The following is a 55,134-nucleotide window of genomic DNA, read 5'->3' as shown; positions in this document are numbered from 1 at the left end:
ATGCAGTGCGTCTTGTTGACCTCCTGAACGATCTGGATGTGGTGCGGTGGTTAACTGTGGTGCCATATCCCTACGATACCGACCATGCCATGGATTTCATTGACAACATGGCCGGTCCTTCGGACGCCTTTGCTATCACGCGGGAAGGCGCCCTGATCGGCTGTATCTCCCTTGGCAATCAATTGGGGTACTGGATCGAAAAAGGGTCCTGGGGTCAGGGCTATGTCACCGAAGCGGCGCGAGCGATGACCGAAAGGCATTTCCGCACGCATGACGCGGATGTTGCCTCGGGGTATCACCTTGGAAACGAACGCTCAGAGGCCGTCTTGTCGAAAATCGGTTTCCGACCGACCGGTCAGCGCCAGGCAAAGGTCGCCGCGACTGACGAAGACGTGATCATTCAGGAAATGACACTATCGCGCGCGGATTGGGAGGGTGCACAATGACTGTCGCAACCACCAGTTTCCTGATCTTCGCGGCCTCTCAGGTCGGCACGCCAGGCCCGGCCAACATGGTCTTGCTGGGGACAGGCGCGCGCTATGGTTTCAAGGCGGCGCTGCCCTTTGTGGGCGGCGTCATCCTGGGCAAGCAGCTGATCATCTGGCCGGTCGGGTTCGGCTTGCTGCAATTGGCCGAACAGGCACCGTTGGTGTTTTCGGCGCTCAAATACGCGTCGGCGGCTTACATTTGCTGGCTGGCGTGGAAGATTGCCAATACGCGGCTGGCGCGCGGTACCGCAGAGGGACAGGCCCCCGGGTTTTGGGCCGGTCTGATCGTCCACCCGCTGAACCCCAAGGCTTGGGCCATGATCATTGCTGGCTTCACCGGCTTTGTCGCCACAGGAACGCCCAGTTTTGAGGCTACGGTCACGATCGCGCTTTGTTTGTTGATTTGTCAGGTGGTTCTTCACCCGATCTGGACTTTTGCGGGCGATAGAATTGCCCATGCGGTTGAAGGACGGCCTGCGGAAAAATATCTGATGTGGACGTTAGCGAGTCTCACTGTTGCGTCCGTACTTTTTGTGTTGTTCGGAGGAGGAACGCACTCATGAAACTTGAGACAATAATAAACCAGCCGGTCATCGAAACCGAGCGGTTCGATCTGCGCCCGTTGCGCCGGTCGGATATGGGGTTGATCGAACATTATGCCGGCGATGAGCGCGTGGCGCGCATGACCACCTCGATCCCGCATCCTTTGCCGCCCGGGTCGGTCGAGGCGTTTGTGACGCGCTCGATGTCTGATGAGCGCTCAGAGGACGTCTGGGCGCTGGATGCGACCAAGGATGGCGGGCCGGAACTGATCGGCCTGATCTCGCTGGAATGCCTGGATCGCAATCAATCCGAGGTGGGCTATTGGGTGGCTCCGATCTACTGGAACACCGGTGTTGCGTCGCTGGCGGTCGAAGCTTTGGTTCTGGCCAATCCGCTGAACAATGCAAACATGTTCGCCAGCGTTTTTCAGGACAATCCGGCCTCGGCCCGGGTCCTGACGCATTGCGGCTTTGAATATCTGGGTGACGCCGAAAGCTATTCGGTGGCGCGGGATGCAAACGTGCCCACCTGGACATACAGCAAGAAACTCTGACTTGTGGCCGGTGGGGCCTTTGCAGTAGGGGACACACATGAAATTTCTCGATCTCGCAAAGGTCTACATCCGGTCCGGTGCCGGGGGTAATGGCTGCGTCAGCTTTCGGCGCGAAAAATACATCGAATATGGCGGCCCCGATGGTGGCGACGGCGGCAAGGGCGGATCCGTCTGGGCCGAAGTTGTGGATGGGCTGAACACCCTGATCGACTTTCGGTATCAGCAGCACTTCTTTGCCAAGAACGGTCAGCCCGGGCGCGGTCAGCAACGTACCGGCAAGGATGGCGACGACATCATCCTGCGCGTGCCAGTCGGGACCGAAATTCTGGATGAAGACGAAGAAACCGTGATCTGCGATCTGACCGAGGTCGGGCAGAGGTTCCTGCTGGCCAAGGGTGGCAACGGCGGTTTCGGCAACCTGCATTTCAAATCGGCCACCAACCAGGCCCCACGTCGCGCCAATCCGGGGCAGGCGGGGATTGATCGCACCATCTGGCTGCGGCTCAAACTGATTGCCGATGTTGGCCTGTTGGGCCTGCCCAATGCGGGAAAGTCGACCTTTCTGGCCGCGACCTCAAACGCGCGCCCCAAGATTGCCGATTATCCGTTTACAACGCTGCACCCCAATCTGGGCGTTGTCGGCGTCGATAACGTGGAATTTGTCGTGGCCGACATCCCCGGTCTGATCGAGGGCGCCCATGAAGGGCGCGGGATCGGTGACCGATTTCTGGGCCATGTGGAGCGCTGCGCGGTGCTGCTGCACCTTGTCGACGGCGCCTCGGAAACCGTCGCCGAAGACTACCAGACAATTATTACCGAGCTTGAGGCTTATGGCGGTGAACTGGCAGACAAGCCGCGCATTACCGTTCTGAACAAAGTCGATGCCCTGGACGATGAAGAATGCGCGCTGGCAAAGACCGCTTTGGAAGAGGCTGTCGGCGGCCCGGTCATGACCATGTCCGGCGTGGCGCATCTGGGCGTGACCGAGGTTTTGCGCGCCCTACGTGCGCAAATCGACGAAGGCCGCCTGCGTGAAAAACCCGTTGAGGAGGCACAGCCTTGGCAACCCTGACCGATGCCCGCCGATTGGTGGTCAAAATCGGCTCGGCGCTGCTGGTGGACCGGGAAACCGGCCTGTTGCGCGCGGATTGGTTGCGGTCTCTGGCGCAGGATGTTGCATGGCTGAAAGGGCAGGGAACAGATGTCATTCTGGTGTCGTCAGGCTCAATCGCGTTGGGGCGCGAAGTTCTGAGCCTGCCGATGACCACGCTGCCTCTGGAGCAATCTCAGGCTGCCGCCGCCGTTGGCCAGATCCGCTTGGCGCGCGCCTATGAAGAGGCACTGACACCGCACCAGATCACCACAGCTCAGGTTTTGGTCACGCTGGAAGACAGCGAAGATCGCCGCCGATATCTGAATTCACGCGCGACACTTGAGACGTTGCTGGGGCTGGGCGTCGTACCTATTGTCAACGAAAACGATACAGTCGCCACCGATGAGATCCGATATGGAGACAATGATCGTCTCGCGGCCCAGATCGCGGTAACCGTCGGCGCCGATCAGCTGGTGTTGTTGTCCGATGTGGATGGCTTTTACACCGGCAATCCGGTCGAAGATGCCTCGGCCTCGCGTTATGACGTAATCGAACGTATCACGCCCGAAATCGAAGCAATGGCCGGGGATGCCGGCTCGGGCCTGTCCAAAGGCGGCATGAAGACAAAACTCATGGCGGCCAAAATGGCAACCGCTGCGGGTTGCGACATGGTGATCACCGAAGGATCAACGATCAACCCACTGAAATCGCTTGTAAACGGTGCCAATTGCACCTGGTTTACAGCAACGTTGGACCCTCACGCCGCACGCAAGCGTTGGATTTCGGCCATGAAACCACGCGGAGAGATCGTTGTGGACAATGGTGCCGCAGATGCGTTGGCCAATGGCAAAAGCCTGTTGCCCGCTGGCATTGTCGAGGTCACCGGCGATTTCGGGCGGGGCGACCCGGTGGCCGTGCTAGACCCCAAAGCCCGGCGCCTGGCGCAAGGGCTAAGCCGCTATACCGCGCAAGAAGCGGATGCCATCAAGGGGCGCAAATCCTCCGAGATCGAGGCAACGCTGGGATATCCGGGCCGCGCGGTCCTGATACACCGAGATGATCTGGCGCTGTAAGACTGATAGTATGACACCTGTGAGGCTGATGAGATGAAGGATTTTGATACCATTCCCGCACTGATGGCCGATCTTGGGAAGCGCGCCAAAGCTGCGTCGCAGGATCTTGCTTATGCCAGTGCCGAGCGTAAACACGCCGCCCTGATTGCGGCGGCTGATGCCGTGTGGGCCAACCGCGCCCAGATCATCGAGGCCAACAGGAAAGACCTGGACTATGGCCGTGAAAAAGGCCTGAGCCCGGCAATGATGGATCGTCTGATGCTGGATGAAGCGCGCGTTCAGGGTATGGTTGACGGTCTGCGCACGGTGGCCGATCAGGCCGATCCCGTGGGCGAAGTTATTGCCGAATGGGACATGCCCACGGGTCTGAACATTCAGCGCGTGCGCACGCCTTTGGGTGTGATCGGAGTGATCTATGAAAGCCGCCCAAATGTAACTGCGGATGCGGGCGCGTTGTGCCTGAAATCCGGCAATGCTGTGATCCTGCGCGGCGGGTCCGAGAGCTTTCATTCCTCGACCGCCATTCACGCCTGTCTTGTCGAAGGGCTGAAGGCCGCCAATCTGCCCGAGGATGCGATACAACTTATCCCGACACGCGATCGCGCCGCGGTTCAGGAACTGCTGACAATGACCGACTATGTTGACGTGATCGTTCCGCGCGGAGGCAAAGGCCTTGTGGGGCTGGTGCAGCGCGAGGCGCGCGTGCCGGTCTTTGCTCATCTCGAAGGCATTGTTCATATCTATATCGACAAGGCCGCGGACCCCCAGAAAACACTGGTTGTTGTGCTGAATGCCAAAACCCGCCGCACCGGGATCTGCGGGGCTGCAGAATGCTTACTGATCCATCAGGATATTGCCGAAACTCTGGGACGTGATGTGATTGCGGCGCTGCTGGCCGCCGGTGTTGAGGTGCACGCCGAAGGGGCGCTCGCCATCGAAGGTACTCAGCCGGCCTCGACTCAGGATTGGGGCAAAGAGTTTCTGGACAGCATCATCGCCGCCAAACCTGTCGCCGATATTGACGGTGCAATTGCGCATATCCGGAAGTATGGCTCGAACCATACCGATTGCATCATGACCGAAGACCCGGCAGCGGCGGAGCGGTTCTTTGAGCGGTTGGACAGCGCCATTTTGATGCACAACGCCTCGACCCAGTTTGCCGATGGCGGCGAGTTTGGCATGGGCGCTGAGATCGGCATTGCCACCGGTAAAATGCACGCGCGCGGCCCGGTGGGGGCCGCTCAGTTGACCAGTTTCAAATACCTGGTGCGCGGCAACGGCACGACGCGAAGCTAAAAGCGGATCACGATGCGGGTGGTTGTGGTTTCCACAGCAATCCGGTGTCCCATGGCTTTGGCCGTTTCGGGCAACAGCGCAAACTGAACTTGGGATGGTTTGACGCTTTCGGCGAATGATCCGCTGGGCAATCCCTGCCACAGGGCCGGATCAACGCTCAGCTTGTCACCCGTGCCGGTTACAGTCCACGCATCGCCTTGGACCCGGATCTCGACCGATCCACCCAAGGGCATTGCGCTTTCACAGCAGAGCAAAGCCAGAAATGCCAGTTTGACCTGGTTGCGGGGAACGGGCTCGGTCACATGCCAATGCACCTTGACGCGGCTGGCACGCTCAATGTCGTCCAGCAGCCCGGTTACCTCTGCCTTACCAAGCGGGTGCGCACTGGCCGCGCCAAAGGCCACGCGGAAGAACCGGATTTTGGCGGCGGCACTGCTGACGCTGCCCGATATCAGCTCCATCTCGGGGCCCTGCATGGACCCGACCATTTCAAGCAGTTCCAACCCGTTGGTGATCGCCCCGACCGGGCTGATCAGATCGTGACAGATCCGAGAGCCGATCAATTCGGCCAGGTTGACGTCTGATGCGCCCATGCGTACCTCCTGTAAGACCTGCCGCTGGACCGGAGCCACCGCATGACAGATCTGAATGCAATTCTTGCACCGGGCATGTATGTCCGCCATCCGGATTTCCCCGATTGGGGTGTCGGACAGGTACAGTCCAACATCGCAGGTAAGATCACCGTTAACTTTCGCGAGCAGGGGAAAGTGGTAATCGACGGGACACGCATAGCCCTGATGCCGGTCTTTGATCCGTGAAACTGGTTTAGGAAAGGTTAACAACTTTGACCAGAGGCGGAGTTATTGCCTTCGCCCAAAGAACTGCGGTATCAGCGCGCAAAAGAAAAGCGGATCAACCAATGCCGGATGCGGGCCCTTCCTTTACAATCAAGCTTGCCGAGACCGAGGCCGAGCTGAAAGCGGCCCAGCGTCTGCGTTATGACGTCTTCGTGGCCGAGCTTGGCGGCGGTGGCGAGATGGTCGATCATGACGCGCGGTTGGAACAGGACCGGTTCGATCCCTATTTCGACCATATGATTCTTTGCGACGATGCCAAAGGCGAAGTTGTGGGCGTTTACAGGCTGTTACCGGGCGAACGTGCAGCAGAATTGGGGCAGTTCTATTCCGAAGATGAATATGACCTGAGTGTCCTGAAACAAAGCGGTCGCAAGCTGTTGGAATTGGGGCGGTCTTGTCTTCATCGTGATTATCGCGGCGGCACCGCCATGTACCACTTGTGGAACGGGCTGGCGCAGTACGTGTCCGAGCGGGGTATCGAAGTGCTATTCGGCGTCGCGAGTTTTCACGGCATTGATGTGCAGGATCTGGCGCAGCCTCTGTCGATGCTGCATCACAACCATCTGGCGCCGCCCGAATTGCGAGTGCGGGCGCAGCCGGATGTGTTTCAATCCATGGATCTTGTTGCGCCAGAAGACCTGGACCGGCGCGCAGCAATGGTACAGGTTCCGTCGCTGATCAAAGCTTACCTGCGTCTGGGCGGGTTTGTGGGCGAGGGGGCTTTTATCGACCACGCCTTTAACACCACAGACGTGTGCCTGATCCTCGATACCGCGCGGATGAACGAAAGGCAGCGCCGCATTTACAGTGGAGCCTGACCCGGTGAGCGATCCTTCCTGGCAAAGCGACGACGCACCGGACCCCGTGGAGCTGGGTATTCTGGGCTGGTGTCTAGTGATCTTGCGCGGCGTGCCGCTGGCCTTGCTTGTATTTGGTGGTTTGCTTGTTCTGCTGGCGGTTCGCCTTGTCGAGCGCCCACTGTGCGGGGTGCGCAGACCCGTCACCCCCTTCATCACGCAATTCGTGTGCCGCAACGCGTTTCGCATTCTGGGCATGGGATTTAGAACCACGGGTGCGTTGATGAAGGAACGTGGTGCGGTTGTCGCCAATCACACCTCATGGCTGGACATTTTCGCGCTGAACGCCCGTAAAAGGGTCTATTTCGTCTCAAAGGCCGAGGTTGCGAAATGGCCCGGAATTGGTTGGTTGGCCCGTGCAACGGGAACCGTATTCATCGAACGCGACCGCAAGAAAGCCCGGGAACAGACGCGGATTTTTGAAGAACGACTTTCGGCAGGGCACAAACTGCTGTTTTTCCCCGAGGGCACCTCGACCGATGGATTGCGGGTTTTGACATTTAAATCAACGCTCTTTGCGGCGTTCTTCGCAGATGAGTTGCGGGATTTCATGTATGTCCAACCCGTAACGGTCGTCTTCCATGCGCCACACGGTCAGCCAGACAGGTTTTATGGCTGGTGGGGAGACATGGATTTTGGACCGCATCTGCTGAAAAGCCTGGGCGCCCGCAGGCAAGGTTCGGTCGAGTTGATCTACCACACTCCGGCGCGGGTCAGCGACTTTGCCGACCGCAAGGCACTGGCGGCCCATTGTGAGGCGGCAGTGCGACACGCACATACGCTGGCGCGGCTTGAAAAATAAGGGCGATTGGCCCTTGCGCTGCCTTCAATCCTGCCGTATACGCGCGCCATTCAAACCCGCAGGCGGGGTTTGGGCCTTGTAGGGGAGACATCCTTATCTGGCCCGCCGGTTGGAGCATCCGCTTCTTTCACCCCCGCCGAGGCGTAAACCGGAAAAGGAAATACAGCATGGCTCTTCCCGAGTTCACCATGCGTCAGCTGCTGGAAGCTGGCGTTCACTTTGGTCACCAGACACAGCGTTGGAACCCCCGCATGGGCCCGTTCATCTACGGCTCGCGCAATGGTATCCACATCATGGACCTGACTCAAACCGTTCCGATGCTGGATCAGGCGCTGCAGGCCGTTCGTGACACCGTTGCAAAAGGTGGCCGCGTTCTGTTCGTTGGCACCAAGCGCCAGGCCGCTGGTCCGATCGCCGAAGCTGCTGAAAAGTCGGCGCAGTACTTCATGAACCACCGCTGGCTGGGCGGCACGCTGACAAACTGGAAAACCGTTTCCCAGTCGATCAACCGCCTGAACCAGATCGACGAAGCCATGGAAACCGGCGCCGAAGGCCTGACCAAGAAAGAGCGTCTCGGCATGGAGCGTGACCAGGCCAAACTGCAAGCGTCGCTGGGCGGTATCCGCGAAATGGGCGGCGTTCCTGATCTGCTGTTCGTCATCGACGTCAAGAAAGAAGCGCTGGCGATTGCCGAAGCCAACAAACTGGGTATTCCGGTTGTGGCCGTGGTTGACACCAACTGCTCGCCCGATGGTGTGGATTACATCATCCCCGGCAACGACGACGCAGCCCGCGCCATCGCTCTGTACTGCGATCTGGCCGCACGTGCCGCGCTGGACGGTATGACCGCTCAGATGGGTGCAGCAGGCGTTGACCTGGGCGCATTCGAAGAAGCACCGGTTGAAGAAGCCGTTGCCGAGGAAGCACCTGCAGAAGCCGAAGCAGAAACACCTGCCGAAGCATAAGCTGCCCGTCACGTAAATGACATATGGGGCAGGGTAGACCTGCCCCAATTCCGTTTGAATTGAGGAGAGCCAAAAGATGGCAATCACAGCAGCAATGGTGAAAGAACTGCGCGACTCGACCGGCGCAGGCATGATGGACGCAAAAAAGGCGCTGACCGAAACTGGCGGCAACATGGACGAAGCCGTGGATTGGCTGCGCACCAAAGGCCTGGCCAAGGCAGCCAAGAAATCGGGCCGTACCGCGGCAGAAGGCCTGGTGGCCGTTCACGTCAAGGGCGGCAGCGGTGTTGCTGTCGAAGTGAACTCGGAAACCGACTTTGTCGCGAAGAACGCCGATTTCCAGGAAATGGTTGGCAAGATCACCTACGCCGCTGAAGGCGTGGACGACCTTGACGCTTTGCTGGCGGCTGATCTGGGCGGTAAATCCGTTGCCGACACCCTGACAGACAAGATCGCCACCATTGGCGAGAACATGTCGGTGCGCCGGATGTCCAAACTGACCGGCGACACTGTTGTGTCTTACGTCCACAATGCCGCGACAGGCGGCATGGGCAAGATCGGCGTTCTGGTTGCTCTGTCGGGTGGCGACGAAGCCATCGGCAAGCAGGTTGCGATGCACATCGCCGCCGTGAACCCGGCGGCCCTGTCCGAGGCGGACATGGATCCGGCGGTTGTCGAGAAAGAAAAGCAGGTTCAGATGGACATCGCCCGCGAATCCGGCAAGCCGGAGCAGGTGATCGAAAAGATGATCGCTGGCCGTATGAAGAAATTCGTCGCCGAATCGACCCTGTTGAACCAGTCCTTCGTTGTGAACCCTGACCTGACCGTGGAAGCAGCCGCCAAAGAGGCCGGCGCAACCATCACCGGTTTCGTTCGTCTGGAAGTTGGCGAAGGCATCGTAGTCGAAAAAGAAGACTTTGCCGCCGAAGTGGCCAAGGCCGCTCAGGGCTAAAATATAGACGCAGCCCCGGATAGGGGTTGCCACAATTTTGAACCCGGCTGCGACCTGCAGTCGGGTTTTTTCATGCGCTCAGGGCGCGTGAGGCCAATTGGATATTGAGGAGGTGGATTGAGGGGTCCCGCATGATGGGGATGGACAGGACCCCTCAAAAATTCCGACCCAGAGACGCGGACAAATAGGCGCCCGAGGTCAGAGTGATCGGAGAGCCCTGATATTGCAAAGATCCGACCGAAACGTTCCCTGGCTAAAGCCACCACTCACGGAACAGTACCAATGTGCAACTTTAACGACAGATTCGGAAAGTCATGATTTCCTTACCTAGGGTAAGCTGACGCATTTTTGCGTCAGTTCAAGCTGTTCAGGCTTCCATGACAAACATCTGGTTCTGCAGGGATGCCTTCAACACCGCCTGCGCGGTTGTCTCAACGCTCAGTGCTTCGCGTGCTAGGCGCAAGTGCTTTTCGACCGTCGCCGCCGTCAGGCCCATGAGCAGGGCAATGTCCTGTGTCGTCTTGCCATCGCCAACCCACTCCAAAGCCTCGCGCTGCCGCTTGGTGAGCGCCCGGTTCGGTGTGGTGTAGGGCAGCGTCAAAATCTTGAGATGCGCCATGTTGTTCATCAGCAGAATTTCGTCGCCGTGTTCGTCCCAGACCGCGTCGATCTCATCTTGTGTTTTGTTCGCGATCGCCGCCATCGAGATCGCACCCTTGGACCGAACCGACACCGAGTTGAAACTGATGGTAAATCCAACCGTGACACCGCGGGATTTGTTGAAGTCATACACCTGCCGTTCTTCATCGGTCATGGTGCCCGATGTCATCAGTTCGTGAATCATCCGCCAGCTTGCCGCACCTTCGTGGTTCAGCGCCCATTTCAACATCGGTGCGTGAAAATACAGGCCCGAATGCACGAAGCCGTCCAGATACTCCTTGCAGTGATTGGTCAGGATGATGAAATCCTCGGGATCGCCCAACGAGGTTTCTGTCCGGTACCGGGTATATCCGTACATCAGTCGGTCAAAACCGTATTGCGCCATCTGGCGGCAATGGGCATCCCACAGCTCTTCCAGCGTCGTGGTATAACTGAGGAAATTGAGATATTCGTTCAGCTTCATGCAGCACCTCCACCCGAAAGGTGCGCGGCCAGCGCATCCAGCGCCATCACATATCCCTGAGCGCCAAAGCCACAGATCTGCCCGATCGCAACATTGGCGATGTAGGATTTGTGCCGAAACGGTTCGCGTGCGTGAATGTTGGACAGGTGAACTTCGACCACCGGGACCTCGGCAGAGGCAATCGCGTCCATCAAGGCAATCGATGTGTGCGTGTAAGCACCGGCGTTCAGAACGATCCCGTCTTGCGTGCCGCGCGCGGCATGAATGGCATCGATCAGGGCGCCTTCGTGATTGGATTGAAGGTGCGAGATTGTTTGACCCAATGTCTGGCCATGCGCCAGGCACAAATCCTCGATCATCTTGAGCGTCGTGCGCCCATAGACGTCGGGCTGTCGCGTGCCCAAAAGGTTTAGGTTCGGGCCGTTAAGAACCAGAATGTTCGTCATTTCTTATCTATCCCCTTAACATTCCTTAAACCCGAAACAATTAAGCGTCCAGACACAGCTCGGCTTTGGCGACGAACGAGAATTGACCAAGTTGCTGTATTGCAAGGGTTGGGTGTTTAACCCCGATCACCGATCAGCAGGTAACACTACAACCTTACCGAGAACACTTCGATTTTCCAACACCTTCAACGCCTCAGTTGCCTGTGCCAACGGAAAGCGGGCCGAGATACGGGGTTTGATTTTTCCCGCCCCATACAGGTCGAACAATGCGCGCATATTTGCCGCATGCGCGTGCGGTTCTTGCAAGACAGAGGCCCCCCAGAAGACACCCACGATCTGACAGCCCTTCAGCAGGGTCAGGTTGAGCGGTATTTTGGGGATACCCGCCGGGAAGCCTACAACCAGAAACCGGCCTTTCCACGACAGGCTTCGCAAGGCGGGTTCAGCATAATCGCCACCCACAGCGTCATAGACCACATCAACCCCGCCGCCCGATAAGGTCTTGATCTGGTTAGACAGGGATTTTTGTGCATCCCGATCCATTTCTCTTGGATATACAATGGTTTCGTCTGCACCCAGATCTCGGCAGAAGGCGGCTTTATCCTCGGACGACACAGCCGCGATCACAGTTGCACCCATCGCTTTGCCCAGCTCAACAGCGGCCGATCCGACCCCTCCGGCGGCCCCTAGAACCAAAAGGGTTTCGCCCGGTTTCAGCTCGGCCCGATCGTGCAGGGCGTGGTACGAGGTTCCGTAGGTGAAAACAAAGCAGGCCGCATCGTCAAACGGCATAACATCCGGGATCTTGACCGCAGCTGCAGCCTTGGTCACGACATGACTGGCAAACCCGCCATAGCCCGTCAGCGCCAGCACGCGGTCACCGGTTTGCTGGGTTTTCACACCATTGCCAACCGACACCACCGTTCCCGCAACCTCTCCGCCCGGTGCAAAGGGGCGGGGTGGTTTCATCTGGTACAAGTCCCGGATCATCAGCGTGTCTGGGAAGTTTACGCCGGCGGCTTCGACCGCGATCACAATTTCGTCATCCCCGGGTACAGGGTCGGGCAGGGTCGTCAGTTCCAGTGTGTCCGGGCCACCCGAAGTGACGCTGAGTAATGCCTGCATGGATTTCTGTTCCCTCTTGCCTCATCATCGGCGAAATCGTTGGATCGTCAGAAAGATCGCCAATCGTTTCGGCCCCCAAGCTATTACAAGGATGCAGCATGACTCCAGAAAGTTTGTTCTCTCTTCCCGGAAAAACGGCACTGGTCACCGGGGGCGCAACCGGGATCGGGCGCATGGCAGCCGAAGCCTTCGTTCGTGCCGGTGCCCATGTTTTGATCGCCTCCCGCAAGGGCGACGCCTGCGAAGCGGTCGCAGCCGAGTTGAACGCATTGGACGCACCCGGATCTGCCGAAGGCTTTGCCGGAGATCTGGGGACCGAAGCCGGTATCGACACACTGGTGAAAGAGGTTAAAAGTCGAACGCAAAAGCTTGATATCTTGATGAATAATGCGGGCATCACGTGGGGCGCGCCGATGGGTCAATTTCCGCATGCGGCCTGGGAAAAGGTCATGAACGTCAATGTCGCAGGTATTTTCGATCTGACACAAAAGCTGCTGCCGCTGCTGATCGCATCCGGTACTGACGACGATCCGGCGCGAGTGGTCAATGTCGGTTCTGTGATGGGCGAAGTGCCGATGGGAGACGGGGCCTATAGCTATTCCGCCTCCAAAGCCGCCGTATTGCACCTGACCAAGATCATGGCCAAGGAGCTTGCACCGCACCGTGTGACCGTCAACGCCCTGGCCCCCGGACCATTCGTATCTCGGATGACTGCCTTTGCCACTGAAGATGCCGAGAAACGCGAACGCGTTGGCCAAGGGGTTCCGCTGGGTCGTGTCGGTCGCGAAGAAGATATCGCTGGTTGTGTCCTGTTCCTGTGTGGACGCGGAGGCAGCTATATCTCGGGTGCGGTTCTGCCTGTCTCCGGCGGCATCAATGTGCAGACAAGTGGCAATATCTTTGCTGATTCAATGTGATGTTGGCTTATGTCAAATACTGAACCTCAATTGGACATCAAAGTTGTAGACAGGTATCTTAAGGATAACCTGAACGGATACGAAGGCCCGTTGGAGGTCGAAAAGTTTGCGATTGGGCAATCCAATCCAACCTTTCTGTTGCGTACCCTAAAGGCCAAATATGTGTTGCGCCGCAAGCCGTTGGGGCAGCTTCTTAAATCCGCCCACGCCGTCGATCGTGAGTTTCGGGTGCAGCAGGCACTAAGAAACAGCCCTGTCCCGGTGCCTCGAATGCTCTTGCTCTGTGAAGACGACGCAGTGATCGGTTCGGCGTTTTATGTGATGGAACATCTGAAAGGGCGGATCTTTCTGGAACCCACGATGGAGGGTGAAAGCAGTGCTGTTCGCACAGGTGTTCTGGATGAAATGAACCGCGTTCTGGCCGAGCTTCATATGGTCGACATCAACGCCGTCGGGCTAAGCGATTTCGGGCCCGAAGGAAACTATTTCGAACGCCAGATCGCGCGTTGGACCAAACAATACCGTGCCTCGGCCACCGACGTCATTCCCCCGATGGACCGTCTGATTTTGGCGTTAGAACAACAGGTTCCGGCGGATGACGGCCAACGCACCTTGGTGCATGGCGACTATCGTATCGACAACCTGATGTTTCAGGCGGACGGCACCGGCTGTATCGGTGTTCTGGATTGGGAGCTGTCGACCATCGGTCATCCATTCGCGGATCTGGCGGCTGTCATCATGCAATGGCAATTGCCGCCCGGGAAAGAGGGGCGAGGCCTTGCCGGTATTGATCGCGCTGCGCTCGGGCTGCCTTCGGATCAGAGCTTTGTGGCCGATTACTGCGCACGGCGAGGGCTGTCCGGCATCGACAATTTCGGCTTTTATCTGGCCTTCAACTTCTTCCGCATGGCCGCCATTTTGCAGGGGGTCTACAAACGCTCGGTCGACGGCAACGCATCAGACCCGGCGCGTGCCAAGGTGTTTGGCGCTTACGTGCCGGTTTTTGCTCAGCACGGGCTTAAGGCTTTGGATCAGACGTAAGGGGGAAAAACGCCAGCCATTTGTCACATTCGACCAATCAGCGCGTTTCCGCCAACGTTTCAAGCTCTAGCTCAACATTGCTCAGGCTGTTTTTCCCAAAGAACATCTCGGTGCCGACAAAGATCGACGGGACCCCAAAGACGCCCCGACGAACTGCAGCTTTCGTCTGATCCTTGAGCCGCTGTTTGATGTCCGGGTCTGTGGCCGCGTCGCGTATCTTTTTCGAAGGCAAGCCAGCCTCCTGCACCACATCGATCAGAACATTCATGTCTTCGATCATTTGACCATGCAACCAAATCGCGTCAAAAACCGCTTCTATATATTTGTACTCCCACGGTTTTCCCATTGCATAGATCGCACCACGCATAGCGAATTTGGTGTTGAGCGGGAAATGTGGGCTCATGTGAAAACTCAACCCACGCCGTCGGGCAAATCGGTGCAGATCATGCGTCAGATAGGCCGATTTCTGGCGGTTTTCGGAAAAGGCCTGAAACGGATTCTGGTTGTTGGTTGCCTTGAACACAAGGCTCAGCAAGACCGGAGAATATGTCACCGAAGCCCCGTGACGTGCAGCGAGGTCGGGTATCAACTTGTGCGCCAGATACGCATTCGGGCTGCAAAAGTCATACATGAGTTCAATCTGCGCCACTGCATCACCCTTTCGAATCAATTCTAACCTATGGTCATCATACAATGTTCTCGACATCTCAACGTCCGCATATCACAGTCGGATAAGCGCGACGAAGGGCACGATTTGTTGCGTCAGAACAAAAAGGTAAATGATGATCCTACACGAGACCGGACAGACGCATATTCGCAACTGGATGCAACGATATGTTGACGACCGGAAATATGCGGGAAGTTCGCTGTTGGTCCTGCATCAGGGGCGTCAGGCGTTCTTTCACGCCTGCGGTCTGCGCGATGTCGAAAGCGCAAAGCCTTATGATCGTGCGACTTTGACGCGCATCTACTCGATGACGAAACCGGTGACCTCCGTGGCGCTGATGATGCTGGTCGAACGTGGTCTGTTTCATCTGGACGCGCCCGTGTCTGATTTTCTGCCCGAATTCCAATCCGTCCAGGTATTGATCCCGGGTGCAACGCGGGTCGATCAGACGGAACCTGCGCCGACACCGACGCTGCATCAGTTGCTGACGCATACCAGCGGTCTGAGCTACCCGTTCAATCCCGGCGTTCTGCCCGAGGCTATGGACGCGGAAAACCTGATCTTTTCTCCCGATCAAGGGCCGTTGGCCGATCGGGTCAAGGCGCTGGCGGAACTGCCCTTGGCCTTTCACCCTGGGACGCGTTGGGAATATTCGGTGGGCATCGATGTGATCGGGCGCGTGATCGAAGTTGTCTCGGGCCAGACGCTGGATCGGTTCTTTGCCGAGCACATCTTTGAACCGCTAGGGATGAAAGATACGGCATTCCGGGTGCCCTCAGACTCTGCGGATCGGTTTGCCTCTCTCTACACGCCTCTGGACGGGGATGGCTTTCATCTGGACAAGGCCAGCCACAGCACAAATACGCTGCGTTTAGCGGATCGGGCAGGGGCGTCTCCTTTTGAACGGACCACCACGTTTTCGGGCGGTGGCGGGTTGGTTTCAACGATTGACGATTACGCCCGTTTCGCGGAAATGCTGCGCAATGGCGGGGCCGGAAACGGTGTGCGGATTCTGGGTCCGAACACAGTAGAATTCATGATGATGAACCACTTACCCGGCGATATTGCATCGATGGGTCCACAAAGCTTTGCCGAGCAACCCATGGAAGGCACTGGTTTTGGCATTGGCGGTGCTATGGTTTTGGATCCGGCGCGACTGCGCGTCCCGGGTTCGGTCGGCGATTTCAGCTGGGGTGGGATCGCTTCGACCTATTTCTGGATCGATCCGGTCAACGACCTGACCGTTGTGTTCTTTACGCAGCTGTCACCGTCCAGTTCATACCCCTCGCGGGCGGAGCTAAAGGCCCTGGTACAAGGCGCATTAAACTGATGACCGAAGCAGAACGCATCCTGTTGGATTTGCTGAATATCGAAGCCCTGGAAGTGGACCTGTTTCGCGGCACCGGGGCAGGCGGGGAAACACCGACCCGCATCTTTGGCGGCCACGTGATCGCTCAGGCCCTGGCCGCAGCCTATCGGACGGTTGACCAACGGTTGTGTCATTCGCTGCACGCCTATTTCATTCGCCCCGGAGATCCATCTATTCCCGTTATCTATCAAGTGGATAGGGCGCGGGATGGAGGTTCGTTCACAACACGCCGCGTGGTCGCAATCCAGCATGGTAAGCAAATCCTGAACCTGTCAGCTTCGTTTCACAAAACAGATACCGGTTGGGACCATCAACATCCTATGCCTGAGGCAACCGGACCCGAAAACCATCCCTCACGCGAAGATCTTCGGCAGCTATATGTGGACCGTGTTCCCGAACACCTGAGGCCTGAATTGCTGCGCGAACGTCCTATCGAAGTGCACGAGATCGAACCTCTGGACCTGTTTAAACCAGCCAAAGCAGATGACCGCCAACAAATCTGGTTCCGCATGACCGGCGCAAAAGACCAAAGCCAGATCGTGCAACATCTACTTTTGGCTTATGCCTCTGATATGAGCCTGCTGACATCCGGGCTTCGGCCGCACGGCCTGAGCTGGTTTTCTGGCGAGGTTGATGGCGCAAGTCTTGACCATGCGCTGTGGTTTCACGGGCCGGTTCAATTCGACAACTGGCATCTGTACACGATGGAATCTCCGTGGGCGGGGCAGGGACGCAGTTTCAACCGCGGCTCAATCTACGCGCAGGACGGAACTCTGGTGGCCTCCGTCACGCAGGAAGGTTTGTTGCGAAAACGGCGGAAATGACTTGCACTTTGCTAGCTAAACTTCTGATTTAATTTCATCATTCCGGCCAACCAACGGTCATAGTCGCTGGCTTTAAGCTGCATGTAGTCCAAGACCTGAGGATGTGGCAAAATCAAAAACTGCTCGGCCTCTATGGCATCAACACAGCACTGCGCCACGATCTCGGGTTCAAGTACTCCGTCTATTGCAGCCACCGAGTTTTCGTGGCCACGGATCATGTCTGAGCGCACAGCTTGCGGGCACAAAACCGACACGCGGATGCCTTGAAAACCATAGGTCAAGGCCAGCCACTCGGCAATACCGAGGGCGGCGTGTTTCGTAACGCCGTAAGGTGCAGCACCGGGTTGATTGAGCAGTCCAGCGGCGGATGCGGTTAACAGAAAGTAGCCGCCACCGCGCGAGACCATCCGAGGCACAAGATGCCGCGCGGCCCAGACATGAGACATCACGTTGATCTTCCAGATCCGGTCCCATTCGGCATCAGGAACGTCCAGGCCACCCAATGTCAGAATTCCGGCATTCGCACAGAACAGATCAATCGGTCCGATCTGCGCCTCGACATGTTCGATCAAGTTTTGCGTGTCTGGCTCGCGCGACACATCACAGCCAAAGGCGTGACCACCGATGTGGGCCGCAACTTTCTGCGCGCCATCCAAGTCGATATCGGCGCAAACAACGATGGCGCCATCTGCGGCAAAGCGTTCGGCCATGGCTTTGCCAATTCCACCGGCGGCACCGGTTACGACAGCTATTTTGCCTTTAAGCTTCATTTGGGCGCATCAATCAAATTACCATAATACCGATTATACGAATAACGGTACACGATCTCGGAACGCCGCATATACTGCTCGCTTGTTCGATTCTTACCGCTGTCGTACATCGACTGAACCCTACGCGTAATCTCATGCGCACGCGAAGCATATTGCGTAACATACCAAACACCAGCGGAAATCAGTGGCAACGTTTGGCAACGCAATCTGATGAGGCACAGTTAATCTTGGTTTTGAAAAACCTCGTTCAGCTCAGGAACGCACGAAATGCTCGGGGCAAGATTATCGCACACCCTGCCCCAAGTGCGTTATCCCAGTGCGTAGCCGGCGCCTCGAACGGTTCTGACCGGATCTGCACCGCCATGTTGCGTCAGCGCTTTGCGCAAACGACCGATGTGAACGTCGACAGTGCGCGTATCTACATAGATGTCACGACCCCATACGCGATCCAACAGTTGCTCGCGGCTCCAGACACGACCCGGTTTTTCCATGAACGTGCTCAGTAAACGAAACTCTGTCGGCCCGAGTTTCAATGGTTTGCTGTCGCGGCTGACCTTGTGGGTCTCGGAATCCAGGATGATATCATCGAACTCAAGCCGCAGGCCAACCGTGGCCGGTCGTACGCGGCGCAGTTGCGTGCGCACCCGCGCCATCAGCTCGACCACCGAATACGGCTTGACCACATAGTCATCCGCACCGGTTTCCAGTCCCCGCACCTTGTCGACCTCTTCCGACCGTGCCGACAGCATGATGATCGGAATGGCGCGTGTGTCCGGGCGCGTTTTCAGTCGACGACAGACCTCAATACCGCTGAGGTTCGGCATCATCCAGTCCAGAACAATGATGTCCGGGCAGTCTTCATCCACAAGCAGCATGGCTTCGTCGCCGCTGGCCGCCTTGGAGACGCGAAACCCTTCCGCTTCGAGGTTATAGGCCAGCACTTCGCGTTGGGCCAACTCGTCCTCAACCACCAGAACAGTCGGTTGATCAGCAGACATGAGTGTTCTCCTACACGGTTTGCGAGGTGACGTCGGCCTTGGGCCGGGCCTCTGCCGGGCGCTCGCCGGTCACCAGATAGACGACCTGCTCGGCAATCGAAGTGACGTGATCGCCCATACGCTCAATATTCTTGGCGATGAAATGCAGGTGCATACACGAGGAAATGTTGCGCGGGTCTTCGGCCATGAAAGTCAGGAATTCACGGAACAGGCCGTTGTACATCTGGTCGACCTCTTCATCGCGGTTGATGACATCGGTGGCCAGTTCGGCATCGCGCTGGATATAAGCGTCCAGGGCGTCACGCAGCATCAGTTCGACCTCGCGCGCCATGCGACGCAAGGCTGCGGCGCTGCCGTTGATCTCGCCCGCGTTGACCAGAACCGTGGTTCGTTTCGCGATGTTCTTGGCGTAATCGCCGATCCGCTCAAGGTTGCCGGACACTTTCAAAACCGACAGAACCAGTCGCAGATCGCTGGCGGTGGGCGCACGCAAAGCGATCAGGCGCGCGGTTTCCTCATCGATCAGGTCTTCGAGCGCGTCGATGGCCTTGTCATTGGCACGCACTTCCTGCGCCAATTCTTCGTCGCGCGTTTCCAGCGACCGTGCGGCGCCCATGATCGCGGCCTCGACCAGACCGCCCATTTTCATGATATGGGCCTGTATCGCCTCAAGGTCACGGTCGAATGCAGATGCAATATGTTGTTCTGACATGTGAAATTACCTGTGCTCAGCCGATACGGCCGGTGATGTAGCTTTCCGTGCGGGGATCTTCGGGGTTGGTGAATATCTGCCCGGTCTCTCCAAACTCGACCAGATTACCCAAGTGGAAGAACGCAGTTTTCTGACTGACGCGTGCGGCCTGCTGCATCGAGTGGGTCACGATCACCACCGAATATTGCGAGCGCAATTCGTCGATCAGCTCTTCGACCTGTGCCGTGGCAATCGGATCCAGGGCCGAGCAGGGTTCGTCCATCAGCAGCACCTCGGGCTCGGTCGCGACGGCGCGCGCGATGCACAGACGCTGTTGCTGGCCGCCAGACAGGCCGGTTCCGGGGGCATCCAGACGATCCTTGACCTCATCCCAGATCGCACCGCGACGCAGAGATTTCTCAACGATTTCATCCAGTTCCGACTTATTCTTGGCAAGGCCGTGAATGCGGGGACCATAGGCCACGTTGTCATAGATCGACTTGGGGAACGGGTTGGGTTTCTGGAACACCATGCCTACCTTGGCGCGCAGCTGTACCGGATCGACCCGCTTGTCATAGATATCTTCGCCGTCCAGCAGGATGTCGCCCTGCACCCGGCAGATATCGATGGTGTCGTTCATCCGGTTCAAGCAACGCAGAAACGTGGACTTACCGCAGCCCGACGGGCCGATGAAAGCAGTGACGGTCTTGTCTTCGATATCGACATTCACGTCTTTGATCGCGTGGGTGTCGCCATAGTAGACCTGAACGTTCTTGGCGTTGATTTTGATGTCTTTGGAGTCCACGGTTCTCTCCACTCGTGTCATGTCATTCATTGTAGCCTCCATTTACCAGCGGCGTTCAAAGCGGCGGCGCAGGATGATTGCGATGATATTCATGGTCAGCAGGAACATCAAAAGGATGATGATGCCGCCCCAGGCTTTCTCATAGAACCCCACATCGGCACGCGCGGCCCAGGTGTAGATCTGCGCTGGCATGGCCGAGTTCGGCTCGGTAAAGCCAGCCAGAAACCCATCGGGATAGCCGCGGGCGACAAAACCCACCATGCCGATCAGCAAAAGCGGCGCGGTTTCCCCCAGTGCTTGGGCCAGACCGATGATCGTGCCCGTCAAGATACCGGGCGCGGCCAGCGGCAGAACGTGGTGAAACACCGCCTGCATTTTCGAGGCCCCTACCCCAAGTGCCGCATCCCGGATCGATGGCGGCACCGCCTTGAGCGAGGCACGGGTCGAGATGATGATCGTCGGCAGCGTCATCAGGGTCAGGACCAGTCCACCCACCAGTGGCGCCGATTGCGGCAGGTGCATGAACTGGATGAACACGGCCAGACCCAGAATACCGAATACGATGGACGGCACAGCGGCGAGGTTCGAGATATTGACCTCAATCAGATCGGTGAACCGGTTTTGCGGCGCGAACTCTTCCAGATAGATCGAGGCCGCAACACCGATCGGCAGCGACAACGCCAGAACCACCAGCATCATGAAGAACGACCCGACGACCGAGGCCCCGATGCCAGCACCGCCGGGGTTGTCCACGCCTGAATCCGCACCGGTGATGAAGGGCCAGTTGAAGGCCTGCTTGATGATGCCAGCTTCTTTCAGCGCATCAACGAGGTCCAGATCGCTCAGTTGCAGGAAACGGCTGTCTTGCAGGGTGTCGCGTGACACGCGGCCCTTGAAATAGCCATCAACCCTGCTGGAAGCCGCCAGATCGAACATCACCGATTCTCCCAGCGTGTCGGGATTGTTCTGATAGAATTCCCGAAGCGTGCCACCGACTTTGCCCAACAGGCGTTCGATTGCATCCGCATCGAAATCGACCTGAATACCGCTTTCGGCCAGCTCATCATTCAGTTGCGCGATGAACAGGTCTGAATAGGCTTTGGTTTTGAACAGTGTCGCTTCTGCTTCATCCCGTTGCGCCGGATCCAGCGTGAATTCAACACTCACCACTGTGCGCTGAAAGGCCGGGATGCCTTGCGACAGGATCGAGGCAAAGAGGACGACCAGAAAGAACAGGCCGGTCGCTATGGCAACGATCCCATAGGCGCGGAACCGTTTTTCGGCATTGGCCCGTTTCTTCGTGCGCGCGTCGGCTGCGGTCAGCGATGTCGTCTTTCGGCCGCTTTCGGGGCTATGCATGCTGGCGTCGGTCATTCGTACTGCTCCCGATATTTGCGCACGATATAAAGGGCGAAGACGTTCAGCCCGAGGGTCAGAACAAAGAGCGTCATGCCAAGGGCGAAGGCCACCAATGCCTCGGGCGAGGCGAAGTCGGCATCCCCGGTCAACTGGCTGACGATCTTGGCAGTCACAGTGGTCATGGCCTCGAATGGGTTCAGGTTCAGCCGGGCCGCGGCCCCTGCCCCAAGCACTACGATCATGGTTTCCCCAATCGCGCGCGAAGCGGCCAGAAGGATGGCACCCACGATGCCCGGCAACGCAGCCGGCAGCACCACTTGGCGGATGGTTTCGGACTGCGTCGCACCCAGCCCGTAGGACCCATCCCGCATCGCCTGCGGCACCGCGTTGATGATGTCGTCGGACAGGGACGAGACAAACGGGATCAGCATGATGCCCATGACCAGTCCAGCGGTCATGACCGCGGTGCCAGCTTTCATCCAACCGAGCCCATTGTCGCCAAAGATATCCAGCAGCAGCGGACCGACGGTCAGCAAGGCAAACAGGCCGTAAACGATGGTCGGGATACCGGCCAGCACCTCAAGCATCGGCTTGGCAACAGCCCGCACCTTGGGTGACGCATATTCGCTGAGATAGATTGCCGCGAACAAGCCGATGGGAACAGCAACCAACAGTGCCACGATCGAGATGTAGAATGTGCCCCACAGAAGCGGGATGATACCCAGTTCCGATGACCCTCCGCGCCCCGAAAAGCTGGGCGACCAGGTCAGGCCGAAAAAGAAGTCCGACGCCGGGTAGAGCTTGAAGAACTCCCACGTGTTGAACACCAGCGACAGCACGATACCCACCGTGGTCAGGATCGCAATCGACGCCGCCGCCAACAACAGGATGCCCACGCCCTGCTCAACCACGTTGCGGGCGCGGTAATCGGCCTTTGTCTGCAGCCAGCCCACCGCGGACCCGATCAACGCGACCAGCAAAACGGCTACGGTCATGATGCCATAGCCGGTGGCGTTCATCATCCGGTAGGTCTGTGCCGCGTTCAGAACCGGTTGTGTGATGTCAGAGGTCACCACCTGCCCTGCATCTTTCAGACGCTGGGTCACATCGGCCAGATCGGTCCGAAAGTTCCTTGCGTCCTCCTCGGTCATGTTGCCAAGGGCGACGGCATTGTCCAAACCGGTCGCCGTGCGGCGCACCTCGGCCATCACAAGGCTTAGCGAGGACCCCTCTTTGATCGCCGTATCCGGGATCATTTCCGAGACCTGAGAATTCACATAAAGCGGCTGCACCAGCAGCCAGACAATCAAGAGGCCAAAGGCCGGGACAACCGTTTTCAGCAGAACGTTGGCACCGTAGTAGACCGGCAGAGAATGCAGCCCCCGGCTGTCGCCGCCCGCGCTTTGCAGTGCGCGTGCCCGTCCCAGGACATAACCGACCGCCGCGATCGCCAACACGATCAGAATGAGCCAAAGTATCGGCATGACGCCCCCGTTGCTCTTGATTGGGTAAAAGTCGCAGAAGGGGACGGCGGTTTTCGCCGTCCCCGATCTTTCAAACCAAAGCCAGGCTTAGCTGCCCGAACCCATGGTCACTTCGTTCGCGATTGCGTCCTGCGTTTTTGACAGCTCAGGATCGGCAACCAGGCCATAGTTGGCCAGCGGGCTGGACGGACCTGCGATTTCGTCAGCTGTAAAGAACTGAGCGTATTCTTTCAGGCCAGGGATCACGCCGATATGCGCTTTCTTGACGTAGAAGAACAGCGGGCGCGACACAGGATATTCACCGGTCGAGATGGTCTCGGTCGACGGTGCGATACCCGACATGGTGGCCACTTTCAGCTTGTCGGTGTTGTTCTCGTAGAACGCCAGACCAAAGACGCCGATACCGTTGGGGTTGGTGTCGATGCGCGCCAGAGTTTCGGTGTAGTCACCGTCGATATCGACCGACTTGCCATCGGTGCGAACAGCCAAGCATGCATCTTCTGCGTCGTCTTCGCTCATGCCGCCATCGATCATGGCCTGCATTGCGCCGGTTTCTTCACAACCGATCAGCAGAACTTTTTCTTCGAAAACTTCACGGGTGCCGTGCTTGGTGCCCGGGATGAAGCCTGCGATTTCAACGTCAGGCAAGTCCGCATTGAACTCGGCCCAGGTGTTGTAGGGGTTATCGACCACAGCACCGTCTTTCAGGACTTTGGCGCCTAGAGCGTTGAAGATGTCCGATGGCTCGAACGCGTTAAAGGCCGGGCCCGACTGCTGGCTTGCGAAAACGATGCCGTCATAGCCGATGCGAACTTCCATGATGTCGGTCACGCCGTTTTCGGCACAGGCCTTGATCTCTTTTTCGCGGATGGCGCGCGATGCGTTTGCAACGTCGATGGTGTTTTCGCCAACACCTTCACAGAAACGCTTCAGGCCTGCCGAAGAACCGCCCGATTCAACAACCGGTGTCGGGAAATCGGTGTTTTCGCCAAACAGCTCGGCAACGATCGACGCATAAGGCAGAACGGTCGACGAACCAGCAATCTGTACGTTGTCACGAGCCGCAGCAGCAGTGGCCGAAACGGCAGCAATCGCCAGCGCAGAAGCCGACAGTTTCACAAAGGACATTTCAGTCTCCTTGGTAAGCATGTGTTTTGATCACCCCCATGATGATCCCGAGCGCAGCACTAGGAGGCTCGCGTAAGGCTTTTGTGACAGGAACGTAACAGTTTCATGACAACACGCGGCTTGGGTGAAGTTTTTTTCACAACCCTTTAGTCTGGTCGCCCGGATCAGGTCAGAACGGCTGGGTTTCAGCGCGGCAATATCACTGTGAACACAGAACCTTTGCCCAGCTCGCTTTCCACGCGCAGCCGTCCGCGATGACGGTTGATGATGTGTTTCACAATTGCAAGCCCCAGACCGGTGCCGCCCAATTGGCGGGATCGGTGACTGTCGGCGCGATAGAATCGCTCGGTCAGGCGCGGCAGGTGTACGGCATCAATGCCCGGCCCCTTGTCGGCAATCTGGACCCGCACCGCCGGCCCCCGCATTGCGGTATCCCGGTCCGAGGTCAAAACGTTGACCTCCACGACACCGCCGCTGCCACCGTATTTGATGCCGTTTTCGATGAGGTTGGTGAAAACCTGTCGCAATTGATCGCTGTCACCCAACAAGGAAACCTCGGCCTCTGGTGCGTTCAGGCTCAGCTTGACCTCTGCGTCTTCGGCCAGGGGTTTCAAGGTGTTGAGGGTCGACTGCAAAAGGCCCGTCAGCTCCACCGGCTCTTTGGGGCGCACACGCTCTTCGCTTTCGACCCGGTTCAGCGACAGCAAATCACCCACCAGCCGATTCATGCGGTTGGCTTCGTCCGCCATGATCTGCAGGAAGCGTTCTCGCGCAGCGGCGTCGTCGCGGGCCGGGCCGCGCAGGGTTTCGATAAAGCCCATCAGCGCCGTCAGCGGTGTGCGCAGCTCGTGACTGACATTAGCGACAAAATCGCGTCGCATATGACTGGCCTGTTCCAGATGCGTCACGTCTTGAAACACCACCAGAACAGCCCCGCCCGACACTGCGCCGACACCTTGCATATAGCGGCACTCGACCTCGAAAGTCGTGTCCTGTGCCCCATCGTTGGACAGGTGGCGTGTCTTGGCTGGCCCCTTGTTTCGCAGGCTGGTCTCAATCGCCTCGATTACCTGCGGCTGGCGCAGGATGGTGGCGAAATGACGGGTCAGAATGCCCTGCCCCAAAAGCGTCCTTGCATCGGTATTGGCTGCTATGATCCGTTCGGTCTGATCCACCATCAGTGCAGGCATCGGGATGGCCGAGACAAACTCTTCAATCAGGTCCTCTGACATCGTGCGAGGCTTTCGCTTTAGTCGCTGACCGAGACTGGTGACAAGCGATCCCGGAACATGCGCATGTTGTCCTGATAGTGCAGCGCGCTGAACGTGATCTTCTGCGCCGCTGCGTCGTCCAGCTGTCGCACGACTTTGCCCGGGGATCCCATGACAAGCGAGTTATCCGGGATCTCCTTTCCTTCGGTGATCAACGCCCCTGCCCCGATCAGGCTGTTGCGGCCGATCCTTGCACCGTTCAGCACAATGGCGCCCATCCCGATCAGGGAATTGTCGCCAATTGTGCAGCCATGCAGCATCACCTTGTGCCCAATGGTGCAGTTTTGACCAATTGTTAGCGGGTAACCGGCATCGATATGCATGACGCAGTTTTCCTGCACATTGCTGCCAGCGCCCACACGGATTTCTTCGTGATCCGCGCGAATGGTGCAGCCGAACCAGACCGACGCGCCCTTTTCCAACACCACCTGCCCGATCAGATTGGCATCGGGCGCAACCCAGGTGTCTTTGTGGATTTGCGGGACGTGGTCGCCAAGCGCGTAGATGGTCATGACAGTTCCTCGAACTCGGTCTGTAGCTTGCGGATGTGGTCTTGCAGGCGCGGTTGCTGAATGCGGCGCATCCGCTCGGCGGCGACGATGGTCTTCAGTTTTTCTTCTGTCTCGTCCAGATCATCATTTATCAACACGTAATCGTAGTAACCCCAATGGCTGATCTCATCCCAGCTTTTGAGCATACGTTTCGCGATCACATCCGCGCTGTCCTGTCCGCGGCCTTCCAACCTGCGGCGCAGCTCTCGGATCGAGGGCGGCAGGATGAAGATCGACAATGCATGCTTACCCAGGTCCGAGTTTCGGATCTGCACCTCGCCCTGCCAATCGACGTCAAACAGAACGTCGCGCCCCTGTTCAATCGATTCGCGCACCGGACCGGCGGGCGATCCGTAGAAATTGCCGAATACATGGGCGTGTTCCAGCATCTGGCCATCGGCGACCTGCTGTTTGAACGCGTCTTCGGTCAGAAAGAAATACTCTCGACCATGTTCCTCGCCCGGGCGCGGTGCGCGGGTGGTGGCCGAGATGGAAAACCGCAAGCCTTCATCCCACCCCATCAAACGTCGGGCCAAGGTGGATTTCCCCGCGCCTGAAGGCGAAGACAAGATGATAAGCAGGCCTCGGCGTTCCGCCATGTTGCGTTCCTATTCCACGTTTTGCACTTGCTCGCGCATTTGATCGATTACAGCTTTCAACTCAAGCCCAAGCGCGGTCAGATCGGCGTTTTGCGACTTCGAGCATAAGGTATTGGCCTCGCGGTTGAACTCCTGCGTCAGAAAATCGAACTTGCGGCCAACCGCGCCGTCTTGCGCCAAAAGCGCTCGCGCGGCGGTGACATGTGCGCCCAGACGATCCAGCTCTTCGGTAATGTCCGCCTTGACCGCGATCAGCGCCAGTTCCTGCGCGACGCGGTCCGGGTCCGCACCTTGAGTGTTCTCAAGCACACGTGCAAGATTGTCTCGAAGCGTTTGCGCCATCTCCTCGCGGCGGCGTTCGGCGATTTCCGTCGCTTGATGTGTCAGTGTTTCAATACTGTTCAATTGCGCATTCAGAATGCCCGATAACGCCTGACCCTCGGATTGTCGCATGGCGATGAAATCTGCCAGCAGCTCACCGAACTCGGCCTTCAACTGCGCCACCAAGGGCGCTGCATCATCCGCCTCGGACCCGGCCTCAAGCATACCCTTAAGCGAAAGCAGATCGCTGGCCTTGGACTCGGCCAGGGGTATCCCGCGTTCCACCGCCAGGGCCTGGGTCTGCACCAGCGCTTCAAGAGCGGACTGCATCGCGGGGATGTTCAGTTTGATGTCCGATGCCGTTTCTTCTCGGCTCAGGCGCAGGGACAGCGTAACATTGCCTCGGCTAAGTGCTTTGGACATGTCGGCGCGCAACGCGGCCTCAAGCCCGGTCAGCCAGTCGGGCACCCGCAGCCGCAGATCCAGGCCTTTGCCATTGACGCTGCGCAGCTCCCAGCTCCAGCTGTGCGGGCCATGCGCCCCTTTCCCCGAAGCGAACCCGGTCATGGACTTGATCATGCTTGCCCTTTCATCACTTGCCCGGCCTTCGCACCTAATGCCATCGGCCTGCCTTGGGCAAGACCCTGCTTAATCTTCAACTCGTCTGCACAAGTTAACCATTCGTTAAAGTTTTCCTCCAAAATTGAATTAACCCGTGTCAATCTTTTGGCTAAACCAACCGGCGTGCCGGTATCCCGCCAATAGCTGGCATTTTATGAAAAATGCGACTGATCGACGTTAGGGTGATGAAATGAAAACCTTTTTTGGAACTGGTTCCAGCCCAAGCATTGGGAAGATTGTCGCAATGGATCGCTTCGACAGTGGGCGCAGCCTGTCCCCCATCCGACAGGCCGAGGCATATTGGACAGCGCTGCTGGATCAAAGTGACATCCCGGCGCGATCCCAGATCGATCCGCGCGGGCTAGAGAATATACTGGAATACACGTTCATCCTGGAACGTATCGCGCCCGGTCTGGCGCGGTTCAGGCTGGCCGGCAGCCACCTGAACAAGATCTTCGGGATGGAGGTGCGGGGCATGCCACTGACCGCGCTTTTTGAACCCAGCGCGCGCAGTCGGGTCACCGGTCATCTGGATGCGGTGTTCACCGCGCCCGCCATTGCCGAGCTGAGCCTTGAGTCCTCGGGCAAACTGGGGCGGATGCGACTGCAGGCACGCATGATTCTGTTGCCGCTGAAAAGCGATCTGGGGGATGTCAGCCGGGCGCTGGGCGTGATGGTCAGTGACGGTGCGATTGGCGTCACCCCACGGCGCTTTGCCCTGATAGAAGAAAGGGTGCGCCCGGTGGCCGAATTGCACCTTCGCCCAAAGCCTGATGTGCAACACGCGGAATTGGCTGGGTTCGCCGAAGAAGGGCCTGCGTTCAAACCGGCCTCACATCTACGGCTGGTTTCCTCGCGCGAAGACGAGCACAAATGAAAACGGCGGGACAAAGCCCGCCGTCTCATGTGTTGTGATAACCGGTCAGCTTGCCGCGCGTTTCGACCGGTCGCGGCGCAAGTTGGTCAGTTCTTCGGCCACCAGGAACGCCAGTTCCAGCGACTGAGACGCGTTCAAACGCGGGTCGCACGCCGTGTGGTAGCGATCTGACAGATCCTCTTCGGTCACGGCCCGCACGCCGCCGGTGCATTCGGTAACGTCCAGTCCGGTCATCTCGAAATGCACGCCGCCCGGAACAGTACCTTCGGCCTGATGCACGCCAAAGAAGTCGCGCACCTCGCGCAGAACCGAATCGAAGGGACGGGTCTTGTACCCTGTTGCCGATTTGATCGTGTTGCCGTGCATCGGGTCACAGACCCAGGTGACGGTTGCACCCTCTTCCTTGACGGCTTTGACAAGTCGCGGCAGATGCTCACCTGCTTTGCCTGCGCCAAACCGTGCGATCAGGGTCAGGCGTCCCTCTTCGTTTTCAGGGTTCAGTTTCGCCATCAGCACTTTGAGGTCTTCGGCAGTTGTGGTCGGACCGCATTTCAGACCAATCGGGTTCTGAACACCACGGCAGAATTCCACATGTGCCCCATCGGGCTGACGGGTGCGGTCACCGATCCAAATCATGTGACCCGATCCAGCCAGCCAATTGCCCGAGGTCGAATCCAGACGGGTCAGCGCCTCTTCATACTCAAGCAGCAGGCTTTCGTGGCTTGTATAAAATTCAACACTGGAGAACTCATGCGTGGTATCCGCGTTGATCCCGGCCGCATCCATGAAGTCGATCGAGTCCTGAATTCGGTCGGCGATTTCCGAGTATTTCTGCACGTCCTGATCATCGGTGAAGCCCAGCGTCCAGGAATGAACGCGGCTCATATCCGCGAAACCACCGGTCGAAAAGGCGCGCAACAGGTTCAGCGTGGCCGCCGCCTGCGTGTAGGCCTGCAGCATTTTGGCCGGGTTGGGAATACGCGCCTCGGGCGTGAACTCCAGATCGTTGATGATATCACCGCGGTAGCTGGGCAGTTCCACACCATCCACAACCTCGGTCGGTGCGCTGCGGGGTTTGGCGAACTGACCCGCCATGCGGCCCACTTTGACCACCGGCACCTTGGCACCATAGGTCAAAACCATCGCCATCTGCAGCATCACCTTGAACGTGTCGCGGATCGCGTCCGCACTGAATTGTTCAAAGCTTTCAGCACAATCGCCACCTTGCAGCAGGAACGCCTCACCGCGACCTGCGGCCCCCAGATGCTGCTTCAGCCGCCGCGCCTCACCGGCAAAAACCAGCGGAGGATACTGCGAAAGCTGAGCCTCGACTTTGGCCAGCGCGGCCGCGTCGGTATAGTCGGGCATCTGAACCCGGGGCTTGTTGCGCCAGTTCGATTTTTGCCACTCACTCATAGCTTTGTTCTCCGCTGAGTTAATTCAGTGTGTCTCTATACAAAAAGCTTATCCGAGTGACCATATCCTTTTGAGGCTCTTGACGCAGCAAACAAGCTTTGAGCATGTTGACGGGCAAATCTGACTGTGCGACGCCGCAACAGGTACTGAATCAAGGACAGTTCGCCATGCAAGAGCAACGCCAAGTTGTCACTGTGGACAGCCACGCCGACAAACCAAAGCACTATGTATTTGTTCTTCTTGACAAGTTTTCGCTGCTTTCTTTCGCGTCGGCGTTGGACAGTTTGCGCATCGCCAACCGAATGGCGGATCGCCCTTTGTACAGCTGGACCCTGGCTGCCGATGGCGGGGACACGATGCAATGTTCGGCTGGTACATCGTTCAAGGTCGATAGCGATCTGACCGAGCTGCAGCGGGACGATGTGATTCTGCTATGCGGCGGGGTCGACATTCAGGCCGCGACGACCAAACGCGTACTGAACTGGCTGCGGCGAGAGGCGCGTAAGGGCCCGAAGATCGGAGGGCTGTGCACAGCGGCCTATACGCTGGCAAAGGCCGGATTGCTCGACAACAAACGGGCAACGATTCACTGGGAAAACTCTGACAGTTTTATCGAAGAGTTTGACACGATTGAGCTGACAAAGTCGGTGTTCCTGATCGACGGAAACCGGATGACAACCGCCGGGGGCACCTCGTCGATCGATCTGATGCTCAAACTCATCGCGGCCGACTATGGCGAAGACCTCGCGAATGCCGTGGCCGATCAGATGATCTATTCGTCGATCCGCACCGATCAGGATACGCAGCGCCTGTCGACGCCCACCCGGATCGGCGTGCGCCACCCCAAGCTGAGCCAGGTCATCCTGATGATGGAAAAGAACATCGAAGAACCGATCTCGCCCTCGATCCTTGCCAAGGATGTGGGCATGTCGACCCGCCAGCTTGAACGCCTGTTCCGCCGCTACCTGAGCCGCTCGCCAAAGCGATATTACATGGAACTGCGCCTGCACAAGGCACGCAATCTGCTGATGCAGACCGACATGAGCGTGATAAACGTGGCGCTTGCCTGCGGGTTCGCCTCACCCAGCCATTTCTCGAAATGCTACCGCGCGCATTACAACACGACGCCCTACCGCGAGCGTGGCGCGCAAGGCGGGCGGTTGTCGGTCTAATCAAGTTCTTTGGTAAAGTAGTGCAGATAGGGGCGCAGCATCGGCTGATCTAGATAGGTTGTTGTCTCAATCGGGTCCTCTTGTTCCACGAACCCAAGTTTTGGATAGAGACTGCGCATCTCGACATTGGGCGTCAGCGTATCTGCCACCAACCACTTTAGCCCCATGTTCCGCGCCGCGGTTTCACGTGCATGAATCAAGGCGCGTCCAGTTCCGGTACCGCGGGCCTTTTTAGTGACAAAGACGCGTTTGAGCTCGCCGGTTTCCTGATCGAGCCGTTTCATCATCCCGCATCCGATGATCTCACCCTGCCCGTTCCGTGCGACAACAAGGCACCCGTTCGGTGGCAGGTAATCCTCCGAATGGGCCCAGAATTCCGCCAGCGCACTTTCCGGCGCAGCAGGATCAATCCCGAACCCCATCGCGGTCATGCGTTCGACAATCAAAGCATTATATTGCGCCAAGATACCGTTCAGCTCTGCTTTGGGGGGCAGCGTTTTACACAGTTCGATATCAAATTCATCCACTGGCGTCGGCCCGTGCTGGTGGAAAGGCGAATGCATCACAGCACGGACGGCATGACGGATCAATGGCTTAACCTTCGGGCGTCATCCGATAAACCGCGCCTTCACCGACTGAAAGAAACCAGATCGATCCGTCCGAGGCCTCGACAATGTCGCGCACGCGCTCGGTCTCGGCCCCTTTGATCTGTCCGACCTCACCCAAAGGCGAGCCCGACAGACGTGCAATGTAGTCGAATTTAAGCGACCCGACGAAGATATCGCCCTTCCAGGCGGGCCACAGCTTGCCCGAATAAACCATCAAGCCCGAGGGCGCGATTGAAGGGTCCCAATAGTGCGCGGGCTGTTCCAACCCGGGTTTCGAGGTGCCTTCGCCGATTTTGTCACCGGAATAGTGGACGCCATAGGAAATCACCGGCCATCCGTAATTCGCACCGGGCCGCACCAGATTGACCTCATCTCCACCCTTCGCGCCATGCTCGGACACCCACAAACGCCCTTGCGCGTCCAACCCCGCGCCCTGCGGGTTGCGATGCCCGAAAGACCAGATCTCGGGGCGTGTATCCGAATGGCCGACAAACGGGTTGTCGGACGGCACGCTGCCATCGCGATTGATACGGATCACAGTGCCCATATGGTTCGCGCGGTCTTGGGCGCTGGGTCGATCCCCGCGATCTCCGATAGTTATAAAAAGGCTTCCGTCTTTGGCTTCGACCACGCGCGACCCAAAGTGGCGCCCGCCGCTTCCACCGGGGACCGCTTCGAAGATCACCCGCAGATTGGTCAGGCGATCACCGCTCTCCGACAGGCGCGCGACTGCAACCGCCGTGCCCGCGCCGCTTGCCTGCGGTTTCGAAAAGGTCAGGAAAATCTCTCGACTTTGCGCGAAATCGCGCGCCACCGTGACGTCGAGCAAACCGCCCTGCCCGTTTGCCGCCACCTCGGGGACACCACGCACACGCTTGGTTGAGCCGTCCGACACAAAAAGCAGGTCGCCGTCGCGTTCAGTGACCAGAAACTGGCCGTCAGGCAGGATCCCGATGGCCCAAGGCGTGTCCAGACCCCCGACCATTTGCGTCACACGTACAGGTCCAGCCGAGGTTTCAAGGGTATCAGCCACCGCGACGCTGGCGCAGAGGGTCAAAAACAGAATCGCAAAGATGCGCGGCATTTCATTCTCCTACTCTGGCAACGCGACGTGATCGGCCTGCCTAACCACATCAAAGCACATAGGATTACCGCACAAGAAAGCACCTTTGTGTTAGCACTTTTCTTTTTCGCACAGCTTGCCTAGGGTCGTGCCCAGAACGAATACGTTCACAATAGGGAGTAACCATATGAAAAAGCTGCTTACTGCAACTGCAGCATCCGCCTTGCTGGCTGGCACTGCAATGGCTGAAGACGTCAAACTGGGCGTTCTGTTCGGATTTACCGGCCCAATCGAATCGCTGGCCCCCGCAATGGGTTCTGGTGCCGAGATGGCGATGGCCGAGGTCACCGAATCCGGCAAATTGCTGGACGGTGCGACTGTGACGGCATCGCGTGCGGACACCGGTTGTATCGATAACGGTCTGGCGACGTCGAACGGCGAACGCATGATCGGCGAAGGTGTTGCCGGTATCATCGGCGGCGACTGCTCGGGCGTGACCGGGGCGATCCTGCAGAACGTCGCGATCCCGAATGGCATGGTCATGATCTCGCCTTCGGCAACTTCGCCGGGCCTGTCGACCATGGAAGACAACGGTCTGTTCTTCCGCACGGCACCGTCGGATGCGCGTGAAGGTCAAGTGATGGCAGACATCCTGAATGATCGCGGCATCAGCTCGATCGCTTTGACCTACACCAACAACGACTATGGCAAGGGTCTGGCGGACGCGATCCAGTCCTCGTACGAGGCGTCGGGTGGCGAAGTCACCATCGTCGCCGCGCACGAAGACGGCAAAGCCGACTATTCGGCCGAAGTCGGGGCATTGGCGTCGGCAGGTGGCGATATTCTGGTCGTTGCCGGGTATCTGGACCAAGGCGGTCTTGGCATCATCCAGTCGGCGCTGGACAGCGGCGCGTTTGATACGTTCGGTCTGCCCGGCGGCATGATCGGCGACTCGCTGCCTGCAAATGTCGGCCCCGACCTGAACGGCTCGTTCGGTCAGATCGCTGGTTCTGGCGGTGAAGGTGCCGAGAAATATTTCGCCATGGCCGAAGCTGCCGGTTTCGACGGCTCGTCGCCCTATTCGCCTGAATCCTATGACGCCGCTGCGCTGTTCATGCTGGCCATGCAGGCCGCAGGATCGGCCAACCCGGCGGACTATGGCGGCAAGATCATGGACGTTGCCAACGCTCCGGGTGAGAAAATCTACCCCGGTGAGCTGGCCAAAGGTCTGGAACTGCTGGCCGCGGGTCAGGACATCGACTATGTCGGCGCGTCGGGTGTTGAGCTGATTGGCCCCGGTGAAAGCGCGGGCTCGTATCGTGAGATCGAGGTCACCGACGGCGAGAACAAGACCGTCAACTTCCGTTGATCCCAGGTTAACAGCCATAAAATCAAGCAGCCCGGGCCTTGTGTCCGGGCTGTTTCAATGACAAAAGCTGCGCCTCGCTTTTGCGGGGAAACGGCAAGGGGAAAACATGATCGTCGTCGAAGACGTGCACAAGCATTTCGGCGGATTTCACGCGGTGGACGGGGCATCGCTGGAAATCCAGAAAGGTTCGATCACCGGATTGATCGGACCGAACGGGGCCGGAAAAACCACTCTATTCAATGTGATAGCAGGCGTTTTGCCACCGACTTCTGGTCGCGTTTTCATGGATGGTGAGGATATCACCGGCCTGCCCCCGCATGAGTTGTTTCACAAAGGCCTGCTGCGCACCTTCCAGATCGCACATGAGTTTTCGTCGATGTCCTGCCGCGAAAACCTGATGATGGTGCCGGGCGCGCAATCGGGCGAGTCGCTCTGGAACACGTGGTTCGGACGCAAGCGCATCGCCGATGAGGAACGCGCGCTGAAGGCCAAGGCCGACGAAGTGCTGGAGTTCCTGACCATTGAACATCTGGCCGATCACAAGGCAGGTCAGGTTTCGGGCGGGCAGAAAAAGCTGCTGGAGCTTGGCCGCACCATGATGGTCGACGCCAAGATTGTGTTTCTGGACGAGGTCGGCGCAGGCGTGAACCGCACCTTGCTGATGACCATTGCTGACACGATCCTGCGACTGAACAAGGAACGCGGCTATACCTTTGTGGTCATTGAGCATGACATGGATTTCATTGGCAAAATCTGCGACCCGGTCATCTGTATGGCCGAGGGTAAGGTTCTGGCCGAGGGCACTCTGGACGAGATCAAAGCCAATGAGCATGTGATCGAGGCGTATCTGGGTACGGGTCTGAAGAACAAAGACAAACTGGAGGCCGGTGCGTGAGAGTTGTGATCCAGGCAAAGAGGGATCCCCAGTATGGCTGAGCCGTTTTTGATCGGGGACACAATGACCGGCGGCTATGGCAAGGGGCCGGATATTCTGCATGAATGCACGATCTCGGTGGATGCGGGTGAGATTGCCGTGATTGTCGGGCCGAACGGGGCCGGTAAATCCACCGCGATGAAAGCTGTGTTCGGGATGCTGGATGTGCGGGCCGGGTCTGTGCGGCTGGATGGAGAGGACATCACCGCTCTTTCGCCGCAGGATCGGGTGATCAAGGGCATGGGCTTTGTGCCGCAGACCTCAAACATCTTCACGTCGATGACAGTGGAAGAAAACCTTGAGATGGGCGCCTTTATTCGGCGCGACGACATTTCGGGGACGATGGAGCAGGTCTATGACCTTTTCCCCATTCTGCGCGACAAGCGCAACCAAGCCGCCGGAGAGCTCTCGGGCGGTCAGCGCCAACAGGTCGCCGTGGGCCGCGCGCTGATGACTCAGCCGAAGGTGTTGATGTTGGATGAGCCGACCGCCGGTGTCTCGCCTATCGTGATGGATGAACTATTCGACCGGATCATCGAGGTCTCACGCACCGGTCTGCCGATCCTGATGGTCGAACAGAACGCCCGTCAGGCGCTGGAAATCGCAGACAAGGGATATGTGCTGGTTCAGGGGCGGAATGCCTATACCGGCACGGGCAAGGAACTGCTGGCCGATCCCGAAGTGCGTAAGAGCTTTTTGGGGGGGTAACCGAAGTGCAAATTTTGGACTCAACACCCCGTTCACTAGAGTGCCACAGTTTTACTGTGGCTCAAAAGCCAAGAATCCAGTTGAGAAAGACGACCGCCATGGCTTTTGCAATCAGTTTGTCGGCCAATTGTGTGCTTGCAGATGGAACAACAACCTTACCTCAAGTTTTCGAATTAAATTGTGATTGGTCTGACGACCATTTACTAAAAAATGTCGGTCCCCTTTCTGGGACACCAACACTCGCTTTTTCGTCGTCTTCTAAACCTAGCAAACTGGACGCTGCCATTCAGAACAGCCCAATCGAGCAAATTGGCGTTGGTGGGATAAGGCATTTTCTGGTCCCTTCAATGGGACCACCACTTGCGGGATTGACCATAACGGTGTTTCCTGATGGCCGAAGCGTACGTTCACAAATTTACGACACGCGCGGTGATCTCTCAGTTCAATCCAGCATCGGCACATGTGAGGTCATGGAATAATGGACTTCCTCAACGCCCTTGTGGCGCTCTCCAACTTCGTTCTTGTTCCCGCAATCGCCTATGGCAGCCAGTTGGCGCTGGGCGCTCTGGGGGTCACTCTGATCTACGGCATCCTTCGGTTCTCGAACTTTGCCCATGGTGACACGATGGCATTTGGCGCGATGATCGCTGTGTTGGTCACTTGGGGCCTGCAGGCTCTTGGTGTCAGTTTCGGGCCGTTGCCGACCGCCCTGCTTGCCCTGCCTTTTGCCATTCTGGGCTGTATCGTGCTGGTGCTGCTCACCGACCGTTTGGTTTATAGGTTCTACCGGGAACAAAAGGCCAAACCGGTCATTCTGGTGATCGTGTCGATGGGCGTGATGTTCATCATGAACGGCATCGTTAGGTTTATCATCGGCCCGGACGATCAGCGCTTTTCAGACGGCGCACGGTTCATCGTCTCGGCGCGGGATTTCAAGGCGATGACCGGCCTGCGAGAGGGGCTGGCAATCAAAACCTCTCAGGGCATCACTGTGATCGTGGCCGTTGTCGCCGTGGCGTTGCTGTTCTGGTTTCTGAACAAAACCCGCACCGGCAAGTCAATGCGCGCCTATTCGGATAACGAGGATCTGGCGCTGCTGTCCGGGATCAACCCCGAACGTGTCGTGATGATCACCTGGATCTTGGTGGCAGCTCTGGCGACGACGGCAGGTGTGCTGTACGGGCTGGACAAAAGCTTTAAACCCTTCGTGTATTTCCAACTGCTGCTGCCTATTTTTGCCTCGGCCATCGTGGGTGGGCTCGGCAACCCGCTGGGAGCAATCGCAGGCGGGTTCATCATCGCCTTTTCCGAGGTGACCATCACCTATGCATGGAAAAAAGTGCTGACATATCTCGCACCAGAAAGCCTTGCCCCGTCAGGTTTGGTGCAATTCCTGTCGACCGATTACAAATTCGCTGTCAGCTTTGTCATCCTGCTGATCGTGCTTCTGTTTAAGCCCACCGGCCTGTTCAAGGGGAAAGCGGTATGAGTGAGACCGTCAAGAACACGCTGTTGTTTGTCGTTGTCGGCTGTTTGATCCTGCTGACCGGATTTTTCCAAAGCTGGAACGCCGCGATCCTGATCCTGAACATGGGGCTGATCTCGGCCATCATGGCAATTGGGGTGAACCTGCAATGGGGATTTGCCGGTCTGTTCAACGTCGGCGTCATGGGCTTTGTCGCGCTGGGCGGGTTGGCGGTTGTGCTGGTCTCGACCCCGCCGACGCCGGGCGCCTGGGTGGCTGGCGGCTATGGGATTGTTCTGGCGCTTTTGCTGGGGGCAGCGACCGTCGTGGCGGCAGTTCTTGTGGCCACCCGAATGCCCAAAGGTCGGCTGCGGACCGCTTCGATCATCGGCATCTTGATCGTGGGGTTCTTTGTCTACCGCGCCGTGTTTGATCCCAACATCGCCGCGGTCGAGGCCATTGACCCGGCGGTGGCGGGCAATCTGGGCGGGTTGAACCTGCCGGTTCTGCTGGCCTGGCCCGCCGGAGGTCTGTTGGCCGCAGGCGCGGCCTGGCTGATCGGCAAAACGGCGCTGGGCCTGCGCTCTGACTATCTGGCGATTGCGACGCTTGGGATCGCCGAGATCATCATCGCCGTCCTCAAGAACGAGGACTGGCTCGCCCGTGGGGTCAAGAATGTCTATGGCATTCCACGCCCCGCTCCTGTCGTCGGGTATGAGGTCGAGCTGCAGCAAGACCCCGGTTTTATCGCCCGTGCTGAATGGCTGGGTCTTGATCCGGTGCTGGCCTCGACCCTGTCGGTCAAGCTTGGGTATTCACTGCTATTCGTCATTGTTCTGCTTGCTCTGCTCTGGATGGCGCAGATGGCGCTGAAAAGCCCTTGGGGCCGCATGATGCGCGCCATCCGCGACAACGAGGTTGCGGCCGAGGCGATGGGTAAGGACGTCACCCGACGCCATCTGCAGATATTTGTCTTGGGCTCCGCCATCTGTGGCATCGCAGGTGCGATGATGACCACGCTGGATGGTCAGCTGACTCCCGGTACATATCAACCGTTGCGGTTCACCTTCCTCGTCTGGGTGATGGTGATCGTGGGCGGATCAGGCAACAATTTCGGTGCTGTTCTGGGCGCGTTTCTGATCTGGTTCCTGTGGGTGCAGGTCGAACCCATCGGCCTGTGGGTCATGAACCTGATCACCTCCGGGATGCCGGATGGCAGCGCGCTGAAAGCCCACCTGATCGAGAGTGCGGCACATATGCGGTTGTTCACGATGGGATTGATCCTGCTGATTGTTCTCAGATTCAGCCCACGCGGCCTGATTCCGGAAAAATAGCTACAATTCAGGGGAACTGAGCGCTTCATCCTTGCGTTTTGTTGTCTGAATCGTGGAATATCGTTAAACGCTACTGCGACCACTCAACGATCCGGAACAGCCAGGTACATGAGGCATGAGCAGTCTCAAGCTTGCTTTTGGGCCGGAAGTAACAATTACAGGAAGTGCGTGAACACGATGAAAAAGAGCCTGAAAACCGCAGCGATTGCCGTGCCCTTGCTGGCCATCCTGACCGCCTGTGTCCCGTCACCGGAAGACTTCGAGAGCACACCTGTGCAAGTGCAAACACCCAAGGGTGTCGTAACCTGTCAGCTGTATCGCCTGGATCGCGTGATCTGGGATCGGGCAATTGATTTCCCGGCGACCAAGATGTCGGTGAAAGAGGCTGACAATTACTGCAAGCAGGAAGGCGAGCGCCGCAAGAAACGCTAAGGGCTGACAGCGCCTTTGTGCAACTGGGCCAAAGGCGCTGACCCAATGTTCAGCGGTTTTTGAACAATCCGCCCAGAATCCCACGCACCATGCGGCGACCGGTGGTGCCTTTGAGCTCTTTGATGACAGCTTCGGTCATTGCGGATGCGAATGTATCTTTTTTCCGCATCACGCGGCTGGTCGACCGCCCCACCCGGCTGCCCGAATAGCGCCGGGCCGATGCAAACTCACGTTCCATCGCGGATTGCATTTCGATAACTTCGTCTGTCTCAGCCATTGCGGCAGCCTCTGCAGCGGCGGCGGCGCGTTTTTGCAGAATTTCATAAGCAGAGGTGCGATCCACTTTTTCAGTGTATTTGCCCGCCATATCCGATGCCGCCATCAGGTCCGAGCGTTCGGCCTTGGTGATTGGGCCCAATTGCGATCCGGGCGGGCGGATCAGGGTCCGCTCGACCACGCCGGGGATTCCCTTTTTCTCAAGCATCGAGGTCACAGCCTCGCCCACGCCGACCTCACGAATGGCTTCCTCGGTGTCGAACTTTGGGTTTTCGCGATATGTCTCGGCGGCAAGGCGCAGGTTCTTGCGGTCACGCGCGGTAAAGGCCCGCAGCGCATGCTGGATGCGGTTGCCCAACTGACCCAGAATATCCTCGGGGATGTCCGCCGGATTCTGACTGATGAAATAGACGCCAACACCTTTGGAGCGGATCAGGCGGGCCACTTGTTCCACTTTGTCGACCAGCACCTTTGGCGCGTCCTCGAACAGCAGATGCGCTTCATCAAAAAAGAACACCAGTTTGGGTTTTTCCGGGTCACCGACCTCGGGCAGTTCCTCAAACAACTCGCTGAGCAGCCAAAGAAGAAAAGTGGCGTAGAGACGCGGCGCGCCCATCAGTTTGTCCGAGGCCAGAATGTTGACCATTCCGTGCCCCGTCGCATCGGTGCGCATGAGATCGGACAGTGCCAGCGCAGGTTCCCCAAACAGATTGGACCCACCCTGGTTTTCAAGCACAAGCAAACGGCGCTGAATCGCGCCGATCGAGGAAGTCGAGACATTTCCATAGCGCAGAGACAGTTGCGCCCGATTTTCACCGATCCAGACAAGCAGCGCCTGCAGGTCCTTGAGGTCCAGCAACGGCATCCCTTCTTCGTCGGCAACGCGGAATGCGATGTTCAAGATGCCCTCTTGCGCATCGCTGAGTTCCAACAGGCGCGACAGCAGCAAAGGGCCCATTTCGGTGATCGTGGTGCGAACGGGATGGCCCTGTTCGCCATAGAGGTCCCAAAACGTGACCGGACAGGCGCCATAGCTGAAGTCGTCAAATCCGATCCGCGTGGCACGATCCTGAAAGGCGCCGTGCAGCTTGTGCGCGGCGCTGCCCGGGCGCGCCAGGCCCGACAGGTCCCCTTTGACGTCCGACAAGAAGACGGGAACGCCAGCTTGCGAAAACCCCTCGGCCAGAATTTGCAGGGTCACGGTCTTGCCGGTTCCTGTGGCCCCCGCAATCAGCCCGTGCCGGTTGGCGTATTTCAGGGTCAGCCCCTGTTTCTGCCCATAATCCGGGCCGCCGCCGCCCACAAAAATCTTGTCTTGCATTTGCTAACTGTCCCCAAAACTGACCGTTCCTGTCCGAACATACAAAGTTTACCTTTTGTCGCGATAGTACTTTTACGGCCTCGGCGACGGTTTGCGGGGGCTGTAAATTCCTCCCTGTCGACTGGCCGTGCCTTCGGGCACGGCTTTTTTTCGCGTTTTGGCAGAATGTGGGCGGAACCGTGTCACTTTTTCAGGTTTGCAGTTGACCACTGGGTTTGGCTCTCGTAACGTCTGCGCATAACTAAGTCGGCCAGTCCGACGGGGAGAAACAATTTGGCAAAGGGGGCTGCTCCACCAGCTCCCTTTTCCTGTTTTTGGGCCCTGGCCAAAGTCTGGTTCCTTGGCGACAATCCGTCCAAATTTTGGTGATACCGCAGGTTTGGCCCTGACACTGGCTGATTGCAGTGATACAGGGGACAAAAAGCTGGATCAGCACCATGAGGCATTTATGATCAGGAAACTTATCTCACTGAATATTGCGGCCGCGGCTTTGATTGGCACCGCCGCCTTTGCGCAGGAAACAACAGATACCGAGGCCGCTCCGGCCGAGGGTACCGCCCCGTCCATCGCGGACAACCTGGATCTGGGTCAGCCGGTCGATGAAAGCACGCAGGTCGGTCAGCGCTATGCCAAAGAGGCGTTTGGCGAGTGGAACCTGACTTGCCTTAAGACCAATCTTGAAAGCGACCCATGCTCATTGCTGCAGCAGGTCAACGGGCCGCAAGATGTCCCCATGGCCGAGTTTTCGCTGTTTCCCCTGCCCGAAGGTCAGGCTGCGGTTGCAGGCGCCAATGTCATCGTACCGCTGGAAACCCTGCTGACCGAGCAACTGACGATTTCTATCGATGGCGCGCCAGCCAAGCGTTACGCATTTTCGTTTTGTGACCCTGTGGGGTGCGTCGCGCAAATCGGCCTAACCCAGACCGATATCGATGCAATGCAGAAAGGCAACAAGGCAACGTTGCGGATCGTTCCCGCGCCCGCTCCCGATCAGGTGATCCGGTTGGAGGTTTCGCTGTCAGGTTTTACCGCGGGGTATGAGGCCGTATCCGCACTGGAAAACTGAACCAGAAGAAAACGTAATGCAAAAGCCGCCTCGAAGGGGCGGCTTTTATACTTTCCTCAGGGCCAAGACCGCGTTCAGACCACCAAACGCAAACGCATTGCTGAGGGCGACATCCACCTTGGCCTCGCGCGCCTCGTTCGGGACGACATCCAGGGCGCATTCGGGATCGGGTTCTTCGTAGCCGATCGTCGGCGCAATGACGCCGTCCCGCAGCGCCATGATACAGGCCAGCAATTCAACCGCGCCCGTCCCGCCGATCAGGTGACCGTGCATCGACTTGGTGGAGGAAATCATCAAATCATCGGCGTGCTGTCCGAAAACATCCGCCACCGCGGCGCATTCAGTTTTGTCGTTGGCCGCCGTGCCGGTCCCATGGGCGTTGATATAACACACATCGCTGGCGTTCAGCTTTGCGTCGGCCAGCGCACCCGACATCGCGCGCGAGGCCCCTTGTTTGCTGGGCATCACAATGTCTGCCGCGTCCGAGGACATGGCAAAGCCCGCGACCTCGCACAGAATTTCGGCCCCGCGGGCACGCGCGTGCTCATATTCTTCGAAGACAAAAATCCCGGCCCCTTCGCCCTGCACCATGCCGTTGCGGTTGGCGCTGAACGGGCGGCAGGCATCTTTGGACATGACGCGCAGGCCCTCCCACGCCTTTACGCCACCGAAACATAGCATCGATTCCGATCCGCCAGTGACCATGGCCGGTGCCGCGCCGCTGCGCACCAACTGAAACGCCAGCGCCATTGCATGGTTCGATGACGCACAGGCCGTCGACACTGTGAAGCTGGGGCCTTTCAGATTGTGTTCCATCGACACATGGCTGGCGGCGGCGTTGTTCATCAGTTTTGGCACCACAAACGGATGCACTCGGTTCTTGCCGTCCTCATAGACCGAGCGGTAATTGTCGTCCCAGGTCGACACGCCACCGCCCGCTGTGCCCAGCACCACACCCGAGCGCGCGGCAAGGTCGCCGTGAAAGACGATGCCGGATTGGTCAATCGCCTCTTTCGCGGCGGTCAGCGTGAACTGGGTGAACCGATCATAGAGTGACATTTGCTGGCGGTTGAACCGGCCTTCGGCCTCGAACCCGCGCACCTGCCCACCGATCTTTATCGCAAGCCGTTCGACATCGCGAAACTCAAGATCGGATATCCCGCAACGCCCTTCTCGCATCGCTTCCAGCGTGTCGGGCACAGAATGGCCCAGCGAGTTGATGGTGCCGGCACCCGTAATGACAACGCGTTTCATGGTCAGTGTCAGACCTTTTCCGACACGAGCTTTTCAATGCCCGCAATGATCGCTGCGACATTGGTGATATCGAAATCGCTGGCCGTCGGTTCGTTGGCGTTGAAGGGGACCGAAATATCGAACTCTTCTTCGATGGCGAAAATGCTTTCGACCAGGCCCAGGCTGTCGATACCCAGGCTTTCAAGCGTGCTGTCGGGTGTCACATCCGATGGCTCCAGCACGGCCTGCTCTGCAATAATTGCGATGACGCGGTCGCTGATGCTCATATCGTTCCCCTGATTGTCGCGTTGAGGTTGATTTAATCACTTGGAGGCTGTTTGAAAACAGCCTTTTTCAACGCCTCAACATCGCGGGCCAGACGCGGCAGGCGTCGTTGCGCCTTATAGATATCAGTGTGAGAGTCCATCTTGATGCCGGGATATCCCATGATCACACGGCCCGCAGGCACGTTGGACAGGATCTTTGTGCCCCCGCCCGAGATCACGCCGTCCCCGATAAAGATATTGTCGACAACACCGGTTTGCCCGCCCAGAACGACGTTGTTCCCGATCTCGACCGATCCCGAAACTCCGGTCTGTCCACACAGCAGACAATCGCGCCCGACGCGGGTGTTGTGGCCCACATGCACAAGATTATCCAGCTTTGACCCGCTGCCGATGACCGTATTGCGGATGGTGCCGTTGTCGACCGTGCAATTCGCGCCAACCTCGACATCATCGCCAATTTCCACCGCACCCAGCGAGTGGATGCGCAGCCAGCTTTGGGCCTTTGCTTCGCCCTGATCGCCCATTGTCTTGCGAGCGTTTTCGGCGCCCGAAACTTCGGGCGTGACAAAGCTGAACCCGTCCCCCCCGATACGCGCACCGGGTTGGGCGATAAAGCGATCACCGATCCGGCTGCGGGCGCCGATGCTGACCATTTCGCGCAACAAGGCATGCTTGCCGATGCTGACATCCATCCCGACAACGCAATGCGGGCCGATCACTGAACCAGCCCCGATACGCGCCCGGGCACCGATCACGGCCAGCGGCCCAACCGAGACCCCCTCGCCAATTTCAGCGGTTGGATCGATCACGGCCGACGGGTGAATGCCCTGTGCAACGCCCTGCCCCTTGTCCATCATCGCGGTGATACCGGACATCGCCATGCGCGGGCGTGTCACGAAGATAGCAGCCCGCAAGCCCATGGATTGCCAATCTGCCCCGTCCCACAAAACAGCCGCGCGCGCCGCGCCTTGCGTCAATGCCTCGGCATATTTGGGCGACATGGCCATGGCCAGATCGCTTTCCCCCGCCGTACCGGGTTCTGCCGCGCGCGCAACCGTAAGGCTGGTATCGCCCTCGGCGTCTGCGCCAAGGGCGTCTGCTATTTGCTGGATCGTGAACTGCATCGCAGGCTTCCTTGTGTCAGGACTTGCCCCCGTGATTACCCCTGAACGTCCGGCAGGACCACCCCTGCCTTTTGCAATGCGTCCCAGATTTTGCGATCGCGGTCATACACATCCCGGCGATACTGAACCTCGCCCTTGGGGCCGATGTAAGCGGTGCGATAGATCAGATGTACCGGAACCTTCTGGTCCAGTTCCACTTTGGTCTCTTTACCCGAGCTCAGGACACGATGGAAAAACGCCTTGGGGTCTTCCTCCTGACGGGCCAGCAGCGCATAGGCGAATTCGAACGGTTGGGCCAGTCGGATACAGCCATGCGAAAACGCCCGAACCTCACGCGAGAACAGGGATTTCTGAGGCGTATCATGCAGATAGATGTTGTACTTGTTGGGGAACATGAACTTCACCAGACCCAGAGCGTTGCTCTTGCTGGGAGGTTGACGCATCGAGAACGGGAAGTTGCGCGCGGTAAACTGGGTGAAATCCACCGCACCGCGGTTCACCTGACGCCCGCGCCGGTCTGTGATCTGGATATGGCCAACCGCGTTCGGGTTCGACTGTAGCTGGGGCAAGTATTCCTTGGTGATGATCGAGCGTGGCACATACCAGCTGGGATTGATCACCATATGCTCCATCTCGTCCGAGAATTCGGGGCTGCGGCGGTCATGGGTGTTCTTGCCGATCACCGCGCGGGTTTCAAACGTCACCCGGCCGTCGTCGACAATCTTGGCCGAGAAGTCAGCCTGATTGACCAGGATATGCCGCGCGCCACGCTCTTCCGGCAGCCAGCGTTCCCGTTCCAGCGCGACGATGACCGCCTTCAAACGGTCCGAGGCCGGGCGGTTCAACTCGGTGATGGTGCCTTTGCCGGCAACGCCGTCCGCTTCAAGCCCGTGGGCGGTTTGAAAGGCTTGAACCGCGGACAACAGGGCGTCGTCGAAATCCGGGCTGGCCGTGGGCTTCATGTAGCCCATCGCCACCAGCCGGTTGCGCAGTTTGATGACATTCGGACCGGTATCGCCGCGCTCAAGCTTGGTTACCGGAACCGTCGCGCCCCACCCGCCATCAGCGATCAGGGATTGCAGTGCCAGTTTCTGTTTCATCAGCGCACGGTATTGCGGGCTCTGTGGGCCCAGCGATTGAATATAGCGACCCGATGTATCAGCTTGCAGATCCCGCAGAAACGCGCCTGCGGGACGGCGGTCAACCTTGCGGACAAGGCCATCATCGATCTTTGACGGCGTAACCGTGCCTGCTTGCAAGTCCGAGGCGTATTTCAGAAATGCCCGGCTCAGCTCTGCTTCGACCAAGCCCAGTTCGCGGGTGGTGTCCGCCTCTTGCATTTGTTCGATCAGCGCCTGCACATCGTATCGTGCAGCAGGCAAGCCATGGTTCTCTACGCCCGACAACGCTTTGATCAAGGCGGCACGGCGTAAGGCATGCTGATCTGATGATCCGACCCAAATCGGTTCAAAGCCGTTTTCCACGTAATAGGCAGACAGCGCCGCGTCCGAAGAAGTCACCTCGGCAACCGCGAGTTGGAACGCCGTTCCTTCGGTGTTTCCGCTCGCACCTGTCGCAGCAAATGCCAGCAGTGCAGCGGCGAAAATACGTTTACGTGTTCCAAAAACTGTGGGCATGAGATGACCTTGACTATTCAATAACTTGGCGCGGCTGAAAAGAAGCGCCCGAAAAATATGTTTCGGACAACACGGCTTGTCCATTCACATGTCTATCACCTAGCGCTTCTTTTGGATCGTGATGCGCGTTTGCATCGGGCGCCGCGGGTGGGCAGCAAATTTATGCAGCCCTGCATCAGTTGCGCAAAAAACTGCCGAAAATTCCCCCTTGAAAACTGTTTTGGCAAAGATTGCTTGGCTGCTGATTCTCGCTGTGCCATAAACTTCGCATCTGGGATGGGGAAAAATTAAGAAAGCGCACGTAACATCGTGTGCAGGCAGGAACAGTACGGGACGAAACAAGAAATGGCCAAGAGCAGTACCTCGGGTATTACCCGGCGTGCCCTATTGGGCGCATTTGCAGCAACAACACTTGTCGCAGCACCGACTTATTCCAACGCAGCTGGTTTCCTTCGCGGGGGTGGCGACATCCGACGCATCCGGATGTATTCGGGCCGCACCGGCGAACGCATCGACATGGTATATTGGGTCGATGGGAAATATATCAAGGACGCCGTGAAAGAAGTGAATCACTTCATGCGTGACTGGCGTAGTGATCAGGTCAAAGATATGGATCTGCGCACGATTGATATCATGGCCGCATCGCACAACCTTCTGGATGTTTCCGAGCCTTATATGCTGCTCTCCGGCTATCGCTCTCCGAAAACCAATGCGATGCTCAGGTCCCGTTCGCGTGGCGTTGCGCGTAACTCGCTGCATATGAAGGGCCAGGCCGCCGATCTCAGATTGTCTTCCCGCTCGGTCTCGCAAATGGCAAAGGCTGCAATGGCCTGTCGCGCCGGTGGTGTCGGGCAGTATTACCGCTCAAACTTCGTCCACATGGATTGCGGCGACATCCGTACCTGGCGCGGCTAAGACCCACAATAAACAATTGCCAATCCCATAGCCGCCTCGCGCGGCTTTTGGCGTTTCTTATGTCATTCAGAACCAACACCTTACGCACCTGTTTGCAACGGTTGCAGCACGTGCAACCGTTGGCAATTTACATGTTATGTAGAAATCAGTTCGGCGCGATCCGGGCAAGCGCTTCGTTGAAACCGTTCAGCGAAACCGGGATCACGACCTGACCATCGGTTGGATGCATAACTGTAATCGAAGCCTGCGTATTGGCCTTGAGCAGTTCATACACATTCGCATTGGGGGTCCCTTCGACAAGGCACCCATCCGACGTGCAACGCGACCAAGCCAGATTGGCGGTATAGTCCTGCCCAATCGACAGAAGCGGCGGGAAGCTCAGCAACACGCCCAAAGGCAATGCCAATTCAGTTTCGAACGACCCCTGCTCGGCATTCCAAGAAAATGTCACGACCATGGCCGTGAACTCTCCGTCACCCGTCGTGACGCGCTGATAGAGCTGGCAATCCTCAATACTGGTTGATCCCGCAAAACACTGAACCACCCAATCGCCGAATTCTTCACGATCGAGCTCAGGGATATTGCCCTGCTGTGCGAATGCCGCCGAAGTGGCGGCAATCGTGGAAAACATCGATGCACGAACGAGGTTCTTCATCCGGTCACCCATCAGCTTGCAGCCTCAGCCGCCTTGGCCGCTGCTTCGGCTTCGCGCTGCGCCTGTTCTGCTGCAATCGCCTGAGGCGATCCTGCTTCGAGCGCCTTTCTGGTGTTGTACTTCTGGATAATCGCCGACTGCGCGCTTTTGTTCGAGAACGACCATACGTTCTTTTCAGCACCTTCAACGATCATCGAATACACAGCCAGTTCAATTGCCTGACGCACCGCAAGACCCACAGGCTCATTCCGGGTCACACCGGCCTCAAGTTCGAGGATTTCGTCGGTGGATACATAGCGGAAGACCGAGGCCTGCTGCAGGAAAGAATAGACGGTTTTTTCCGTTTGAACCGACAACAGCACCTGGCCGGTGGCAACGCTCACCGCACGCAAGGCAACGGTGATACGGTCGCGGCGATAATCGACATTTGCGCCAATGCCCAGCAAGCGGGCCCCTGCACCACCTGTGGTGACGTTGCTGTCATAGTTGATCACACCACCTTCGATGATGATGCCCGCGTATCTCAGCGGCGGCAGCTCGGAAACAGTGGTATTTTTGTATTCTGTGTTCGTCTGGTTGATCAGGTTTCTTTCCGTAACCAGATTCTGCAACCCTGTACGTTCAACCACATTGAACCAACGGCCATTGCCCGCATCTAGAAGCGAGTCGATCAGCAAAGCCTCGTTACCCTGCGTGACCGCTTTTGAAAACTCGGCAAACAGTTCCGAGGGTTTCTGCTGGCCCGTTTGATCCGGGAAGCTGTAGACCGCGACGTCAACCTTGCGACTGGCCGGTGGCAAAGTCGCCAGCACCGCTTCGGTTCGCGTTACGGGGGTGCTTTCTGGTTCGGCGGCCAATTTGTCTTTCAGACCGCCAACAAACCCCTGGGCGCAACCAGCAAGAAGAGCGCTCGCGCTCAGGCAAAACAATACTTTGCGAAATGACATGGAACTGCTCCGTACCCCTCGTGCCCGCCGCTCGTTTCATTACTGGACGGCTTTTGCGACACTTTAGTTGTTGTTCACTGTAAAATCCGTAGCGGCCGGCGCGGCATCGGGTGCCGCGGGCGCAGCTGGCGGTGCCCCCAAATCGATATCGATGTCGGGGAAGTCGATTTCCGGGAACACAGCGTCGCCGCCACCTCCACCACCGCCATCAGCGTGTTGGTTTTGAATATCGGCAAGACCGATCAGATAGTTGTAGTTTGCAGAAAACCCGCCAAATCCGGGGTTCACAGGCCGATAGACCAATTCGGATGCGGCCACCTGCGAAACCGTTGCTGCCAGAATCGCAGAAACAGATGCAACCCGGGAAAAGCTGCGTAAAGTCATTCGTTTCACCTGTATATCCAACTTACCAACTCTACTTCAATCTTATGACAGTACCCGCCGGTGCATTGCGAAACGTGATACTGCCACCATAATTTCTTCCGACCTGACCATACACCACAGTCGTGTTCTGTGAATCGACCAGCGCAACATTGGCCCCAAGATTGTTGCCAATTTGCACAGTCGCAACGCTGTTGTTGTTCCCGCCCACCACAAAAACATTCGATGTGAGGCGCGATCCAGCCTGGTATTGCGCTATGACGCTGCCCGGTGAATCGCTCACGAGGCCGAGTGATCGGTTGTTGTTACCCAACTGGAAAGAGCCGGTCGCCGCACCCTGACTTTGGTTCACAAAGTTACGGCTGAGGTTGTTCTGACCATTCTGCGCCTGAATGTTCGCGGCACCCTGACCAAAAGCGGTGTTGCTCTGCAATCCTTGTGCAGCCTGTGCAGCGCCATTGACATTGGGGGCAGCAAAATTGCCCTGCTGCGCGCTGACCAGAACCTCAACCGGGGACAGATCGTTTTGCACAACGAAATTCACGGCCTGCGCCTCGGCCGATCCGCCGTAGGCCGCAAGCCCGATGGCCAGTGCAAGGCCTGACAGGATGGATTTACCAAATCGTTTCTTCATCTCAATTTCCGCCTTCCTGCTTGACTAAATGTGCCTCACGGCGTGGCTGTGGCTTCGCACTCATCCGTGCGTGCGCCATCGCGAACAGTTAGCTTGATGGAGACCTCTCCACCCTTCTGAACATGGACCGAGGACGTTGACAGTGTCAAATACCCGTCCTGATACGCGCTGCTGTCACCACTGTCTGCAAAGCTGCCAGCCTGAGAAGAGACCGACCGATTAGAGCCCTGCTTTACGGTGACACTCATTTGATAAGAGCCGCTCTTCCAGACCTCGGGATCAACCGCACCCGTGACGGTCAGCATCGGTCCGGCTTGCGACATTAGCAGATGGCACGCGCCAGACGAGGGGGTCGAAGAAACCGACATCAAAACCATCAATACTGGCAGCAACGTGCCCATACCAATCAAATCCGAAAAACAAATGTGGTCGGAGGCAAAGCCTGCCTCCGACCGTTGTGATTAGGCTCGATTAACGAGACCAGGTAACCTGCAAGTTGGTAGCCGCATTTCCGCTACCGTACTGGCTCTGGATATTGCGGTTACCATCGCCGAACTGAAGGCTGGCATGAGCATTATAGCTTCCGAGCTGGGACTGCGAGCTATAGTTACCGTTGCCACGCTGCAAACTAACGGCCGAATTACGTGTCCCACCGTAGTAATAGGAACGCGCTTGCGACTGGAAGTTCTGGTTGTTGTCACCAATCTGCAGCGCCGCTACATCACTCTTATATTGATGCGACTGATATTGTTCAGAATAGTTGTCGTGGCCTCGCTGGGCCAACGCCGCAAAGCTTTGTTCACCGCCAACTTGTTTGATGTACGAGTCGTTGTTGTTGCCATACTGCACAGTTACAGCGCCGTTCTTGTATCCACCATATTGTGTGGTTGAGGCAAAATTCTTGTCGCCAAGTTGAACAGTCGCGGCTGAGTTTCCTTTTCCACCATAGTCTTGCACGGTGTGTTGCTGGTTCTTGTACCCAGCTTGAATTACAGCAGATTTCAGATTCTTACCCACCTGCAAGGTAGTCGATGTGTTCTTCACACCGAACTGGCCGGTGGCAGCTGAGTTATCAAACCCATATTGTTCGTGCAGATTGGCATTAGCCGTACCGTACTGATAAGTCGCAGAAGTGTTGCCAGCACCGAATTGCGTGTTGAACGCGGTGTTATCGACTCCGGATTGAACTTGGTGGTTAGAATTGCCAAAAACAGCGTCTGCTGAGGCCGAGCCCACGCTCGCGTTACCTGCTGTCGCGGTCGCAACGCCATAATAGCGCGCACGAGCCGATGCTTTGTACGCGTCAACATAGGCTTCAGCTCTCTTAGAGCCATAGCGCTTTCCATAGGCTTCTGCCGAAGAGCCACCCGCACGAACTGCGTTGTTACGATAAATGTTATAGCCGAACAGTCCATCATTTGCTTGGGCATTGCCGTAGACATCGGCACTCGCGCCGCCGCCAATACCAGCACCGCCAGTGGACTGCGCAGACGCAACGCCAGCGGTCATCACCAGCGCTGTAGTTGTAAGAAGGAGTTTAACAGAATTCATACCTAAGATCCTCACACTTGTTCACGACGGACCACGTCCGCCAATTGGTACAGTGCAATCAGGATCATTCGTTCCGGGCCAAAAAGAAATTGGGAAGACGGAGTAGTTGGTTTCACCGAGATGATTCTGTTTTCTCGGCAATCACGACGAAGTTTGGCGCTCGGATAGCTGAAACCAACTAGTCATAATCATCTATTCACGCAACAAAAGTTACCCAACGTAAGGATTGTTCTCGAATGGTGGCCGACAAAAATCGTATAGAATCAATGTAGTGTGTGAATCAGGCAATGAGATGGCTAAAAAGTTAATAAACTTCTCCCAAAAGATTAAACTTTCGGCTAGCATTTCCCCACAACGGCAGCGTGTGCAGCTGCCCAACAAAAACGACAAAGACGTTTGTGAGTAATAGTAAGGTACGGACAGTTTTTATGATGTCACACAAATTCAAATATACTATTGCGTCCGCGGTAACCGGTGTGCTGGTTTCCGTTCAAATTGCCAATGCATCTGCTTTCGTAAATCAGGCCGCTCCACAGACAAGAACAGCGTTTGTGAAACAGGCCAACCAAATTGCAAAACAACCGCCGATTGAAAACAAGGCACAGGTCGAGGCCGCCGAAACAATCACCGAGCAGTTGCCAGAGCAAGCCCCCCCTCAGAACAGGATTCTCGAGTTTGAGGTTCAGGATGAGCGGATGTTGCTCCCAAGCGCCAGAATTACGCCGCTGACCCGAGTTATCTCGCGCTAGTTGTTAAAACCGGGACTGTCTCGGTAGCGGTGTTTTTAGTGTTTGCCCGTTTTGCGTGAATAACGGGCAAGAGTATGAGTTTATGGAAGGTGTTCGCTTTGACACGTGTATTGATTATTTCCGACAATATGCTTGCGCAACTCGGTCTGAAGCAAATTGTCGATAGCCATGAGTGGCAATCCCAATGCATCGACTTCGTATCTCTGCGATGTGACGAAGACCATAATTGGCATGACTATGACCTGATCGTTGCGTCGGTTGGGCTAAAGCATGAGTTGCAGACATTGGTGCCGCTGATTTCCGACCGGTTCGAGGATACTCCCACCGTATTGGTGTTAGAGGATGACAGCCTTGGCTCACGCCTTGGAAATCTTCCCTCGTCTTTCCGTGCGGTTGTCACGTCGACCTATTGCCCCAACAGCATCCAGTCTGTTCTGGATCTGGTGGTCAAAGGTGCGTTTGTGTTCCCGAAAGAGTTCTTTTCAACCGAGGGGATTTCCCGAGGCGCTGATGCCGCAGGCTTGACCAATGCGCGGGACCTGACGAAGCGAGAAGTTCAGATTCTTCAAAACCTTGCAGAGGGAATGCCCAACAAGGAAATCGGTCGCAAACTGAGCATTTCTTGCAATACCGTAGACACGCATGTGTCGTCGATCATCAAGAAATTGAAAGTCAGAAACCGCACCGAGGCGGCGGTTTACGCCCGCTCGGTTGCACACAACACGCCCGAGGCACCCGCTGCGAACGGATAAACAATCCTGAGGTTTCCAAGAAATTGTCGTCGCAATTTAGTTAATTATGATGACTTCGTGACATATCATTTGAAAAGTTGTGTCCACTAGGACCCAAAAACCGTCAGTATTGGTGATAAATACATCACGCATATAGCAATTGGGCCATGCGTTTGACCGGCCAAAGAGAAACGTCCGCATTGTTAGCAGTCACAAACGATCCCGTCAGATTTTGCAGTAGAGTACATGAGATTACGGGCACGCACCAAAGGGAGATACTGTGAAGACCCATGTTGGAGCCGTTCAACTTTGTCCTAGAGGTTCGAACCTCACGGAGACAATGACTGCCAATCGAACTCGGTGCCAAATTTGAGGTATGGATTGCCAGCGCACACGAGTTCTACCGAGGCAAATTGCACATGAGCAAAAATACACTTTGAACAATGGCAAAAGGTTTCCGTACAGCTCGAGAGCACAAACGGCACGCATAGGCTTTGGCACCCCAATCAAGATTGCGTACTCCAGATGCGGGCTAAGCCCCTGCCAATTGTATCCTTAGAACAAAGAGAAAACCAAATAGGAATGCAGGCATATCGTAGCAAACGAATTGTCGCCATGCAAAACACGGGCGAGAGTCCGTGGAAAAGAAGCCGAGCTCCTGACATTCCGCGAAACCGCAAGAGCGATTTATTGACCAAAGTGATCGGGTTTTCAAAAAGCAATCTGCGGATAGTTCAAGGCTTCATAGCTAGACAGATGCGCAGCGGCAGCATGTGCAGTGATCATTGCGATGGCTTCGGCGCACGTAAGTTCGGCTTCCAGCGCTGCCCGATTTAAGTTCGGGGAAAATTTGAAAAGTGCCAAACGAGTTTGGTGTTCGTATAGCCGGGTGTAGTTTGTGTAGTTCATGCAGGTAAGCGTTCGAGGTCGCGTTTCAGCTGTTCGAAACTTGCCCACTTTCCTAAAGAATTCGCAGGGCACTCTGTTCAGTCGTTTGAATAGCGCTTATTGGCGTTGCTGACCTATATCGCCAGTGTTCGATGAGGCTCAACTGTCTTGCCCAAGGAACAGGTTAGAAATAAAGCTCATAGCCAGTGATGAAATAGTCGTTTCAATCGAATACCTTTAAACCCCTTGTGAGCGCAAGAAGACGCATGTGCGGGAAAACACTACCAAGCAAAACGGTGTGGGCCATCGAACAAAAAATAGACGATTGTTCGCAAAACAAAGCTGCATTGAATTGCAATCAACTAAATACCCCGCAGGACTTAAGTTTGGAATGAATTCGTTGCCCTGTTTCGCTGCTATCAAACATTTGGCTTCGATCTATTAGGTACTTCGATAGCGCACTATGGAATGTCGGTTCGAAGATCATGTTCTCCAACAAAGTTTTCAATTGTTTGTCATCGCTATAAAATCCTCCGTAACCGCTCCCAAGTTGTTCGACGCGGGCACCTGTGCGGCGTTGAACGACCGGCACACCCTGCTGCATCGCATCAAGAATTTTGGTAGAGCCCAAGTAATGCGTTTCTTTGGTGTACCCGCCCAGTGCAGCGAATGTGTTTTGATATAAATATGGCATATCCAAATATGGGATCTTTCCAAAGTAGACAGCATTTCTCGGCAATGGAATTCTAAGGCTTCCTGCCAAACCCATTACAGGGTCCGCAGGAGTCTTGGTTTTTTGGTTTATTTCCATAACCTTGCTATGGACATCGACCTGAAAAGTGTCCTGAGTTATCCGCCCATAGAGTCCCAAAACTCTTGTACCCAAAGTGATCGCTTTATATTTGAATTTCTTTTTCCTATCGAAGCAGTTACAAAACAATTCCTCATTGCTTTGTTCAATGTTGACAATAGCGCTTGGAGTGTAAATTTCGCTCGGGAAAAAATTTGATAATATCTCTTTCGCTGCGTCGCTTTTCCAGTGATTTTTTAGAAGGTCGGTCCAAGAGTCATTCGTTGTAAAGATCCCATCGGCGCATTTAAAAACACTCTCGTCATATGGGTACGCCAGTGTAAATTTTGGAGAAGGTAAGGTTTTGAAAAATTCTGGGTTATTCCGCACATAATATAGATCATAATCTTGACTGGGGTATTGTACTTTTTCTCCCCCACCATATTCACTGGATTTGAAGTCAATTAGGATATCATTATAATAAACATCAGCAAAATAGGACAACGTCCTATAAAAGCGCATTTCATTTATCGTATCGCCACCGCGCGCGCTGATTGATGGCTGCTTGCAAAAAAGGACATAGATCTTTGGTCGCGGATTGGAGTTGCCTGTCATCGTCCCTCGCGTGCGTTGTTCGACTATCTACAGAGTTTTCTTTTGGCTCAGCGACAAAGTTTAAGATTGCGTGTTGAGTCACACAAGCGCAATAACCTCAAATCCCGAAGTGGTTCAAGCCATCATCGACAAGGTGAATTCGGCTCTAACATGATCAGAGGCACAGTCCGAGGATTGCACTTCGAAAACCTGCTCAGATGCAATATACCGGTGATGAGACATGATGGGTCTGATCATCGAATTACCATTACCGGGGCCGATCCTGTGCAGGACCTTGTGAGCAGCCTCATCTGACTGGTCCAACCTGATTGTTAGTGCATCGTCGGCTTGTTATCCATTGGGATGATGGTTTCGGGTGCTGGCGGGC

60 protein-coding genes (1 of these 60 only partly in view) are annotated in these 55,134 nt (G+C 56.9%); 28 read left to right on the top strand and 32 right to left on the bottom strand.

Annotated features, from left to right (window positions below):
• The 6 genes in view from ACR0AG_RS09815 to ACR0AG_RS09790 are tightly spaced (at most 37 nt apart) and all read left to right on the top strand, a layout consistent with a single transcriptional unit that may run on beyond the window.
• Positions 1-446 carry the 3' portion of a GNAT family N-acetyltransferase gene (locus ACR0AG_RS09815; protein ID WP_480838279.1) on the top strand. Its footprint begins 55 nt before the window's first position, so the window shows 446 of its 501 coding nt (coding positions 56-501); its start codon lies off the left edge, out of view; its stop codon occupies positions 444-446.
• Complete coding sequence (locus ACR0AG_RS09810) at positions 443-1,051, top strand: LysE family translocator (protein ID WP_480838277.1); 609 nt, start codon at positions 443-445, stop codon at positions 1,049-1,051. The genes ACR0AG_RS09815 and ACR0AG_RS09810 overlap by 4 nt, the downstream gene beginning before the upstream one ends.
• On the top strand, positions 1,048-1,584 hold the full coding sequence (locus ACR0AG_RS09805) for a GNAT family N-acetyltransferase (RefSeq protein WP_480838275.1): 537 nt from the start codon (positions 1,048-1,050) through the stop codon (positions 1,582-1,584). The genes ACR0AG_RS09810 and ACR0AG_RS09805 overlap by 4 nt, the downstream gene beginning before the upstream one ends.
• A 37-nt stretch (positions 1,585-1,621) precedes the next feature.
• Entirely contained in the window at positions 1,622-2,656 is a 1,035-nt protein-coding gene (obgE, locus tag ACR0AG_RS09800; protein WP_480838273.1) for a GTPase ObgE, read from the top strand.
• Positions 2,644-3,750 (top strand): glutamate 5-kinase, encoded by a 1,107-nt coding sequence (gene proB, locus ACR0AG_RS09795; RefSeq protein WP_480838271.1) that lies wholly within the window; start codon positions 2,644-2,646, stop codon positions 3,748-3,750. The genes obgE and proB overlap by 13 nt, the downstream gene beginning before the upstream one ends.
• 33 nt (positions 3,751-3,783) lie before the next feature.
• Positions 3,784-5,046: a glutamate-5-semialdehyde dehydrogenase gene (locus ACR0AG_RS09790; RefSeq protein ID WP_480838269.1), complete on the top strand. Its 1,263-nt coding sequence runs from the start codon at positions 3,784-3,786 to the stop codon at positions 5,044-5,046.
• Here the strand turns inward: ACR0AG_RS09790 and ACR0AG_RS09785 are convergent.
• A complete protein-coding gene (locus ACR0AG_RS09785; protein ID WP_480838267.1) occupies positions 5,043-5,639 on the bottom strand; it encodes a histidine phosphotransferase family protein in 597 nt (198 codons plus the stop codon). The two genes, ACR0AG_RS09790 and ACR0AG_RS09785, sit on opposite strands and share 4 nt — an antisense overlap.
• Positions 5,640-5,681: 42 nt before the next feature.
• On the opposite strand from ACR0AG_RS09785, the gene ACR0AG_RS09780 reads away from it, so the two are divergent.
• From ACR0AG_RS09780 to tsf, 5 genes are all read left to right on the top strand, one after another.
• Complete coding sequence (locus tag ACR0AG_RS09780) at positions 5,682-5,864, top strand: DUF3553 domain-containing protein (protein ID WP_008756567.1); 183 nt, start codon at positions 5,682-5,684, stop codon at positions 5,862-5,864.
• A 101-nt stretch (positions 5,865-5,965) separates the two neighbouring features.
• A complete protein-coding gene (gene olsB, locus ACR0AG_RS09775) occupies positions 5,966-6,721 on the top strand; it encodes an L-ornithine N(alpha)-acyltransferase (RefSeq protein WP_480838265.1) in 756 nt (251 codons plus the stop codon).
• 4 nt (positions 6,722-6,725) lie between these two features.
• On the top strand, positions 6,726-7,562 hold the full coding sequence (olsA, locus tag ACR0AG_RS09770) for a lyso-ornithine lipid O-acyltransferase (protein ID WP_480838263.1): 837 nt from the start codon (positions 6,726-6,728) through the stop codon (positions 7,560-7,562).
• 167 nt (positions 7,563-7,729) lie between these two features.
• Complete coding sequence (rpsB, locus tag ACR0AG_RS09765; protein WP_480838261.1) at positions 7,730-8,527, top strand: 30S ribosomal protein S2; 798 nt, start codon at positions 7,730-7,732, stop codon at positions 8,525-8,527.
• Between the two features lie 76 nt (positions 8,528-8,603).
• A complete protein-coding gene (gene tsf / locus ACR0AG_RS09760; RefSeq protein ID WP_480838259.1) occupies positions 8,604-9,479 on the top strand; it encodes a translation elongation factor Ts in 876 nt (291 codons plus the stop codon).
• A 367-nt stretch (positions 9,480-9,846) separates the two neighbouring features.
• Here the strand turns inward: tsf and ACR0AG_RS09755 are convergent, their stop codons facing one another.
• From ACR0AG_RS09755 to ACR0AG_RS09745, 3 genes are all read right to left on the bottom strand, one after another.
• The gene (locus ACR0AG_RS09755; RefSeq protein WP_480838257.1) at positions 9,847-10,602 is read right to left on the bottom strand and encodes a LuxR family transcriptional regulator; all 756 of its coding nucleotides are present in this window, start codon (positions 10,600-10,602) and stop codon (positions 9,847-9,849) included.
• Positions 10,599-11,048 (bottom strand): type II 3-dehydroquinate dehydratase, encoded by a 450-nt coding sequence (gene aroQ / locus ACR0AG_RS09750; RefSeq protein ID WP_480838255.1) that lies wholly within the window; start codon positions 11,046-11,048, stop codon positions 10,599-10,601. Before aroQ ends, ACR0AG_RS09755 begins: the two co-directional genes overlap by 4 nt.
• A 126-nt stretch (positions 11,049-11,174) precedes the next feature.
• Complete coding sequence (locus ACR0AG_RS09745) at positions 11,175-12,173, bottom strand: NADPH:quinone oxidoreductase family protein (RefSeq protein ID WP_480838253.1); 999 nt, start codon at positions 12,171-12,173, stop codon at positions 11,175-11,177.
• Positions 12,174-12,271: 98 nt separating this feature from the next.
• Between ACR0AG_RS09745 and ACR0AG_RS09740 the strand changes: the two genes are divergently transcribed.
• Complete coding sequence (locus tag ACR0AG_RS09740) at positions 12,272-13,090, top strand: SDR family NAD(P)-dependent oxidoreductase (RefSeq protein ID WP_480838251.1); 819 nt, start codon at positions 12,272-12,274, stop codon at positions 13,088-13,090.
• A gap of 9 nt (positions 13,091-13,099) precedes the next feature.
• Positions 13,100-14,131 carry a phosphotransferase family protein gene (locus ACR0AG_RS09735; RefSeq protein ID WP_480838249.1) on the top strand — a complete coding sequence of 344 codons (1,032 nt, stop codon included), beginning with the start codon at positions 13,100-13,102 and terminating at the stop codon, positions 14,129-14,131.
• 37 nt (positions 14,132-14,168) lie between these two features.
• Here the strand turns inward: ACR0AG_RS09735 and ACR0AG_RS09730 are convergent, their stop codons facing one another.
• Positions 14,169-14,780, bottom strand: coding sequence for a DsbA family protein (locus ACR0AG_RS09730; RefSeq protein WP_480838247.1), 612 nt, complete (start codon positions 14,778-14,780; stop codon positions 14,169-14,171).
• A gap of 133 nt (positions 14,781-14,913) precedes the next feature.
• Between ACR0AG_RS09730 and ACR0AG_RS09725 the strand changes: the two genes are divergently transcribed.
• Together ACR0AG_RS09725 and ACR0AG_RS09720 are read left to right on the top strand one after the other, a co-directional pair.
• The gene (locus ACR0AG_RS09725) at positions 14,914-16,128 is read left to right on the top strand and encodes a serine hydrolase domain-containing protein (protein ID WP_480838245.1); all 1,215 of its coding nucleotides are present in this window, start codon (positions 14,914-14,916) and stop codon (positions 16,126-16,128) included.
• Positions 16,128-16,991, top strand: a complete 864-nt coding sequence (locus tag ACR0AG_RS09720; RefSeq protein WP_480838243.1) for an acyl-CoA thioesterase — start codon at positions 16,128-16,130, stop codon at positions 16,989-16,991. Before ACR0AG_RS09725 ends, ACR0AG_RS09720 begins: the two co-directional genes overlap by 1 nt.
• A gap of 11 nt (positions 16,992-17,002) precedes the next feature.
• Here the strand turns inward: ACR0AG_RS09720 and ACR0AG_RS09715 are convergent, their stop codons facing one another.
• From ACR0AG_RS09715 to ACR0AG_RS09665, 11 genes are all read right to left on the bottom strand, one after another.
• Positions 17,003-17,761 carry an SDR family oxidoreductase gene (locus ACR0AG_RS09715; RefSeq protein WP_480838241.1) on the bottom strand — a complete coding sequence of 253 codons (759 nt, stop codon included), beginning with the start codon at positions 17,759-17,761 and terminating at the stop codon, positions 17,003-17,005.
• A gap of 308 nt (positions 17,762-18,069) precedes the next feature.
• Positions 18,070-18,759 carry a phosphate regulon transcriptional regulator PhoB gene (gene phoB / locus ACR0AG_RS09710; RefSeq protein WP_480838239.1) on the bottom strand — a complete coding sequence of 230 codons (690 nt, stop codon included), beginning with the start codon at positions 18,757-18,759 and terminating at the stop codon, positions 18,070-18,072.
• Between the two features lie 10 nt (positions 18,760-18,769).
• Positions 18,770-19,471, bottom strand: a complete 702-nt coding sequence (gene phoU, locus ACR0AG_RS09705) for a phosphate signaling complex protein PhoU (RefSeq protein ID WP_480838237.1) — start codon at positions 19,469-19,471, stop codon at positions 18,770-18,772.
• Between the two features lie 16 nt (positions 19,472-19,487).
• Positions 19,488-20,285 (bottom strand): phosphate ABC transporter ATP-binding protein PstB, encoded by a 798-nt coding sequence (gene pstB / locus ACR0AG_RS09700; protein ID WP_480838235.1) that lies wholly within the window; start codon positions 20,283-20,285, stop codon positions 19,488-19,490.
• A gap of 12 nt (positions 20,286-20,297) precedes the next feature.
• Positions 20,298-21,629 carry a phosphate ABC transporter permease PstA gene (gene pstA, locus ACR0AG_RS09695; RefSeq protein ID WP_480838233.1) on the bottom strand — a complete coding sequence of 444 codons (1,332 nt, stop codon included), beginning with the start codon at positions 21,627-21,629 and terminating at the stop codon, positions 20,298-20,300.
• Entirely contained in the window at positions 21,626-23,098 is a 1,473-nt protein-coding gene (pstC, locus tag ACR0AG_RS09690; RefSeq protein WP_480838231.1) for a phosphate ABC transporter permease subunit PstC, read from the bottom strand. The genes pstA and pstC overlap by 4 nt, the downstream gene beginning before the upstream one ends.
• An 87-nt stretch (positions 23,099-23,185) precedes the next feature.
• Positions 23,186-24,226, bottom strand: coding sequence for a substrate-binding domain-containing protein (locus tag ACR0AG_RS09685; protein ID WP_480838229.1), 1,041 nt, complete (start codon positions 24,224-24,226; stop codon positions 23,186-23,188).
• Positions 24,227-24,411: 185 nt separating this feature from the next.
• On the bottom strand, positions 24,412-25,458 hold the full coding sequence (locus tag ACR0AG_RS09680) for a sensor histidine kinase (RefSeq protein ID WP_480838227.1): 1,047 nt from the start codon (positions 25,456-25,458) through the stop codon (positions 24,412-24,414).
• Positions 25,459-25,475: 17 nt separating this feature from the next.
• Positions 25,476-26,009: a gamma carbonic anhydrase family protein gene (locus tag ACR0AG_RS09675; RefSeq protein WP_480838225.1), complete on the bottom strand. Its 534-nt coding sequence runs from the start codon at positions 26,007-26,009 to the stop codon at positions 25,476-25,478.
• Positions 26,006-26,647 carry a guanylate kinase gene (gene gmk / locus ACR0AG_RS09670; RefSeq protein WP_480838223.1) on the bottom strand — a complete coding sequence of 214 codons (642 nt, stop codon included), beginning with the start codon at positions 26,645-26,647 and terminating at the stop codon, positions 26,006-26,008. The genes ACR0AG_RS09675 and gmk overlap by 4 nt, the downstream gene beginning before the upstream one ends.
• Positions 26,648-26,656: 9 nt before the next feature.
• On the bottom strand, positions 26,657-27,547 hold the full coding sequence (locus ACR0AG_RS09665) for a YicC/YloC family endoribonuclease (RefSeq protein WP_480838222.1): 891 nt from the start codon (positions 27,545-27,547) through the stop codon (positions 26,657-26,659).
• 286 nt (positions 27,548-27,833) lie between these two features.
• On the opposite strand from ACR0AG_RS09665, the gene ACR0AG_RS09660 reads away from it, so the two are divergent.
• On the top strand, positions 27,834-28,466 hold the full coding sequence (locus tag ACR0AG_RS09660) for a PAS domain-containing protein (RefSeq protein ID WP_480838220.1): 633 nt from the start codon (positions 27,834-27,836) through the stop codon (positions 28,464-28,466).
• Between the two features lie 45 nt (positions 28,467-28,511).
• On the opposite strand, the gene ACR0AG_RS09655 is transcribed toward ACR0AG_RS09660, so the two are convergent.
• Positions 28,512-29,882, bottom strand: a complete 1,371-nt coding sequence (locus ACR0AG_RS09655; protein ID WP_480838218.1) for a class II 3-deoxy-7-phosphoheptulonate synthase — start codon at positions 29,880-29,882, stop codon at positions 28,512-28,514.
• 167 nt (positions 29,883-30,049) lie between these two features.
• Here ACR0AG_RS09655 and ACR0AG_RS09650 point away from each other — a divergent pair, with 167 nt between their 5' ends.
• A complete protein-coding gene (locus tag ACR0AG_RS09650) occupies positions 30,050-31,054 on the top strand; it encodes a GlxA family transcriptional regulator (RefSeq protein ID WP_480838216.1) in 1,005 nt (334 codons plus the stop codon).
• Here ACR0AG_RS09650 and ACR0AG_RS09645 read toward each other — a convergent pair.
• Both ACR0AG_RS09645 and ACR0AG_RS09640 read right to left on the bottom strand, forming a co-directional pair.
• A complete protein-coding gene (locus ACR0AG_RS09645; protein ID WP_480838214.1) occupies positions 31,051-31,617 on the bottom strand; it encodes a GNAT family N-acetyltransferase in 567 nt (188 codons plus the stop codon). The genes ACR0AG_RS09650 and ACR0AG_RS09645 overlap by 4 nt on opposite strands.
• A 31-nt stretch (positions 31,618-31,648) precedes the next feature.
• Positions 31,649-32,746, bottom strand: coding sequence for a PQQ-dependent sugar dehydrogenase (locus ACR0AG_RS09640; protein ID WP_480838212.1), 1,098 nt, complete (start codon positions 32,744-32,746; stop codon positions 31,649-31,651).
• A 166-nt stretch (positions 32,747-32,912) separates the two neighbouring features.
• Between ACR0AG_RS09640 and ACR0AG_RS09635 the strand changes: the two genes are divergently transcribed.
• The 7 genes from ACR0AG_RS09635 to ACR0AG_RS09605 all read left to right on the top strand — a co-directional run bounded on the left by ACR0AG_RS09635 (position 32,913) and on the right by ACR0AG_RS09605 (position 38,967).
• Positions 32,913-34,094: an ABC transporter substrate-binding protein gene (locus tag ACR0AG_RS09635; RefSeq protein WP_480838210.1), complete on the top strand. Its 1,182-nt coding sequence runs from the start codon at positions 32,913-32,915 to the stop codon at positions 34,092-34,094.
• Between the two features lie 106 nt (positions 34,095-34,200).
• Positions 34,201-34,989: an ABC transporter ATP-binding protein gene (locus ACR0AG_RS09630; RefSeq protein ID WP_480838208.1), complete on the top strand. Its 789-nt coding sequence runs from the start codon at positions 34,201-34,203 to the stop codon at positions 34,987-34,989.
• Positions 34,990-35,022: 33 nt separating this feature from the next.
• Positions 35,023-35,736: an ABC transporter ATP-binding protein gene (locus ACR0AG_RS09625; RefSeq protein WP_480838206.1), complete on the top strand. Its 714-nt coding sequence runs from the start codon at positions 35,023-35,025 to the stop codon at positions 35,734-35,736.
• Between the two features lie 98 nt (positions 35,737-35,834).
• A complete protein-coding gene (locus ACR0AG_RS09620; RefSeq protein WP_480838204.1) occupies positions 35,835-36,215 on the top strand; it encodes a hypothetical protein in 381 nt (126 codons plus the stop codon).
• Positions 36,215-37,225 carry a branched-chain amino acid ABC transporter permease gene (locus ACR0AG_RS09615; protein ID WP_480838202.1) on the top strand — a complete coding sequence of 337 codons (1,011 nt, stop codon included), beginning with the start codon at positions 36,215-36,217 and terminating at the stop codon, positions 37,223-37,225. The genes ACR0AG_RS09620 and ACR0AG_RS09615 overlap by 1 nt, the downstream gene beginning before the upstream one ends.
• Entirely contained in the window at positions 37,222-38,535 is a 1,314-nt protein-coding gene (locus ACR0AG_RS09610; RefSeq protein WP_480838200.1) for a branched-chain amino acid ABC transporter permease, read from the top strand. The genes ACR0AG_RS09615 and ACR0AG_RS09610 overlap by 4 nt, the downstream gene beginning before the upstream one ends.
• A 177-nt stretch (positions 38,536-38,712) precedes the next feature.
• On the top strand, positions 38,713-38,967 hold the full coding sequence (locus tag ACR0AG_RS09605; protein WP_480838198.1) for a hypothetical protein: 255 nt from the start codon (positions 38,713-38,715) through the stop codon (positions 38,965-38,967).
• Between the two features lie 49 nt (positions 38,968-39,016).
• On the opposite strand, the gene ACR0AG_RS09600 is transcribed toward ACR0AG_RS09605, so the two are convergent.
• Positions 39,017-40,564, bottom strand: coding sequence for a helicase HerA-like domain-containing protein (locus ACR0AG_RS09600; RefSeq protein WP_480838196.1), 1,548 nt, complete (start codon positions 40,562-40,564; stop codon positions 39,017-39,019).
• A 448-nt stretch (positions 40,565-41,012) separates the two neighbouring features.
• Here ACR0AG_RS09600 and ACR0AG_RS09595 point away from each other — a divergent pair, with 448 nt between their 5' ends.
• Positions 41,013-41,630 carry an invasion associated locus B family protein gene (locus tag ACR0AG_RS09595; protein ID WP_480838194.1) on the top strand — a complete coding sequence of 206 codons (618 nt, stop codon included), beginning with the start codon at positions 41,013-41,015 and terminating at the stop codon, positions 41,628-41,630.
• Positions 41,631-41,675: 45 nt separating this feature from the next.
• On the opposite strand, the gene ACR0AG_RS09590 is transcribed toward ACR0AG_RS09595, so the two are convergent.
• The 4 genes from ACR0AG_RS09590 to ACR0AG_RS09575 are packed head-to-tail and all read right to left on the bottom strand — an operon-like array spanning position 41,676 to position 45,911.
• A complete protein-coding gene (locus ACR0AG_RS09590; RefSeq protein ID WP_480838192.1) occupies positions 41,676-42,884 on the bottom strand; it encodes a beta-ketoacyl-[acyl-carrier-protein] synthase family protein in 1,209 nt (402 codons plus the stop codon).
• Positions 42,885-42,892: 8 nt separating this feature from the next.
• Complete coding sequence (locus tag ACR0AG_RS09585; protein WP_480838190.1) at positions 42,893-43,150, bottom strand: acyl carrier protein; 258 nt, start codon at positions 43,148-43,150, stop codon at positions 42,893-42,895.
• A gap of 32 nt (positions 43,151-43,182) precedes the next feature.
• The gene (gene lpxD / locus ACR0AG_RS09580) at positions 43,183-44,274 is read right to left on the bottom strand and encodes a UDP-3-O-(3-hydroxymyristoyl)glucosamine N-acyltransferase (protein WP_480838188.1); all 1,092 of its coding nucleotides are present in this window, start codon (positions 44,272-44,274) and stop codon (positions 43,183-43,185) included.
• Between the two features lie 35 nt (positions 44,275-44,309).
• Positions 44,310-45,911 carry a L,D-transpeptidase family protein gene (locus ACR0AG_RS09575; RefSeq protein WP_480838186.1) on the bottom strand — a complete coding sequence of 534 codons (1,602 nt, stop codon included), beginning with the start codon at positions 45,909-45,911 and terminating at the stop codon, positions 44,310-44,312.
• A 345-nt stretch (positions 45,912-46,256) separates the two neighbouring features.
• Here ACR0AG_RS09575 and mepK point away from each other — a divergent pair, with 345 nt between their 5' ends.
• Positions 46,257-46,826, top strand: a complete 570-nt coding sequence (mepK, locus tag ACR0AG_RS09570; RefSeq protein WP_480838184.1) for a peptidoglycan L,D-endopeptidase MepK — start codon at positions 46,257-46,259, stop codon at positions 46,824-46,826.
• A gap of 145 nt (positions 46,827-46,971) precedes the next feature.
• Here mepK and ACR0AG_RS09565 read toward each other — a convergent pair whose 3' ends face one another.
• The 6 genes from ACR0AG_RS09565 to ACR0AG_RS09540 form a co-directional block, all read right to left on the bottom strand.
• Positions 46,972-47,481, bottom strand: a complete 510-nt coding sequence (locus ACR0AG_RS09565) for an invasion associated locus B family protein (RefSeq protein WP_480838182.1) — start codon at positions 47,479-47,481, stop codon at positions 46,972-46,974.
• Positions 47,482-47,492: 11 nt separating this feature from the next.
• Entirely contained in the window at positions 47,493-48,428 is a 936-nt protein-coding gene (locus ACR0AG_RS09560; protein ID WP_480838180.1) for a CsgG/HfaB family protein, read from the bottom strand.
• Between the two features lie 63 nt (positions 48,429-48,491).
• Positions 48,492-48,812 carry a curli assembly protein CsgF gene (locus tag ACR0AG_RS09555; protein ID WP_480838178.1) on the bottom strand — a complete coding sequence of 107 codons (321 nt, stop codon included), beginning with the start codon at positions 48,810-48,812 and terminating at the stop codon, positions 48,492-48,494.
• A gap of 31 nt (positions 48,813-48,843) precedes the next feature.
• Positions 48,844-49,443 carry a hypothetical protein gene (locus ACR0AG_RS09550; RefSeq protein ID WP_480838176.1) on the bottom strand — a complete coding sequence of 200 codons (600 nt, stop codon included), beginning with the start codon at positions 49,441-49,443 and terminating at the stop codon, positions 48,844-48,846.
• Between the two features lie 35 nt (positions 49,444-49,478).
• Positions 49,479-49,811: a curli-like amyloid fiber formation chaperone CsgH gene (gene csgH, locus ACR0AG_RS09545; protein WP_480838174.1), complete on the bottom strand. Its 333-nt coding sequence runs from the start codon at positions 49,809-49,811 to the stop codon at positions 49,479-49,481.
• A 103-nt stretch (positions 49,812-49,914) separates the two neighbouring features.
• Positions 49,915-50,994, bottom strand: coding sequence for a hypothetical protein (locus tag ACR0AG_RS09540; RefSeq protein ID WP_480838172.1), 1,080 nt, complete (start codon positions 50,992-50,994; stop codon positions 49,915-49,917).
• A 431-nt stretch (positions 50,995-51,425) separates the two neighbouring features.
• Here ACR0AG_RS09540 and ACR0AG_RS09535 point away from each other — a divergent pair, with 431 nt between their 5' ends.
• Together ACR0AG_RS09535 and ACR0AG_RS09530 are read left to right on the top strand one after the other, a co-directional pair.
• Complete coding sequence (locus ACR0AG_RS09535) at positions 51,426-51,743, top strand: hypothetical protein (protein WP_480838170.1); 318 nt, start codon at positions 51,426-51,428, stop codon at positions 51,741-51,743.
• A gap of 128 nt (positions 51,744-51,871) precedes the next feature.
• A complete protein-coding gene (locus ACR0AG_RS09530) occupies positions 51,872-52,495 on the top strand; it encodes a LuxR C-terminal-related transcriptional regulator (protein ID WP_480838168.1) in 624 nt (207 codons plus the stop codon).
• 690 nt (positions 52,496-53,185) lie between these two features.
• On the opposite strand, the gene ACR0AG_RS09525 is transcribed toward ACR0AG_RS09530, so the two are convergent.
• Both ACR0AG_RS09525 and ACR0AG_RS09520 read right to left on the bottom strand, forming a co-directional pair.
• Complete coding sequence (locus ACR0AG_RS09525) at positions 53,186-53,383, bottom strand: hypothetical protein (protein WP_480838166.1); 198 nt, start codon at positions 53,381-53,383, stop codon at positions 53,186-53,188.
• 337 nt (positions 53,384-53,720) lie between these two features.
• Positions 53,721-54,767, bottom strand: coding sequence for a glycosyltransferase family protein (locus tag ACR0AG_RS09520; RefSeq protein ID WP_480838164.1), 1,047 nt, complete (start codon positions 54,765-54,767; stop codon positions 53,721-53,723).
• Positions 54,768-55,134: the final 367 nt, after the last annotated feature.

This window comes from Ruegeria sp. H6, from assembly GCF_056532975.1.
This window is presented reverse-complemented; position numbering and strand designations above follow the sequence as displayed.

Coding starts and splice junctions, on each gene's coding strand:
- ACR0AG_RS09810 (WP_480838277.1), top strand. CDS start 443: ATGACTGTCGCAACCACCAGTTTCCTGATCTTCGCGGCCTCTCAGGTC.
- ACR0AG_RS09805 (WP_480838275.1), top strand. CDS start 1,048: ATGAAACTTGAGACAATAATAAACCAGCCGGTCATCGAAACCGAGCGG.
- obgE (WP_480838273.1), top strand. CDS start 1,622: ATGAAATTTCTCGATCTCGCAAAGGTCTACATCCGGTCCGGTGCCGGG.
- ACR0AG_RS09790 (WP_480838269.1), top strand. CDS start 3,784: ATGAAGGATTTTGATACCATTCCCGCACTGATGGCCGATCTTGGGAAG.
- ACR0AG_RS09785 (WP_480838267.1), bottom strand. CDS start 5,639: ATGGGCGCATCAGACGTCAACCTGGCCGAATTGATCGGCTCTCGGATC.
- ACR0AG_RS09780 (WP_008756567.1), top strand. CDS start 5,682: ATGACAGATCTGAATGCAATTCTTGCACCGGGCATGTATGTCCGCCAT.
- olsB (WP_480838265.1), top strand. CDS start 5,966: ATGCCGGATGCGGGCCCTTCCTTTACAATCAAGCTTGCCGAGACCGAG.
- rpsB (WP_480838261.1), top strand. CDS start 7,730: ATGGCTCTTCCCGAGTTCACCATGCGTCAGCTGCTGGAAGCTGGCGTT.
- tsf (WP_480838259.1), top strand. CDS start 8,604: ATGGCAATCACAGCAGCAATGGTGAAAGAACTGCGCGACTCGACCGGC.
- ACR0AG_RS09755 (WP_480838257.1), bottom strand. CDS start 10,602: ATGAAGCTGAACGAATATCTCAATTTCCTCAGTTATACCACGACGCTG.
- aroQ (WP_480838255.1), bottom strand. CDS start 11,048: ATGACGAACATTCTGGTTCTTAACGGCCCGAACCTAAACCTTTTGGGC.
- ACR0AG_RS09745 (WP_480838253.1), bottom strand. CDS start 12,173: ATGCAGGCATTACTCAGCGTCACTTCGGGTGGCCCGGACACACTGGAA.
- ACR0AG_RS09740 (WP_480838251.1), top strand. CDS start 12,272: ATGACTCCAGAAAGTTTGTTCTCTCTTCCCGGAAAAACGGCACTGGTC.
- ACR0AG_RS09735 (WP_480838249.1), top strand. CDS start 13,100: ATGTCAAATACTGAACCTCAATTGGACATCAAAGTTGTAGACAGGTAT.
- ACR0AG_RS09725 (WP_480838245.1), top strand. CDS start 14,914: ATGATCCTACACGAGACCGGACAGACGCATATTCGCAACTGGATGCAA.
- ACR0AG_RS09720 (WP_480838243.1), top strand. CDS start 16,128: ATGACCGAAGCAGAACGCATCCTGTTGGATTTGCTGAATATCGAAGCC.
- ACR0AG_RS09715 (WP_480838241.1), bottom strand. CDS start 17,761: ATGAAGCTTAAAGGCAAAATAGCTGTCGTAACCGGTGCCGCCGGTGGA.
- phoB (WP_480838239.1), bottom strand. CDS start 18,759: ATGTCTGCTGATCAACCGACTGTTCTGGTGGTTGAGGACGAGTTGGCC.
- phoU (WP_480838237.1), bottom strand. CDS start 19,471: ATGTCAGAACAACATATTGCATCTGCATTCGACCGTGACCTTGAGGCG.
- pstB (WP_480838235.1), bottom strand. CDS start 20,285: ATGAATGACATGACACGAGTGGAGAGAACCGTGGACTCCAAAGACATC.
- pstA (WP_480838233.1), bottom strand. CDS start 21,629: ATGACCGACGCCAGCATGCATAGCCCCGAAAGCGGCCGAAAGACGACA.
- pstC (WP_480838231.1), bottom strand. CDS start 23,098: ATGCCGATACTTTGGCTCATTCTGATCGTGTTGGCGATCGCGGCGGTC.
- ACR0AG_RS09685 (WP_480838229.1), bottom strand. CDS start 24,226: ATGTCCTTTGTGAAACTGTCGGCTTCTGCGCTGGCGATTGCTGCCGTT.
- ACR0AG_RS09680 (WP_480838227.1), bottom strand. CDS start 25,458: ATGTCAGAGGACCTGATTGAAGAGTTTGTCTCGGCCATCCCGATGCCT.
- ACR0AG_RS09675 (WP_480838225.1), bottom strand. CDS start 26,009: ATGACCATCTACGCGCTTGGCGACCACGTCCCGCAAATCCACAAAGAC.
- gmk (WP_480838223.1), bottom strand. CDS start 26,647: ATGGCGGAACGCCGAGGCCTGCTTATCATCTTGTCTTCGCCTTCAGGC.
- ACR0AG_RS09665 (WP_480838222.1), bottom strand. CDS start 27,547: ATGATCAAGTCCATGACCGGGTTCGCTTCGGGGAAAGGGGCGCATGGC.
- ACR0AG_RS09660 (WP_480838220.1), top strand. CDS start 27,834: ATGGATCGCTTCGACAGTGGGCGCAGCCTGTCCCCCATCCGACAGGCC.
- ACR0AG_RS09655 (WP_480838218.1), bottom strand. CDS start 29,882: ATGAGTGAGTGGCAAAAATCGAACTGGCGCAACAAGCCCCGGGTTCAG.
- ACR0AG_RS09650 (WP_480838216.1), top strand. CDS start 30,050: ATGCAAGAGCAACGCCAAGTTGTCACTGTGGACAGCCACGCCGACAAA.
- ACR0AG_RS09645 (WP_480838214.1), bottom strand. CDS start 31,617: ATGCATTCGCCTTTCCACCAGCACGGGCCGACGCCAGTGGATGAATTT.
- ACR0AG_RS09640 (WP_480838212.1), bottom strand. CDS start 32,746: ATGCCGCGCATCTTTGCGATTCTGTTTTTGACCCTCTGCGCCAGCGTC.
- ACR0AG_RS09635 (WP_480838210.1), top strand. CDS start 32,913: ATGAAAAAGCTGCTTACTGCAACTGCAGCATCCGCCTTGCTGGCTGGC.
- ACR0AG_RS09630 (WP_480838208.1), top strand. CDS start 34,201: ATGATCGTCGTCGAAGACGTGCACAAGCATTTCGGCGGATTTCACGCG.
- ACR0AG_RS09625 (WP_480838206.1), top strand. CDS start 35,023: ATGGCTGAGCCGTTTTTGATCGGGGACACAATGACCGGCGGCTATGGC.
- ACR0AG_RS09620 (WP_480838204.1), top strand. CDS start 35,835: ATGGCTTTTGCAATCAGTTTGTCGGCCAATTGTGTGCTTGCAGATGGA.
- ACR0AG_RS09615 (WP_480838202.1), top strand. CDS start 36,215: ATGGACTTCCTCAACGCCCTTGTGGCGCTCTCCAACTTCGTTCTTGTT.
- ACR0AG_RS09610 (WP_480838200.1), top strand. CDS start 37,222: ATGAGTGAGACCGTCAAGAACACGCTGTTGTTTGTCGTTGTCGGCTGT.
- ACR0AG_RS09605 (WP_480838198.1), top strand. CDS start 38,713: ATGAAAAAGAGCCTGAAAACCGCAGCGATTGCCGTGCCCTTGCTGGCC.
- ACR0AG_RS09600 (WP_480838196.1), bottom strand. CDS start 40,564: ATGCAAGACAAGATTTTTGTGGGCGGCGGCGGCCCGGATTATGGGCAG.
- ACR0AG_RS09595 (WP_480838194.1), top strand. CDS start 41,013: ATGATCAGGAAACTTATCTCACTGAATATTGCGGCCGCGGCTTTGATT.
- ACR0AG_RS09590 (WP_480838192.1), bottom strand. CDS start 42,884: ATGAAACGCGTTGTCATTACGGGTGCCGGCACCATCAACTCGCTGGGC.
- ACR0AG_RS09585 (WP_480838190.1), bottom strand. CDS start 43,150: ATGAGCATCAGCGACCGCGTCATCGCAATTATTGCAGAGCAGGCCGTG.
- lpxD (WP_480838188.1), bottom strand. CDS start 44,274: ATGCAGTTCACGATCCAGCAAATAGCAGACGCCCTTGGCGCAGACGCC.
- ACR0AG_RS09575 (WP_480838186.1), bottom strand. CDS start 45,911: ATGCCCACAGTTTTTGGAACACGTAAACGTATTTTCGCCGCTGCACTG.
- mepK (WP_480838184.1), top strand. CDS start 46,257: ATGGCCAAGAGCAGTACCTCGGGTATTACCCGGCGTGCCCTATTGGGC.
- ACR0AG_RS09565 (WP_480838182.1), bottom strand. CDS start 47,481: ATGAAGAACCTCGTTCGTGCATCGATGTTTTCCACGATTGCCGCCACT.
- ACR0AG_RS09560 (WP_480838180.1), bottom strand. CDS start 48,428: ATGTCATTTCGCAAAGTATTGTTTTGCCTGAGCGCGAGCGCTCTTCTT.
- ACR0AG_RS09555 (WP_480838178.1), bottom strand. CDS start 48,812: ATGACTTTACGCAGCTTTTCCCGGGTTGCATCTGTTTCTGCGATTCTG.
- ACR0AG_RS09550 (WP_480838176.1), bottom strand. CDS start 49,443: ATGAAGAAACGATTTGGTAAATCCATCCTGTCAGGCCTTGCACTGGCC.
- csgH (WP_480838174.1), bottom strand. CDS start 49,811: ATGTCGGTTTCTTCGACCCCCTCGTCTGGCGCGTGCCATCTGCTAATG.
- ACR0AG_RS09540 (WP_480838172.1), bottom strand. CDS start 50,994: ATGAATTCTGTTAAACTCCTTCTTACAACTACAGCGCTGGTGATGACC.
- ACR0AG_RS09535 (WP_480838170.1), top strand. CDS start 51,426: ATGTCACACAAATTCAAATATACTATTGCGTCCGCGGTAACCGGTGTG.
- ACR0AG_RS09530 (WP_480838168.1), top strand. CDS start 51,872: ATGCTTGCGCAACTCGGTCTGAAGCAAATTGTCGATAGCCATGAGTGG.
- ACR0AG_RS09525 (WP_480838166.1), bottom strand. CDS start 53,383: ATGAACTACACAAACTACACCCGGCTATACGAACACCAAACTCGTTTG.
- ACR0AG_RS09520 (WP_480838164.1), bottom strand. CDS start 54,767: ATGACAGGCAACTCCAATCCGCGACCAAAGATCTATGTCCTTTTTTGC.